Source organism: Pseudomonas kurunegalensis (assembly GCF_030291635.1).
GTDB classification, from domain to species: domain Bacteria; phylum Pseudomonadota; class Gammaproteobacteria; order Pseudomonadales; family Pseudomonadaceae; genus Aquipseudomonas; species Aquipseudomonas monteilii.
On record NZ_CP127871.1, the window covers coordinates 2,298,969 to 2,356,179 of the forward strand.

A 57,211-nucleotide genomic window follows, 5' to 3' on the forward strand; every position below is an offset into this window, starting at 1 on the left:
CCCTTGCAGGAGCAGCACAAGGCTGCCCCCGCAGGTGCCGGTTTACTGCCGGGTGCTGGCTGTTTCCTGTACCCGCTCAGGCTTGTTCTGCGGCAGGTGGTCGAATTCGCGCAAGCCATCCTTGCGGTAGGGGTCGCCGATCCAGCGCTGTGTCGCCACGAACTGCGGGCTTACCAGGCTCTTGGCCGGCTCGAAGCGGTCATAGCTCAGCCCGGCCAGGTCGGACAGGGTATGAATCAGGTGCGAGCTGCTGTAGGGGCGGTTGGCCATTGCCTGCAAGTCACGAGGGTGCTCGGCCTGCCAGCTGGGCGAGGTCCACAGCAGGAACGGAATGGTGTACATCGGCCGGGTCGGCGCGCCCTCGTTGCGCCCGAGGCGGTCGTGGTCGCCGGAGCTGTACACGTCTTCACCGTGGTCGGACAGGTACACCAGGAAGCCATTGGGGTTACCGGCCGAGTAGCGCTTGATCAGGCTCGAGACCACGTAGTCGTTGTAACGCACCGCATTGTCGTAGAAGTTGTAGGTTTTGACCTGGTCCGGCGTCAGTTTGCCCGGTACGCCCTGGTTGTCGGTGAAGTGCGTGTAGTCGTCCGGGTAGCGGTAGCGATAGTCCATGTGCGTGCCCAGCAGGTGCACGATGATGAACTTGTTCGGTGCAGGGTCCTGCAGGGCCTTCTCGAACGGCGCCAGCACCACGTCATCGTACTGGCTGGCATTCTGGTTGCGCTGGTTGTTCAGGTACACCGGCGCGTCCGTCTGCTGCGAGAAGGTGGTGAGCATGGTGTTGCGCTTGGTCATGGTCTGCTGGTTGGTGATCCAGAAGGTCTTGTAGCCTGCCTGTTTCATCAGGTTGATCAGCGACGGGTCGGTGAGGAAGCGGTCCGGGTTCTGCTCATCGCCGAAGGTGAGGATCTGCTGCATCACTTCGATGGTGTACGGGCGTGGCGATACCACATCGCGGAACACCGTCAGGCCTTTGTCGCTGGCGGCCAGCGCGTCGAGGTTGGGCGTGGTGTCGCGGTTATAGCCGTACAGGTGCATGTGTTCGCGGGTGGTGGACTCGCCCAGTACCAGCACCAGGGTGCGGGGCGCTGTTCCGCTGTTGTCACGCAGGTTTTGCAGCGGCGGCAATGCGGCGTTCTGGGCCAGCAGTTCCTGCATGTTGTCCAGTTGCTGGCGGTACTGCCGGTAGCCAACCAGCAACTGCCAGGGCACCGCGGGTTCCATGCGCTGTTGCACTTTCTCGGCGGCATCGGCGAAATTGCGCTCCTGGGTGACCATCTGCTTGTAGAACGGGTACACAAGGTTGGCCACCAGCAACAAGGCGACCACCGGCAGGCGACTGCGCAGCGGCAGGCTGACCGGGCGCACGCGCTTCCACAGCAGCACCGCCACCAGCGTGTACAGCAGCAACGCCAGGCCCAGCCATACACTGAAGTACTGGCTGAAGTATTCACCGGCTTCGGCGGTGTTGGACTCGAACATCACGAAGATGACGCTTTGCGAGAACTCCTGGCGATAGATGCCGAAGTAGCTCAAGCCCACCAGCGATGCTCCCCACAGCACCAGGCCGATGACCGCTGCAGTGGCGCGGGTGAAGCGCGGCACCAGCAGCACCGGGGCCAGCCACAGGCTACTGAGGAAGAACGCATCACGAAAACCGGCAAACCCGGTCGTTCCGCTAAACAGCAACAACGCCTGGGTTACGCCGGAAAAGTACCAGAAGAACAGCAAAAGCCAGCCCAGGCCGGCCCAGTCCACGCGCTTGTGCGCGGCGGGGGATGTAGTGTGTGACACGTATGCCTCGTCGTACCTTGGTAGCCAGCAGGTTTGCTGCGGCCAGAAAGGGTGTGACGCTAATCTGCGGGCTGTGAAAATAACGTCAACGTGGCGAAATGCGCAGGCCGCACGGGTATGATGGCGGCTGATAAAAGGTACTGACAGGCCCTGTGGATTATGAACCGTCGTAAGAAGATCAAGCAGCTATTGCAGGCGCATGCCAAAAAGGCCAGTGCCAAGCTGGCACCGCGCAAGCCCAAATACATTTGCAAGGCTGACCGTTTGAAGATGGAGGCAGAGGCGGTGGGGGATACCCCCACCTGACTCACTGAGCAGGCAGTGCAAGTGCTGCCGCAGTGCCCTCAACGGCGGTAGTAACGGTGGTCGTCATAGTGACGCTGGTGCATCGCCCGCTCATGGCGGCGCTCCCAGTCACGGCGGCGTTCCCAGTCTCGCCGGCGCTCCCAGTCCCGCCGGGCTTGCTCACGCCGCCATTGCTCACGGCGCCAGTCGCTTCTGTGGTCATGCCAGCGGTCGTCATCGTGCGCCAACAGCGTGGCCGGCTGTTCGACGGCCACGGAGGCCACTTTCGACCAGGGGTTGCCGGCAGGCTGCAACGGTGACTGAACGGCGGGGGCCTGGGCCACCGGTGCTTTCATTTGTGTTGCCGATGCCGAACCCATTGCCGCGAACGAGAACAGGCCGAGCAGCATCAACCTTGCGACATGTATTTTCATGAGCGAAGCCAACCTCTGATAACAATTGAGCCATCTGGCCAGCAGGTGGGGGCAAACCTTGTCTCGTGAGCCGCTACCTTTCTGTACCTGCGAAATAGACCCGCCATCGAGAAAAAGTTCGCTACGGCAACACCTTGTAGAACATTTGCTCACGCCTGATGCCGCTTGCGCGGCTTGCCCTCGTCACTTGGCGCGGGCTTTCTGCAGCATTTGCTCAAGCAGCAGGATCAGAGCGTCCGGATCCATCTCGGTAAAGGTGTCATGGGAGGTCTCAATGATCAGGCGTGCAAAGGCGGGGCTGTATTCGGGCACTTCCTGCTGATCGTCATCATCGGCTACGCGCTGTGCTTTGCCTGCCGGCTCCTTGTCGTCCATGTCACGCCCCTAGGTCATATCCGATCATGAAAAGGCCGGCTTCCAGTGCACGCAGAGGGGCGTGGTCACCCGTCTGGCCATTGAAAGGGCTGGCAGCGGCCTTGGGGTGAGCCAGTACTGCGCCAAGTAGCCAGCTGGCCTGGAGGTTCCATATCAGATGGTGGGTGCCCGTGCGCAGGCGCTTGAACGTGAGTGCACCCGTGGCTGGGTTGCGGCGCTTCGGTGCGCTGGCACCTTTGGCTTCCTTTGCTGCTGCCCAAGGGAAGCACAAGGCTTCAGGCACGCTGGCAATAGTGTGGGCCTCGCAATATTTGACCACCAGCCAGCCAAGTGCGGCAGCGACGCGCGAGTCGTAGATCAAAAAGTCATCGCAGAGCAGCGCGTAAACCTTGGTCATGCCCGAGTTGAAGCGAAAGTGCCGAGCGCGAAACACAGGTTGCCCATGATCGCCATTGTCGATCGCCTGCCGCACACGGTTGATCATGCTGCTCAATCCGGCACGATTGGTTTCAAGCCATTTGCCGTTGCCAGCCGTAACGCCACCCCACGCCATCACATCGCGCGTTGCTTGCAGCATCAGAGCATCATTGCGCGTTGCAGCGAGCAGGTCTTTGCGCAGCGCCGCAAGTGCGATGCCATTGCTGATGGGGCAGCCACCCGCTGCGAAGCCCAGGCGCTCATTGCCAGGGTGGTTCCACCGGTAGGCTTCAAAGGCGTTGTACAGCGACTGACACTGCCATTTCTTTCCCGAGCGGCGCTCGACGTATTGGTGGCGGAACAGTGTTTGCGAGTCGAGTTCGGTGGCTAGCCAGTTGATGAAGGAAGCAACGTGGGGAAGGTTAAGGTAGTCTTGGCGCTTCATGTAATGCTCCTGTGGTTCTGGCTTTTTGCAGTTTTACCCTGCCGACCAGGCGATCATTACAGCCGATAGGCCCACTTCCTGTCCTTATCTAAGCCATGACACAACTTTTTCATCGCCGCGACTACCTGCGTCAGATTCTCAGGCAGGCTGATACCAGCCTGTCCACAAAAAAGCTTCACCAGACATTGCTGCAATGGCTTGAAAAGAACAGTGATGATGTCGGGCATGAGCTAAAGGTTACCCGGCGCGATCTGGAGGCGCTGGAGCGTGTGGGATATGTGGTATCCAAGCCCGATCCCGACGACAAACGAGGGTTGGTATGGTGCCCCGTCGGGCGAAGCCATGAGGTGACAATGCCTCCGGCGGATGCAATGACCCTTACCGCGATTTTTCAGCATGCCGAGCGGTTCGGCCTGCATTCGCGTTCTGGCACCCTCGCGAAGCTGCGCGGTTATGCTGAGCAGGTCATGCAGGACCGTGCCAGGCGCCACATCGATTTCTCCAGGCGAATCACTACAGGTACGCGCTTCACCGCGCTACTGCCCGGCAAGGTCGACGAGGAGCATTTGAAGAGGCTCCAGCTTGCAATCCTCGATAACACGCCAATGGAAGTCGGTTACCGCCCGCGTGATGCTGGAGGCGTGGAGTGTACTTACCAGCTCAAACCCATGGCCCTTTCGCATCAGGATTCGAACATCTACCTCTCGGCGTATGTGCTGGAGGAAGCCTGGCCAAAGGGCGCAGAGCCTTTGCCGGGCAGCAAGCGTGGCAAATACAGCAGTAACGGGCCTGGCACGATGTGCGCGTTGATGCTTCATCGCGTCACCCGCGTCGAGCCGGGTAACCGGGTTATCGAGGGGCCGGAGGATTACGATGTTCATTCGTATGCCGCACAGAAGGACCTGATGACCATTCACACAGACCAGCCCGAGGCAATCTGCTTACGACTGAGCGCCAATCTGCACAACAGGCTCAGTGAAAACCCACTCGCGCACGATCAGCAAATAGTCGCCGATGGTGAGAAATGGCTGCTTACCTGCACGCTTCATGACACACAAGGGCTGAGGCTGTTCCTGATGGCCAATGCGGCCGACATCGAAGTGCTCGGGCCGCTGGAGTTAAGGGCGCATATTCGCGAGACGCTGAACGCGGCCATTGGTTTGTACGCTGATTGATGGGGGCAGTCCGCCCCCACAACCTCGCTTGACCAGCCGGATTATGCTGGGCGAGGCAGGGGTGATGGCGGCATTCTTCAAGGTGTACGCCATTTTGCTCAGTTCGCAGTACGTGTTCCGCGGCAAGGTGAAGGACGGCGAGGGGTATCACTGAGCCACAAGCTCATAAACCCGCAAATATCACACGCAAGTGCGCCCGGTAACTGTCGAACGCGGCAATCGCGCCAGCGACCACTGCGGCCTCGTCCTGGTTGTCCAGCACCAGGCCGTCGAGCCGGGCAACGAACTCGCGCCAATGCAGCGCACGGCCATCCGGGTGTGGCGCCAGGTGGCGGGCGCCTTGGTCGCCATCGAGCCCCAGGCGCTGGGTTTGCTTGAACAGAAACGCCGCACCCAGATTCGAACCTTCGCTGCAATAAAGCCAGCCCAGGGCCTCGGCCGGGCCGACGCAGACTTGTTGAGGGCGCGTTGGCAGTGGCAGGCCGAGATCACGCAGGTCGGTTTCGACCGCAGCGAAGCGCGACAGCCCAACCAGCCCCGGCAGGTGCCGGTTGAGCTGTGCATCGTTGTACAGCGTCAACAGGCTGCCGTGAAAGCGGTGTTGTACCTGCAGGAAGCGGCCATAGCGCTCGCGGTTTTCGAAAGGGCGTGCCGCCATCACCAGTTGATCGACGCTGTCATGGTCCCGGCTGCTGGCCGCCTTCAAGCGTTTGCAGCGGCCGGGCTCCACGAGGGGGGAGGGTGCAGCGGTCATAGGCGTATCCGTGGTGTGAGGGGTATACGCCCATCATGCTTGCCATCCTTGGCCAGCATCAAGCACCACGCGGCTGGCCTAGCCGAGGGCGGCGGCCTGTTGCAGGTTCAGTGTGCGGGTTTCCGGGGCCAGGGCCCAGGACAGCAACAGGCCGAAGAAGGTGATGGCCGCTGCCACGTACATGGTCTGCGCGATGCCCAGCACGTCGAGGGACATGGGCACCAGGTAGGTGCCCACCGCCGCGCCGATACGCGAAATGGAGGTGCCCATGCCAACGGCGAAGGCACGGATTTCGGTGGGGAAGATTTCGTTCGGGTACACCAGCGTAAGCACCTGCGCACCGCCAATGAACAAGGCATAGAGTGCGAAAAACACCAGGATCCAGATGCCCGCGCTGCTGTGGAACGTACCCAGGCATAGCAGGGCCAACCCCGACACCAGGAAGCTGTAGAGCAGCAGGTTGCGCCGGCCGACGACGTTGATCAGCCGAGTGGCGGCGATGCAACCGACCACGAAGAACAGCGTGATCAGTACCGAGCCGATCGAGGCGCTGTCGCCCTTTACGTCAAGCGCCGCCAGCACCTTGGGTGCAAACGCATACACCGAGAACAGCGGGATGATGCAGCAGGTCCAGAACACGATGACAAACAGCATGCGCTTGCCGTACCCGGCATACAGCAGGCTCCAGATGTTCACCTTGTAGCTGGCGTTTTCCTCGGGCAGGTTGCGCAGGGAAAAGTCATGGCCGTACACCGTTTTGATCACCTGATCCGCTTCTGCATTACGGCCTTTGCTGAGCAGCCAGCGGGGCGACTCGGGTGTGCCGATACGGACTACGAACAGGGCCAGGCCGATGCTGGCAGAGCTGGTCAGCACCAGCCGCCAGGCGTCCTCGGCCCCGCTGCGCAGCAGCAATTCGCCAACGATGTAGGCCGCTGCGGCACCGGCAAACCACAGAATGGTCAGCATGGCCAGGCGAGGGCCGCGGTACTTCCTGGGCATGAACTCGACCAGCAGCGAAGTCGCGACCGGGTACTCGATGCCCACCGCAATGCCGATGACCAGCCGCAGCAGGAAGATGGCCAACGCCGAATCGGCCCAGAACTGCCCGAGCGACGCGACGATGAACAGCGTGGGGCCAACGAAGAACAGGCGCTTGCGGCCGAGGCGGTCGGTCAGCCAGCCGCCAAGGAACCCACCGAAGAAAATGCCGATCAGGGCCGAGGCGGCGATCAGGCCCTCCCAGAAACTGTTCAATGACAACGCAGTGCTGATGTGCGCCAAGGCGACGCCGATGATGCTCAGCACATAGCCATCGACGAACGAGCCGCCACCGGAGCGCAATGTGAGCAGTTTGTGGAACCTGTTTAGCGGTACATCTTCGACTGAGATAGTAGGGCTTGTCATGCTTGTCTCCCGATATGGGTTTTCGAGTGAAGGGGCAGCGCGGCGACCAAAGCGGCGCCGTGAAGCCATCTCGAAAATTCAGTGATCGATGGCTATGCGATTATTTTTATTGTGTGTGCCGGTGACGGCGTGTTCAGAAACCTTCCGCTTGCGCTCCTTGTCTTTCAGATTTCATGACGCACTTCTTTGGAAGGTGGGTGGCCGAAGAACGCACTGTAGGACCTGCTGAAATGGGTGCATGACACAAAGCCGCAGGCAATGGACACATCGAAGATCGATGCACTGGAGTTCTGGATCAGGCGCCGCGCTTCGGTGATGCGCAGCTGGAAGTAGTATTTTTGCGGGGTGGTATCCAGCTGGTCCTTGAACAGCCGCTGCACCTGGCGTACGGACAAACCGACCGCCTGGCACAGTTGCCCGGGCGACAGCGGCTCTTCCAGGTTTGCCTCCATCAGCTTGATGATTTCGCGCAGGGGCCGGCTGACCTTGGGTTGCAGCGGCCTTTGAACGCTGCGGAACCTGCTTTGGTCATGGTCCAGCGTGTCGAGTACCGCATCGGCCAGCGATTGACCGCAGCCGATGTTCAGCCACTGCAGCATCATGTCGAAGGCGCCCGCTGGTGAGGCGGCAGTCAGCCGGTCCCGATCGAGCACCAGGGCATCGTGGGTGACCACGGCGTGCGGCACGCGTTCGGCCAGGGCAATGCGCTGCTCGGGGTGGATGGCACAGCGGTAGCCATCCAGCAGGCCGGCACTGCCCAGGTACCAGGCGCCGTTCCACAGGCCGCCGAGCACCACGGGGAACCTGGCAAGCCGTTTCAGCAGCGCGGTCAGCCAGCCGGGGACCGTGCGTGCGGCACGCAGCCCTCCGCAGACCACCATGATGTCGAGGTCGCACAGGCGTACATCGGTCAGCGGCGTGTCCGGCCGGATAGGGATGGCCAGGTCGCTCATCACTTCGTTGTGGTTGTGGCTGAAGGTGTGCACGCGTATCGAGCCGGGTGCGATCAGGTTGGCGGTAACCAGTACATCCAGGGCCTGGGTGAAACTGGGCAGGGAGAAGTTCTCCAGCAGCAGAAACCCGACCCGCGAGGGTGCCGACCGTGCAACCGCTTGTGCCATGAAGCCCAGGTTGCGCTCTTTGAATGTGTGGCTGAATGCTCTTGTCGTTATTGTCATGGGTCACCCAGGCGCTGGCAGACAGATCGGTAACGAATGTAAGTGTGTGGGCGTTATTGCGTCCAACGCTATTTATACGGTCTTTCCGATAACGTCGCGTTATTGGCGAAGGCGTGCGAAGTTACGCATAACTCAAAGTTATACGTAAAGTAATTTAAGTGCGGATGTGTTTTTTCGGCGCCTGTGTACGATTCAATTGTCTTGTACACGGAACGAGGAGAACACACCAGGATGTCGCAGCGGCACGTTGACCCCGATACCTTGTTACTTCGCATGCCCTCGTTGCGTGCCGTCAAAGCATTTGTTGCCGCTGCCAAGTACCAGAGTTTTACCCGCGCCGCAGAAGCCTTGTGCGTGTCGCAGGCAGCGATCAGCCGGCAGGTTCGCGAGCTGGAAACCTACCTGAGTGCGCGGTTGTTCGAGCGTGTGGGCCGCACGGTTGAGCTGACGCCCGCCGGTTCGGTGTTTTTCGAGGCGTCGCAGTTGTCGTTCGTGAACATTGCCCAGGCGGCGGAGCGCATTCGCCGTACCCCGCAGGAAAAACACGTACTGACCATTTGTTGCTCCCCGGCGTTTTCCGCATTCTGGTTGTCGCAGCACATCAATGCGTTTCGTGCCAACAACCCGGACATCGAACTCAACCTGATCACCACGCAGAATTTCCTGACGCGTGAGCCGGGTGTGGAGCCGGATGTGATCATCTCCAAGCTTGCCAACCCGGGGGAGGCCTACACGCTCTACCCACTGTGCCACGACGTGATTTACCCGGTGTGCTCCCCCGAATACCTGCGGCGGCACCCCGATATCGGCACGCTGGAGGGCCTGCGCGACAGCGCGCTGCTGGACTTGAGCCCCTACGGCCGGGCGGGTGTGGCCGAGCATGTGGACTGGAGTGTGTGGCTGGCGTACCACAACGTGGATATCGACGCGCGCGGCATCGATAGCCCGCCGCTGTTCCACGCCAATGACTACAACCTGATCATCAACATGGTGCTGGCCAACCAGGGTGTCGCACTGGGCTGGAACCAGCTGGTAGCCGGGCTGGTCGAGCAGGGCCGGCTGGCCAGGCCGGTGCGGGAACACGTGACGTTGCGTAACAGCCAGCACTACCTGGCGTGCCGGGAAAAAGCCGATGACGATGCCTGCGCGCGGGTACGGGACTGGATACTTTCAAAGTTTGCCCGGTGGGAAGTTTGAAGTTGCATCTTTAATGCATGACTTTACCGGGTGGGTTAAGGGTTGTAACGGTTGCTTGAAATAAGCGGAAGTGCGGGTTTGCTCTCCGGGAAGTTGCAGGGTGTTTATTAAAAACTACAAGGTTCGGTCATTGCCGGTCGTTGTCGTGCGCAGCGGTTGGCTGGAGGATAATAATGAATAGCAATGAAACCGTCATGGGTCTGATCAAACAGCGTAAGCCGCGACATGTGTTGCCTCGTGAGTTGTATCTGGACCCTGAAGTCTATCGTCAGGACCTGGAGCAGATCTGGCACAAGGACTGGGTGTTCGCCGGTCATACGTTCGAGATCCCCAAGACCGGCCAGTATTTCACCCTGCAGATTGGCGACTACCCGGTAGCGGTCGTACGCGGCAAGGACGGCGAGGTGCGCGCGTTCCACAATGCCTGCCGCCACCGGGGTGCCAAAGTGTGCGAGCACGCCAGCGGTAAAGTGGCCAAGCTGGTGTGCCCGTACCACAAGTGGACATTCGAGCTGGACGGCAACCTGATCTACGCCGGCAACATGGGCGCGGACTTCGACAAGACGCACTACAACCTCAAGCCCGTGCATGTCGAAGTCGTTCACACCTACATCTACGTGTGTGTGGCGCAACAGGCCCCGGACTTTGGCAGCTTCCGCGCGGCGGTCAGCCCGTTCATCGCCCCGCACGGCCTGGAAAACTGCAAGGTTGCCTTCGAGTCCAACCTGATCGAGAAGGGCAACTGGAAGCTGGTATTCGAAAACAACCGTGAGTGCTACCACTGCGACGGCACCCACCCGGAGCTGCTCAACTCGTTCGTCGAGAACCTGTCGGTGGCCGGTGTGGGCGGTGATGATGACCCTGAGCTGGTGGCCCACTGGACCCGCTGCGAGGCAGCCGGAATGCCTAGCCGTCTGGTCATGGACCCGCTGGGGCGCTTCCGCATGACCCGCATTCCGCTTTCGGCTGGCGCCGTCAGCTATACCATGGACGGCAAGCCTGCCGTGAACGGGCGCCTGGACACCAGTGGTGAGGCGGATATCGGTGCGCTGCTGTATTTCAACTACCCGTCTACCTGGAACCACTTCTTGGGCGACCATGCGTTGAGCTTCCGCGTGCTGCCGATTGGCCCCGGGGAGACGCTGGTAACCACCAAGTGGCTGGTGCCGGAGTCGGCAGTGGAAGGGGTGGACTACGACCTTGAGCGCTTGACCAAGGTGTGGCTGGCAACCAACGACCAGGACCGCCGTCTGGTGGAAGGCACGCATGCGGGGGTGTCGTCGCCGGCCTATGAGCCAGGGCCGTTCTCGGAGAATGCCGAGAACGGGGTGTGCCAGTTCGATGACTGGTACTGCGCGACCATGCTGGAGCGGATGAGTGGGCGTGTGCCGTTGAAATCGGTGGTTTGATCGCCAAACCGATGGGGCCGTAAAGCGGCCCCGTCAACCCATTCTGCCCCCCGGCCCGATATCGCCAGAACACACGCTTGATTTACCATGGCAGACGCTTTCACGTTTCCAAGGAATCAGCCATGAGTACTCCCCAGTTCCGCACCCCCACCGCCGCAGACGCCGAGCGCTGCTACGCCATTGAAATCGGCGCCTATGAAGGGGATGAGGCGGCCACCCTGGAGAAGATCCGCACGCGCATCGCACAGTATCCACAAGGTTTTCTCATTCTGGAAAACGCGGGTGAGATCGTCGGTTTCATCAACAGCGGCTGCGCCCACGAAGTTGTCATGTCTGATGAAGACTTCAAGGAACTGGTCGGCCACGACCCGGCAGCACCGAACGTGGTGATCATGTCGGTGGTGGTGGACCCGGCACACCAGGGCAAAGGCTACGCCAAACGGCTGATGGAAGAGTTCATCGCCCGCATGAAAGCGTCGGGCAAGCAGACCATTCACCTGATGTGCAAAGAGCAGCATGTGGCCCTGTACCAGAAGCTGGGTTATCAGTATGTACAGCCGTCACCGTCGGACCATGGCGGCATGGCCTGGCACGAGATGATCATGGGCCTCTGAGTGTGCGTTCTGCATGAGCCCCATCAACCCGTGAGAAGGACCTGAAACCTTGGCCAGTCCGGCACCTCCCTATACCTCCCGCCAAGCCACCTGCATCGCCTTGCTGGTCGCCATCACCTTCTTCATGGAAAACCTCGACGCCACCGTCATTGCCACGGCGCTGCCGCAGATGGCCAGTGATTTCGGCGAAAATGCTGTCAGCCTGAACATCGGCATCAGTGCCTACCTGCTGGCGGTGGCGGTGTTCATTCCGCTGAGTGGCTGGGTGGCCGACCGCTTTGGCCCGCGACAGGTGTTCGCCGGGGCCATCGGCCTGTTTACGGTGGCGTCGTTGCTGTGTGGCATGGCCCCCAACCTGGAAACCTTCATCGCCGCGCGGGTATTACAGGGTATTGGCGGTGCCTTGATGGTGCCGGTAGGGCGGTTGGTGGTGCTGCGTACCACCGAAAAGAAAGACCTGGTGAAAATGCTTGCGGTGATCACCTGGCCCGGGTTGGTGGCGCCAGTACTGGGGCCACCGCTCGGTGGCCTGATCGTCACCCATTGGTCGTGGCCCTGGATCTTCTACCTGAACATCCCCCTCGGGTTGCTGGCGATCGCGGCGGCGTGGTTAGTGGTTCCGAATGCCCGTTCAGATGAAACGCGCCGTTTCGACATGCTGGGCTTCGTGTTTCTGGCGTCGGCTTGTGCGGCGTGGCTGGTCGGCCTGGAAATGCTTGGTTCACTGGCTGGGGGCAGCCTGGGGGCCGGGCTGGCGCTGGTGTTGCTGGGTGGGGGGCTGACCGGGTTGGCGATCCGTCACTGCAAGCGCCATCCTGCACCGCTGTTGCCACTGGAAACCCTGGCTATCCCCACGTTCAGGGTCAGCATCGTGGGCGGTACCTTGTTCCGCCTGTCGATCAGCGCCTTGCCGTTTTTGATCCCTCTACTGTTGCAGATCGGTTTTGGCCTGTCGCCAGTGGATGCCGGGCTGCTGGTGCTGGCGATCTTCGCGGGCAACCTGGCGATGAAGCCGTTCACCACCCGCTTGCTGCGCCGTTATGGCTTTCGCCGGGTGTTGCTGGTCAATGGCGTGATTGGCGTTGGATGCATTCTGGCGTGCCTGGGCTTGCAGCCAGGCATGCCGTGGTACTGGATGGCGGTGGTGCTGTTCGTGGGCGGGCTTTCGCGGTCGATGCAATTCACCACCTACAACGCTGTCGGCTTTGCCGAAGTGCCCAAGCAGCAGATGGGCGAGGCTTCGACGTTGTTCAGCATGTGCTTCCAGCTGGCGATGGCCTTGGGTGTGGCGGTGGTGGCGCTGCTGCTACGCGTAGCGATGATGGTGCGAGGCGGCGAGAGCGAGATGTCAGTCAGTGACTTTCACTGGGCGTTGATCGGCGTTGCACTGATCGCCTGCGTCGCGTTGGTGGATGCCATCCGCTTGCCGAGCAACGCCGGGGAGCACGTGCTGCGCACCTGATCGTTGAAGGGTACGGCTACAAGGCATCACGCAGCTGGATGACACCCTCGAGCGCCAGCGCCTGGGCCGAGTAGCACAGGCCGATGCGTCGGCGCAGGTCCAGTTGTGGCATAGGCTCGCTGTGTACGCCACGGTGCTCGGCCGCCAGCGACTCCGGCACGATCGCGGTGCCCAGGCCTGCGGCGACCAGTTCCAGGGCCAGGGCAAAGCTATCGGCTTCTGCCACAGGCGTGCCGCTGTAAAACGGTTGCAGGCGCTGATGGCTGGGCTGTGCAGGGCAGGTGATCCACTGGGCCTTGGTGGGTGCCTGCGGTGCAGTCGCCAGGACGAACCGGTCGCTGTGCAGCGGCAGAAACAGTTCATCCTCACAACGCAGTTCTTCGCTGGCGAGCCGTACTGCGCCCATGCAGCCGGTCACCAGTTGCAGACGCACCGGAGGCTGGAGGGCTGCCGCTGCCAGCACCACCTTGCTCAGCACCGCCGCGCTCACATCCTGCTCGACACCAATCTGCAACGGCGCGCGTTCACGATCCCCTTTGAAGCGTCCAAGCAGGCGGTTGGCATCGGCGACCATGCGCTGCGCCTCGGGGTACAGCGCCCGGGCATCCTCGGTTACCTCAACGCCACGGGCCTGGCGAACGAACAGCGTGGTGCCCAGCGCTTCTTCCAGTGCCTTGATGCTGCCGGAAAGCGCCGGTTGGCTAAGGTGAATCGAGCGCGCGGCGGCGGTGATGTTGCGCTCTTCGAACACGGCGATGAAGGCACGAAGCTGGCGATAATCCATGGGGTACCCATAAGTGATGCCGATGGCTGCGAAAGGAATTTCCCATTTTTCGCAAGAAAAACTGGCTTCTATACTCGCTCTACTTCTTACCCATAGGCAAATCGGATAACAGGATGGTGACCATGACCAACACCCATAAACCCTTGGTAGTCATTACCGGCGCCAGCTCCGGCATCGGCCTGGCCACCGCCAAGCTACTGTCCAGCCGTGGCCACGCCTTGTTGCTGCTTTCGCGTCGTCTGGCGCCGATGCAGCAACTGCAGCTGCCAAACACGCTGGCACTGTCGGTTGATATCACCGACCGCACTGCGGTGCAGGCCGCCGTCGCCGAAGCCGAAACGCGCTTTGGGCCGGTTGACGCGATCATCAACAATGCGGGGGTGATGCTGTTGGGCAACATCACCACCCAGGACCCGGAGCAGTGGGACCGCATGCTCGACGTCAACGTGCGTGGGCTGCTCAACGGCATCCATGCCGTGGCCAGCGGTATGGTCGAGCGCAAGCACGGCACCATCATCAACGTCAGCTCCGTGGCCGGGCGCAAGGCATTCCCCAACCATGTCGCCTACGTCGGTACCAAGTTCGCCGTCACTGGCCTTTCGGAAAACCTGCGTGAAGAACTGGCGCCGAGCAACGTGCGGGTGATCACCATCGAGCCAGGCGCGGTCGATACCGAGCTGCTCAGCCACACGACCGATGACGCCATCAAGGCCGGCTACAACGACTGGAAGCAGGAAATGGGCGGGGTACTCACGGCCGAGACCATTGCCGAGACCATCGGCTTTGCCTACGGCCAGCCGCAATCGGTGTGCATTCGGGAAATCGTGGTGTGCGCTACCCGCCAGCAGGCGTGACGGGTAACGCGGGGTGCATCACGCACCGCTGACCAGTTGGTGCGCCAGCTGGTTGTGGCGCTCCAGCACGCGGGGCAGGTCGACGGTGGCCAACTGACCGTCCTTGACCACCACACGGCCATTGATCACGCTGGTGTGCACCTGGGTCGGGGTGCAGAACACCAGTGCCGCCAGCGGGTCGTGATGGCCGCCGGCATAGGCCACGTGGCCCAGGTCGAAGGCGACGAAGTCGGCGACCATGCCGGGCGCCAGGGCGCCGATGTCATTGCGGTTGAGCACCTTGGCACCGCCCAGGGTGGCGATCTCCAGGGCTTCGCGTGCGGTCATGGCGTCGGGGCCGAAGCCTACCCGTTGCAGCAACAAGGCCTGGCGCACTTCACCGATCATGCTGGCGCCATCGTTGGACGCCGAACCATCGACCCCCAGGCCCACCGGCACGCCGTGGTCGCGCATCTTGCGCACCGGGGCGATGCCCGAGGCCAGGCGCATGTTCGAGCAAGGGCAGTGGGCGACCCCGGTGCCGGTGCGGGCGAACAGCTCGATGCCGTGCTGGTCGAGCTGCACGCAGTGTGCGTGCCAGACATCGTGACCGACCCAGCCGAGGTCTTCGGCGTATTCGGCGGGGGTCATGCCGAATTTCTCGCGGCTGTAGGCGATATCGTTGACGTTTTCGGCCAGGTGGGTGTGTAGCGACACCCCGTATTGGCGCGCCAGCACGGCGGCTTCGCGCATCAGGTCGCGGCTGACCGAGAAGGGCGAGCAGGGCGCCACCACGATACGGCGCATCGCGCCATGGCTGGCATCGTGGTAGTCCTCGATCAGGCGCTGGGACTCCTTGAGGATGTCGGCCTCCTTTTCCACCACCGCGTCAGGCGGCAGGCCGCCCTGGCTCTGGCCCACGCTCATGCTGCCGCGCGCGGCGTGGAAGCGCATGCCGATCTCGGCGGCGGCATGGATGCTGTCGTCGAGCTTGCAGCCGTTGGGGTAGATGTACAGGTGGTCGCTGGAGGTGGTGCAGCCGGACAGGATCAGTTCGGCCATCGCGGTCTGGGTCGACACCGCGATCATTTCGGGGGTCAGGCGTGCCCAGATGGGGTACAGGTTGGTCAGCCAGTTGAACAGCTCACCGTCCTGGGCAGCAGGCACCACGCGGGTGAGGCTCTGGTACATGTGGTGGTGGGTGTTGACCAGGCCCGGGATCACCACTTTGCCGGCCATGTCCAGGATGACATCGGCCTGTTGTGGCAGGGTATCGCTGGGGCCGACCTGCTTGATCAGGTTGTCTTCGATGAACAGGCCGCCGTGTTTGATTTCGCGGCGTTCGCTGTCCATGGTGACCAGGAGTGCAGCGTTTTTGACGAGTAGCGTTTTTGCAGCATTGGTAGATGACATGGCTAAAGCCTGTCGCAATACGCATCGGCGATTGCCGATGTCATAGGCGCAGGGCATTGTAAGCAAGGTTTTTGTGGATTGTATACAGGGCTGGTAGTCCTGCACCGGCCTCTTCGCGGGCGAGCCCGCGAATAGGCCGGTGCAGGTTACCTCAACAGCAGATCACGCCGCGCCACGGCTGGCGACCCCATCCACCAACCGCGCAATCCCCAGCGGGTTGGCGCTTTTCAGCGCATCCGGCAGCAGTGCCTCCGGGTAGTTCTGGAAGCACACCGGGCGCAGGAAGCGGTCGATGGCCAGGGTGCCGACCGAGGTGCCACGGGCATCGGACGTGGCCGGGTAAGGCCCGCCATGCACCATCGCATCGCTCACTTCAACGCCAGTCGGGTAGCCGTTCAACAGCAGGCGCCCGGCCTTGCGTTCCAGCAGTGGTACCAGCCCGGCAAAGGCGTGCAGGTCGTCAGGCTCGGCGATCAGGGTGGCAGTCAGCTGGCCTTGCAGGTGGCGCAACGCCTCGGCCAGTTGCTGGGCATCGGCCACTTCCACTACGACGGTGGTCGGGCCGAATACTTCTTCCTGTAGCAGTGGGTCGCCGTTCAGCAGCAGGCTTACGTCGGCCTTGAACAGCTGTGGCCGGGCCTGGTTACCGGTTTGCGGCTGCCCGGCCAGATGCTGGATGCCTGGGTGTGCCAGCAGGTGCTGCACACCGTTCTGGTAGCTGCGCAGGGTTCCGGCATTGAGCATGGTCTGTGGACCCTGGTCGGCCATGCGCGCCACCAGCGTGTGCACGAAGTGCTCGAACTGCGGCGACCGAATACCGATGACCAGGCCCGGGTTGGTGCAGAACTGCCCGCAACCCAGCACCACCGAGGCGGCCAGCTCTGCAGCCACTTGCTCGCCACGGGCCAGCAGCGCCTGGGGCAGCACGATGACCGGGTTGATGCTGCTCATTTCGGCGAACACCGGGATTGGCTGCGGGCGCGCGGCAGCCATGTCGCACAGGGCGCGGCCACCCCGCAGCGAGCCGGTGAAACCCACTGCCTGAATGGCCGGGTGCTTGACCAGCGCTTCGCCCACGCCGGCACCGTAGATCATGTTGAACACCCCTGCCGGCATGCCGCTGCTGGCCACGGCGCGGTCGATGGCTGCGGCTACATGAGCGGCCGTGAGCATGTGCCCGCTGTGCGCCTTGAACACGACGGGGCAGCCCGCTGCCAGCGCCGAGGCGGTGTCACCACCTGCCGTGGAGAAGGCCAGTGGGAAGTTGCTGGCGCCGAACACGGCCACCGGGCCCACGCCGATGCGGTACTGGCGCAGGTCCGGGCGCGGCAGCGGGGTACGCTGGGGCAGGGCGCGGTCGATGCGGGCGGCGTAGAAGTCGCCACGGCGTACCACCTCGGCAAACAGGCGCAACTGGTTGCTGGTGCGGCTGCGTTCGCCACGGATGCGGGCTTCGGGCAGTGCGGTTTCGCGGGTGACATGCTGGATGAAGTCATCGCCCAGGGCGTCCAGTTCGTTGGCGATGGCGTCGAGGAAGGCGGCGCGCTGTGCCGGGCGGGTACTGCGGTAGGCCGGGTAGGCGACCTCGGCAGCCTGCACGGCAGCCTCGACTTCGTCGCCGGTCGCCTGGTGGAAGGCGTACGGCAGCGGCTCGCCGCTGTGGGCGTCGACGCTGTTCAGCAGCACGTCCCCGTTGCCGCTGAGTTGGCCGGCGATGTGGTTCAGGCGATGTTCGATGGACATTTCGGTTCCCGTTGGCAATGACAGTCGTTGCGCTGGGACTGTAGGCGGCGAACGGGAGGCTGAATAATGATTAATGCGGATCGGGTGATAACGAGCGGTTATCACCCGGTGCTCAGCGTCACTCGGCCATCTGCAACTCCGGCAGCTTCACCCGGAACGCCTTGGTCAGCCCCATCAGCACCACCAGCCCCATGCCCATCCAGCACAGGCCGATGGTGAACGACAGGCTGGTCAGGCTGCTCCACAGCCACAGGGTGCTAAGGAAGCCCAGGCCGGGAATGGCGCCATACAGCAGGTAGTTGCGGCCACCGCGTAGCTTCTGATCGACCAGGTAGTGTTTGACCACCGCCAGGTTTACCGCCGAAAAGGCGAACAGGGCGCCAAAGCTGATCATGTTGGCCACGGTGTCGAGGGTGATGACCAGGGCGATGAGGGACAGCAGGCTGACCACCAGGATGGCAGTAGCCGGTACGCGCTTTTTCGTCACCAGCTGGCCGAACGCGCGCGGCAATGCGCCGTCGCGGCCCATGGCGAACAGCACGCGTGACACGCTGGCCTGGGACACCATGGCCGAGGCGAAGCAGCCGGCCACGTAGGTGGCGGTAAACGCGGTAACCAGCAATTCGCCGCCCACCCGGCGCATTACATCCACCGAGGCCGAGTCCGGGTCGGCAAAGCTACCCCAGTCGGGGAACACCATCTGTGCGCAGTACGACACCACCAGGAACAGCAAGCCGCCGATCAGCGACACGGCCAGGATCGCCACGGGAATGCGGTAGGTCGGGTTGCTGGTTTCCTCAGCCATGGTCGACACCGCGTCAAAGCCGAGAAACGACAGGCACAGCACGGCGGCGCCCGTCATGATCAACGGCACGTTGAAGCCTTCGTGATGGAAGGGGGCCAGCAGCGACACCGGCTCCGCCTGCCCGTTGAGCTTGAGCACGGACAGGGCGACGAAGACGATGATGAACACCAGCTGCGCCACCACCAGGATCCAGTTGACACGGGTGATCGACTCGATGCCGATCAGGTTGAGGAAGGTGACCAGGGCAATGGAGCCCGCCACCCACACCCAGGCGTGGACCGCCGGAAAGTATTCCGACATGTAGATGCCGATCAGCAGGTAACTGAGCAGCGGCAGGAAGATGTAGTCGAGCAGCAGCGTCCAGCCGGTAATGAAGCCGATGTGGCTGCCGAAGGCTTTGCGCGTGTAGGTGTAGACCGAGCCGGAGTAGGGGTGGGCCTGGACCATGCGGCCGTAGCTGTAGGCGGTGAGCAGCATGGCGGCGAGGGTGAGCAGGTAGGCGGTGGGCAGGTGCCCTTTGGTCATCTGGGTGACCAGCCCGTAGGTGGTGAAGACGGCCAGGGGCACCATGTAGGCCAGGCCGAACAGCACCAGGGCGGTCATGCCCATGGATTTGCGGAAGCGGCCGGTGCTGGCGCCGGGGTGTGACGGTGCATGCGAAGCAGGCGAATGGGCTGTACTTGTTGTTGTATGCATTGCTAACTCCTGGAAAGGGATGCAGGGCACCGCAGTACGCGAGCAGGCTCGCTACCGGTGGGTGGTGTGCAAGGAGGTCGAGCGCAAGGCTCGCAGCGCTGGGGCGGTTTGATGCTCCCACACCCTGTGGGTGCCCGGAATCACCCTTTGGGGTGAGGGGTGCGACCCTTGGCCGACTCACCCCAACGGGTGATTTCGGTACCTGCAGCGGCGTGGGAGTATCTGGTCAACAACGCACCGCACTGGCGGCGGTGCCACTGAATAGAAACGGCAGGCCCACAGTGACTAATCAATTGCTTTCAGAACAGTGGTTCGAGCACCTGGCCAAGGTCACCGAGGCCATCGGCCGCCCGGGTTTCGCCGCCAACCTGTTTGCCGCACTTGGCGTGATCCGGCCGATCCAGGCGACCACGGTGTACCTCTACCCGCACGACGGCATGCCTTGCGCGCTGTTCGAGCAGGACGACAAGGCGCCTTGGCAGCCCGAGGGCAATGTCAGCCGCTACCTGTCGGGCTTCTACCTGCTCGACCCGTTTTACGGTGCTTGCGTGGAGCAGGTCGCGTCCGGTTGCTATGGCCTGTTCGAAGTGGCCCCCGACCACTTCGAGGTCAGTGAGTACTACCAGTCGTTCTACCGGCACTCGCACCTGGAAGATGAGCTCAACTACATCCTGCAGGTGGCGCCCGGGCAAAGCCTGGCGGTGTCGCTGGCGTTTACCGACAAGCTCGATACACAGACCCGCGAGCTGTTCGGGCGCGTCACGCCCTGGGTGCTGGCGGTACTCGGCAAGCACTTCGCCGGGCTGGACAGCCGCGCCGGGCGTTTCGAGAACATCCTCGAACAACGCATCCACGCTGCGCTGAACAACTTCGGCAGCTCGTTGCTGACCGAGCGTGAATGTCGCATCGCCCAGCTGATCCTGCGTGGCCACTCGACCAAGTCGCTGGCCGAGCGCCTGGGTGTTTCGGAAGACACCATCAAGTCGCACCGCAAGAACGTCTACGCCAAGCTCGACATCGGCACCCAGTCCGAACTGTTTTCCCTGTTCATCGACGCGCTGGCCAATGCCCAGGGCGTGCTGGGCAAGGACCCGCTTGAAAGCTACATGGGCAAGCTGCGCTGAGCGACGGCTGCCCTGCAACCCCACCGCAAAGGAAAACCAACAATGAACGCGCCTTTCGCCCCGCAACGCCAGACCCGTGACTACCAGGCAGCCGACGCCGCACACCACATCCATGCCTTCCTCGACCAGAAGGCGCTGAACGCCGAAGGGCCGCGGGTGATCGTGGGTGGCGAACGCCTGCATCTGTGGGACAGCGAGGGCAAGCGCTACCTGGATGGCATGTCTGGCCTGTGGTGCACACAGCTCGGTTATGGCCGGCGCGACCTGACGGCCGCCGCCGCCACGCAGATGGACCAGCTGGCCTACTACAACATGTTTTTCCACACCACCCACCCGGCGGTGATCGAGCTGTCCGAGTTGCTGTTCAGCCTGCTGCCCGGGCACTACAGCCACGCGATCTACACCAACTCGGGCTCCGAAGCCAACGAGGTGCTGATCCGCACCGTGCGCCGCTACTGGCAGGTGGTGGGTCAGCCAGGCAAGAAAATCATGATCGGCCGCTGGAACGGCTACCACGGTTCGACCCTGGCGGCCACGGCGCTGGGCGGCATGAAGTTCATGCACGAAATGGGCGGGTTGATTCCGGACGTTGCGCACATCGATGAGCCGTACTGGTACGCAGAGGGTGGCGAGCTGACCCCGGCCGAGTTTGGCCGCCGCTGTGCCTTGCAACTGGAGGAAAAAATCCTCGAGCTTGGCGCCGAGAACGTTGCCGGCTTTATTGCGGAGCCGTTCCAGGGCGCGGGCGGCATGATCTTCCCGCCGGAAAGCTACTGGCCGGAAATTCAGCGCATTTGCCGCCAGTACGACGTGCTGCTGTGCGCCGATGAGGTGATTGGCGGCTTTGGCCGCACCGGCGAGTGGTTTGCCCATGAGTACTTCGGCTTCGAGCCCGACACCCTGTCGATCGCCAAGGGCCTGACCAGTGGCTACGTGCCCATGGGCGGCCTGGTGCTGAGCAAGCGCATTGCCGAGGCGTTGGTAGAGCGCGGTGGGGTGTTTGCCCATGGCCTGACCTATTCCGGCCACCCGGTGGCGGCGGCGGTGGCCATTGCCAACCTGAAGGCGCTGCGCGACGAAGGCATCGTGCGCCAGGTGAAGGACGACACCGGGCCCTACCTGCAACGCATCCTGCGCGAGGTGTTCGCTGACCACCCGTTGATCGGCCAGGTGCAGGGTGCCGGACTGGTGGCGGCGTTGCAGTTTGCCGAGCACAAGCCAACGCGCAAGCGTTTTGCCAACGAGAACGACCTGGCCTGGCAGTGCCGTACGTTCGGTTTCGAGGAAGGGGTGATCATTCGCTCGACCCTGGGCCGGATGATCATGGCGCCGGCCTTGATCGCCAACCACAGCGAGCTGGATGAGCTGGTGGAGAAGACGCGGATTGCCGTGGACCGCACAGCCCGGTTGGTCGGCAAACTCTAAAAATCTGCTGGCTCATCGCAACCCCTGTAGGAGCGGGCTTGCCCGCGAACACCGGCGAAGCCGGTGCCATCCACCGAGTCGCCTGCTTCGCGAGCAAGCTCGCTCCTACAAGCAACAGCGACCGCCACGACGGTCGCCTGGAGTACAAATGTACACCCTCGAATTCTGGCAACAACGCGCCTCGGACCTGTACCTCCCGTCCCAGGCACTTATCAGCGGCAAAGCCGTCAACGCACAGGATGGCGCCACATTCGCCGCCATCAACCCCGCCACCAACGCCGTACTGGCCCAGGTCAATGCCTGCGGCCAGGCCGAAGTCGACCTTGCAGTGGCCAGCGCCCGCCGGGCCTTCGAGCAAGGCCCGTGGCCACGCATGGCCCCCGGCGAGCGCAAGAAGGTGCTGCTGCGCCTGGCCGAGCTGATCATGGCCCATCGCGAAGAACTGGCCTTGCTGGACTCGCTGAACATGGGCAAGCCCGTCATGGATGCCTACAACATCGATGTGCCCGGCTCGGCCCATGTGTTCGCCTGGTACGGCGAGGCGCTGGACAAACTCTACGACCAGGTGGCACCCACTGCGCCCAGCGCGCTTGCCACCATCACCCGGGAGGCGCTCGGTGTGGTCGCCGCCGTGGTGCCCTGGAACTTCCCGCTCGACATGGCCGCCTGGAAGCTGGCCCCGGCGCTGGCGGCCGGCAACAGCGTGGTACTCAAGCCCGCCGAGCAATCCCCGTTCTCGGCCCTGCGTCTGGCCCAACTGGCCCTGGAAGCGGGTTTGCCGGAAGGTGTGTTGAACGTGGTGCCGGGCCTGGGTGAGCAGGCCGGGCAGGCGCTGGGCCTGCACCCGGACGTGGACTGCCTGGTGTTCACCGGCTCTACCCAGGTGGGCAAGTACTTCATGCAGTACTCGGCGCAGTCCAACCTCAAGCAAGTGTGGCTGGAATGCGGTGGCAAGAGCCCCAACCTGGTGTTCGATAACTGCCAGGACCTGGACCTGGCGGCGGAAAAGGCCGCCTTCGGCATTTTCTTCAACCAGGGCGAGGTATGCTCGGCCAACTCGCGGCTGTATGTGCAGCGCTCGATTCATGACGAATTCGTCGAGCGCCTGCAGGCCAAGGCACGCCAGTGGATGCCGGGTAACCCGCTGGACCCGGCAAGCCGCGCCGGTGCCATTGTCGATGCCGAGCAGACCGGCCGCATCGAGGCCGCCATTACCCGCGCCGGGCAAGAGGGCGCCAGGTTGGTGTGTGGTGGTCGACGCTTGACTGTCGAAGGCTCGGACAACTACATCGAGCCGACCATTTTTGCCGGTGTCGAGGGGCGCATGCGCCTGGCGCAGGAGGAAGTGTTCGGGCCGGTGCTGGCGGTCAGCGCCTTCGACACGGAAGAAGAGGCGGTGCGCCTGGCCAACGACAGCATGTATGGCCTGGCTGCCTCGGTGTGGAGCGATGACTTCAATCAGGTGCACCGGGTGGCGCGGGCGTTGAAGGCCGGTACGGTGTCGGTGAACACGGTAGATGCGCTGGATGTGACGGTGCCGTTCGGCGGGGGCAAGCAGTCGGGGTTTGGCCGCGACTTGTCGCTGCATTCGTTCGACAAATATTCGCAGCTCAAGACCACCTGGTACCAGCTGCGCGCCTGATGCGTTGTTCATGAACTGCGTCGCCTGCTTCGCGGGTTCAACCGCGAAGAGGCCAGCGCAGGGCAGCGATCAGGCCTTGCTGTCGAGCAAGCGCTGATACCGCGACAGGCTCTCTTCCAGGTGTTTGCGCAGCGCCGTGCGCGCACTGGCCACGTCGCCCATGCTGATTGCCGACAGGATTGCCCCGTGTTCACGGGCGATTTTCTTGATATGCGCCTGGCGGTTCTTGCCGGTGACCTGCCCATGCTTGAGGTTCAGGTCGAGGATGATGTCCGGCCCCAGCGCCTCCAGCAGTTGGGTGAAGTGCGGGTTGCTGGTGGCGCGGGCAATCGCCAGGTGGAACTCGAAGTCGGCCTTGGCTTCTTCCTCTTGCGTAGCGCCGTCCAGCGAGTTGAAGCGGTCGAACGCCTCGGTGATCGCCGCCATGCTCGCTGGGCTGCGGCGCTCGGCGGCGCGGGCGACCGATTCGGTCTCGATGCCCAGGCGCAGTTCAAGGATCTGCGCTGCAGCGCGTACATCATCGACAACGCTGTCGATGGCGAAGCCGATGCGCTTTACATCCTGCTCGACCACGAATACGCCCACACCCTGACGAGCGATCAGGCGCCCGCCAAGGCGCAGCGAGGCCACCGCCTCGCGGATGACCGGGCGGCTGACGTTGAATTCTTTGCACAGCTCCTGTTCGGACGGCAGTTTGTCGCCCGGGCCGTAGGTGCCGTTGTCGATCCGGCTGGAAAGCTCCTGGATCACGGTTTCCGCCAGGTTGGCGCGGCGCGTGCCTAACGACGCATTCATAGAAGGGTTGCTCCTGAAACTGATTGGCTCATCACGGTTGATTCTCCGGCAGGTTGCGCGCAGCCCTGATGCCCCTTGCGGCGGGATCCGTAGCCAACCAGCGGTGATGTTGTCGGTATATGTTATCAAACATCTTACTAGTCAGGCTCATGCCCTGCTTTTTGATTGCGTGCATCGCTTGTCGCCGGAAAGATTATTTTACCTTCTCCCGTAGCATACACCCATTGACAGTTGCCTGCTGACTGTTATCTTACAAGTGCGATGGCGTTCCGGCCAATTCGTATGCGGTAAGCGATGTCGAGGTTCGTCCAATCACTACTGGGAGCTGAGCATGAATAACAACAAGGGAGGGCGTACAGCCCTCGCGACCGCGGTAACATTGCTGATGGCCATGGGGACGGCACACGCAGCAGACAGTGAAATCGTCAGGATCGGCTTCGCCGGCCCCCTGACCGGGCCTTCGGCGCACCAGGGACAGGACGTCGAGCATGGCATCCAGATTGCGGTAGAAGAGGCCAACCAGCAGCAACTGAAAATCGGTGACAAGGTGGCCCAGTTCAAGCTGGTTTCCGAAGACGATGTCGCCGACCCGCGCACAGGCACTGCGGTGGCGCAGCGGCTGGTGGACTCGAAAGTGGCGGTGGTGATCGGTCACTACAACTCTGGCACCAGTATTCCCGCTTCGAAAATCTACGCCGCCGCCGGCATTCCGCAAATCTCGCCTTCGGCCACCAACCCCACCTTGACGCGCCAGGGTATCCCCTCGGTATTTCGTACCGTCAACGACGACGCCACCCTCGGCCGTTATGCCGGCAACTACCTGGTCAGCCAGCTCAAGGCTCAGCGCATTGCCATCTTCGATGACCGCACCGCGTATGGCCAAGGCCTGGCCGATGAGGTGACCAAGGCGGTCAAGGCGGCGGGTGGCAACGTGGTGGTGCGCGAGTACACCAATGACAAGTCGACCGACTTCAATGCCATCCTCACCACGGCCAAGGCGCAAAAGGCCGATGCAGTGTTCTTTGCCGCCCTCGACTACCAGGCCGCCCCGATGGCCAAGCAGATGAAGAACCTGGGCCTGAAGGCGCGCTTCATGAACATCGGCAACCTGCCCAACGATTCGTTCAGGCAGATGGCCGGCAGCGCCGCCGAAGGCACCTACGCCTGGAACTACGGTACGCCGTTGCAGGACATGCCCAAGGGCGCGGCTTTCGAGCAGAAGCTCAAGGACAAGTTCGGCGTGGGCGTGGTGCAGTCGTCGCCCGCCGCCTATGACGCCACCTGGGCGGCAATCAACGCCATGGTCAAGGCCGGTTCCGACGACCCCAAAGTGTACCTGCCTGTACTCAAGAGCCAGAGCTACGAAGGCGTCACCGGCACCATCGCCTTCGACGACCAGGGCAACCTGAAGAACCCGGCGGCCACCGTGTTCCAGTTCGCCGACGGCGGCTGGAAAACCCTGTCGGTCGAGCGCGACTAAGCAGCACCTCATAACAAGCAGGCGCCGGCCTGCCACATAACAAGAAGACTTTTCCCACCTGCCAGGCCTGTCGGCGTGTGGCGCTGAGCCGCCGCGCGCCGACGACAACGCAGTTTCGAGGATTCAGCGCGTGGACGGTAATTTCGATATCTTGTTGCAACAGGTCCTCAACGGCCTGGTGCTGGGCAGCATCTATGCCCTGGTAGCCCTGGGCTACACCATGGTCTACGGCATCATCGGCCTGATCAACTTCGCCCACGGCGAGGTGGTGATGGTTGGCGCCATGGTGACCATTTCGGTACTGACGATGCTCGCTGGCGCAGGCTTTGCACCCGGGCTCATTACCTTGCTCCTGGCGATCATGGCCGCCGCGGTGGTGTGCATGCTGCTGGCCCAGGGCATGGAAAAGTACGCTTATCGGCCCTTGCGCAAAGCCCCGCGGTTAACCCCGCTGATTCTCGCCATTGGCATCTCCATCGCCCTGCAGAACCTGGCGATGATGATCTGGGGGCGCGGCTACAAGACCTTCCCTGAAGTGGTCGAGACGCAGCCGGTCGACGTGTTTGGCGCCACCATCACCAACGTGCAGCTGTCGATCATGCTGATAGCCGTGGTGATCATGCTTGGCCTGTGGCTGCTGGTGGACAAGACCCGCCTGGGCAAGGCCATGCGCGCCACCGCGCAAAACCAGGAAGTGGCCGGGTTGATGGGCATCAACATCAACCACGTGATCAGCGCCACCTTCCTGATCGGCGCCAGCCTGGGTGCCATCGCCGGGGTAATGCGTGCGATCAACTACGGCCAGGCCGATGCCTACATGGGCTTGCTGTTGGGCCTGAAGGCGTTCTCGGCGGCGGTGCTGGGCGGTATCGGCAACCTGTTCGGCGCCATGGCCGGCGGCCTGTTGCTGGGGCTGATCGAGTCGCTGGCAGCGGGCTACACCGGCCAGATCACCGGCGGTTTCCTGGGCGCCAACTACCAGGACATCTTCGCCTTCGCGGTGCTGATCCTGGTGTTGCTGTTCCGGCCAAACGGCCTGCTTGGCGAACGCCAGGCCGACCGGGCGTAAGGAGGCGGTCATGAAAAACCTCAAGACCCAGTACCTGCTGTTGATCCTTGGCTTCATCGCCTTGCCGTTCCTGATCGAGGCCATCCCCATGCTCGGCCCCACCTGGGTGCGCATCCTTGGCTTTGCCATGCTCTACGTGCTGCTGGCGTTGGGCCTGAACATCGTCATCGGTTACGCCGGGCTGCTCGACATGGGCTACATCGGCTTCTACGCCATTGGTGCCTACCTGTACGCACTGCTGGCCTCGCCGCACTTGCAAATGGCCGGCCTGATCGAGGTTGTGCTGGACTGGCCGGTGTGGGTGATCATCCCGCTGGCAGCCGTGGCCGCAGCCATTTGCGGTGTGCTGATCGGGGCGCCGGTGCTCAAGTTGCGCGGCGATTACCTGGCCATCGTCACCCTGGGTTTCGGCGAGATCATCCGCATTTTCATGAACAACCTGGACCAGCCGGTGAACCTCACCAACGGCCCCCAGGGCATCAGCAACATTGCCCCGCTGCACGTCGATTTCGGGCCATGGGCGCATGCGCCGGATGCAGGTGCGGCACCCGTGCTGTCGTTGCAGCAAAGCTGGAGCTTGTTCGGCCTGCAGGTTTCGCCGGTGATCAGCTACTACCTGTTCTTCCTGTTCATCGTCATCCTCTGCATCGTGCTGTCCAAGCGCCTGGAAGTGTCGCGCATCGGCCGTGCCTGGATGGCCCTGCGTGAAGACGAAGTGGCCGCCGAGGCCATGGGCCTGAACAAGCGCAACCTCAAGTTGCTGGCGTTCGCCATGGGCGCGACCTTTGGCGGGGTGTCTGGCGTGCTGTTCTCCAGCTACCAGGGCTTTGTCAGCCCCGAATCGTTCACCCTGATGGAGTCGATCATGGTACTGGCCATGGTAGTGCTCGGCGGCATGGGCTCGATCCGTGGCGTGGTGCTGGGGGCGCTGATCCTGTCGGTGATGCCCGAGCTGTTCCGCGACCTGGTCAACTGGATCCAGCCCTGGGTGATGGACAACGTTACCTTCATCAGCCGCGACATCCTGCGCAACGTGCTGGATGCCTCGACCCTGCGCATGCTGGTGTTCGGCCTGGCGCTGATCCTGGTCATGCGTTTCCGGCCCGAAGGGCTGTGGCCGTCCGACCGCCGCCGTGCCGAGCTGCACGAGGGTGAAGCTGAAGCAGAGCCCGCGCCGGTCGTTGCAGTGCCTCAACAGGCATCCTTCGAACTCCCGATCAAAGAGGCGGACAAGGCATGAGCGATATCCTTCTCGAACTGCATCAGGTCAGTAAATTCTTCGGTGGCCTGCAGGCCCTGCACGGCATCGACCTGAGTATTCGCCGTGGCGAGATTCGGGGGCTGTTGGGCCCTAACGGTGCTGGCAAGACCACCCTGTTCAACGTGCTTACCGGCCTGTACCGGGCCGAGCAGGGCCGTGTGATGTTCGACGGCAAGCCGCTGCGCATCAGCAAGCCGCACAAGGTGGTGGAGGCGGGTATTTCCCGCACCTTCCAGAACATCCGCCTGTTCCACAACATGACCGCTCTGGAAAACGTGATGATTGGCCGCCATGTGCGCACCCGCAGCGGTGTGTTCGGCGCCATCCTGCGTACCCCGGCCTGTGTGCGTGAAGAGCGTGAAATCCGCCAGGCCGCCCGTTACTGGCTGAATTACGTGGGCATCGGCCACCTGGCCGGCGAGTTGGCCAAGAGCCTGTCCTACGGCGACCAGCGTCGCCTGGAAATTGCCCGGGCACTGGCCACCGAGCCCAAGCTGATTGCACTCGACGAACCGGCGGCAGGCATGAACGCCTCGGAAACCGAGGGCCTGCGCCAACTGATGTGCAAGATGCAGGCGGATGGCAAAACCGTGTTGTTGATCGAGCACGACGTGAAACTGGTGATGGGCCTGTGCGACCACATCACCGTACTTGAATTCGGCCGCAAGATCGCCGACGGCTTGCCGGCCGACGTGCGCAAGGATCCACGCGTGATCGAGGCTTATCTGGGTGCAGAGGCAGTGGCATGAAGAACATTCTGCAAGTGAGCGACCTGAAGGTCAGCTATGGCGCCATCCAGGCCATCAAGGGCATCGACCTGAGGGTGGGCGAGGGTGAGATGGTGGCGCTGATCGGCGCCAACGGCGCGGGCAAGACCACCACCTTGAAAACCCTGGCCGGGCTACTGAAGCCGAGTGCCGGCAGCATCACCTTCGATGGCAAGGCGCATGCGGCGATCAAGGGCCACGACCTGATCCGCGAAGGGCTGGCGCTGGTGCCGGAGGGGCGGGGGATCTTTCCCAAGCTGACGGTGCACGAAAACCTCGAAATGGGCGCCTTCAGCCGGCGCGACGGCAAGGACGCCATCGCTGCCGACATCGAGCGCATGTACGGCATCTTCCCGCGCCTGAAGGAGCGCGCCTTCCAGCTGGCCGGCACCATGTCGGGTGGCGAGCAGCAGATGTTGGCGATTTCCCGGGCATTGATGGGGCGGCCCAAGCTGCTGTTGCTGGACGAGCCGTCCATGGGGTTGGCGCCGATCATCGTGCAGAAGATTTTCGAAACCATCGTCGAGGTGGTCAAGGGTGGGGTGACGTTGCTGCTGGTGGAGCAGAACGCCCGGCTGGCGCTGCAAACCTGCCAGCGCGCCTACGTGATTGATGGTGGGCGCATCAGCCTGGAAGGCTGCGCCAAGACCTTGCTGCATGACGACCAGGTGAAGAAGGCCTACCTGGGCGAATGATTCACTCACAATGACAAGAGCGTCTGTCCTGGGGTTGAACGTTTGTATCGCCGGCCTCTTCGCGGGCACGCCCGCGAAGAGGCCGGTAAGCCCTTGCCTGATTTTCGCCCTGGCGAGGCACCCGAAAATGCTTAAATGTGTGGCGCGCTGTGAGCCGTCACTCCTCCCGCATACTCAGGCTTCAGATGCCCCTGCTCATCCAGCAGATAAGCATCCATCACCTCCCGCACCACCGGCCCTGCCACCCGGCCCCCAGCCTCACCGTTCTCGATCATCACCGCCACCACCACACTCGGGTGGTCGGCCGGTGCAAAGCCGACGAACAGGGCGTTGTCACGGTGCCGTTCCAGGGTCTTGTTGCGGTTGTAGCGCTCACCTTGCTTGATCGCCACCACCTGCGCGGTACCACTCTTGCCGGCAATCCGGTACTGCGCCCCCGCTGCCGCCGCACGGGCGATGCCGCGCGGGTCGTGCATGACCATCTGCATGCCCTGGCTGACCTGGTCCCAGGCATGTTTGTCGTGCAGCACGATGTTGGGCATCGGGTTAGGGTCGACTGGCGCATCGCCGCCTACGGTCATCGCCAGGTGCGGGCGGTGCCACACCCCTTTGCTCGCCAGCAGGCTGGTGGCCTGGGCCAGTTGCAGCGGGGTGACCTGCATGTAGCCCTGGCCAATGCCCAGGATCAGCGTTTCGCCCGGGAACCATGCCTGGCGGCGCGTGGCGCGCTTCCACTCGGCCGACGGCATCAGCCCGGAGGCTTCCTCGAACATGTCCAGTGACACCTTCTGGCCCAGCCCGAATTCGGCCATGTAGTCGTGCAGGCGGTCGATGCCCAGCTTGTGCGCCAGGTCGTAGAAGTAGGTGTCGTTGGAGCGCATGATGGCGGTGTACATGTCCACCCAGCCGTCGCCGCTGCGGTTCCAGTTGCGGTACTTGTGGTCGTAGTTGGGCAGCTCGTAGTAGCCCGGGTCGAACACCCGGCTGCCCGGGGTGATCACGCCGCTGTCGAGGCCTGCGATGGCTACCTCCGGCTTCACCGTCGAGCCTGGGGCATACAGGCCGCGCAGCACGCGGTTGAACAGCGGGCGGTCGATGGAATCGCGCAGTTCGGCGTACTGCTTGAAGCTGATGCCTTTGACGAACAGGTTGGGGTCGAAGCTGGGGTTGCTGACCATCGCCAGTACATCGCCATTGGCCGGGTCCAGCACCACCACCGAGCCGCGGCGGTCGCCCAGCGCTTTTTCTGCGGCTATCTGCAGGTGGGCGTCCAGGGTCAGGACGATGTCCTGGCCCGGGGTCGGGTCCTTGTGGTTGAGCACGCGCATCACCCGGCCCTGGGCGTTGGTCTCGACCTCTTCGTAGCCCACGTGGCCGTGCAACTGGCTTTCGTAGAAGTGCTCGATGCCGGTCTTGCCGATCGATTGGGTGCCTCGGTACTCGGTACTGTCGAGGACCTTGGCCTCTTTCTCGTTGATACGCCCCACATAGCCTACCGAATGGGCGAAATGTTCGGCCAGCGGGTACTCGCGGATGAACTGCGGCTCAACCTCCAGGCCTGGCAGGCGGAACTGGTTCACGGCCACCAGGGCGATCTGCTCTTCGCTCAGGCCCACCATCAAGGTTACGGGCTCGAACGGTTTGCGGCCCCGGCGCAGGTCCTTGTCGAACTGCTTGCGGTCGTCGTCGGTCAGGCCCAGTACCTGGGTCAGGGCATCGAGCACCTTGGCCGAATCGCCACCGGCCCGCTCGCGGGTCATGGTCAGGTCGAAGCTGGGTTTGTTGTCAGCCAGTACCACGCCGTTGCGGTCGTAGATCAGCCCGCGTTCGGGGGCGATGGGCAGTACGTGCACGCGGTTGTTTTCCGACACGGCGGTCTGCTGGTCGTGCTGCAGCACCTGCAATACGTACAGCCGTCCCACCAGAACGGCACACAGGCTGAACACCAGGGCGGCGCAGGCCAGAAGCCGGCGGTTGACCAGGTGCTTTTCCTTTTCGTGGTCCTTGAGGGGGATGGGCTGTGGCATCGGGGCTCTTCTTTTTACGGGTATCGCGTTGGCCGTGCGGGCGCGCGAACGGGCGGGGGATGCTACGCAACACGCCCCGCAGCCTCAAGGTGAGTGGCGCCCATCAGAAAGCGGGTATGCGCTGTGTGCCCCGTGATCAGGGCGCTGGCGCACATCATGAAGATTTGTTCATGGCTAACCCTTGGTGAAGGGGAATGAAGGCGATTTTGGCGTATTTATGGATCCATAAATAAAATTTGTGCGATAAACGAACAAGAAATCCTTTTTAGGATAAATATCTAAGCTGTTGAAAATATGTAATAAAAATTGATTTTCAGTCGTTTTGTTTCTTTGTTCACCGCGTTTCGCCCCGAGCCTCCACCTTTGAAGTGATTGTTTGTGGATCCACTATCTGGTTGATTAGCGCCTGACAACGGCCGGAGCCCTCCAGCCGTATGCGACAACAATTACAAAAAGGGTCCAGTCATGAGTGGTTTTCCAGGGCTACGGAACCGTCAGGGTTCCTTGCGCTTTGCCTGCGTGTGCGTATCTGTTCTCCCACCTGTGAACCGGCAGGTGACCTTATGAATGCCGATCTCAAGCAACGCCTGGACAACGACCCGATGGGCCGCTTCCAGTGCCTGGCCATTGGTATTTGCATCATCCTCAACATGATCGATGGCTTCGACGTACTGGTGATGGCCTTCACGGCTGCCTCTGTGTCTGCCGAGTGGGGCCTGAACGGGGCACAGGTAGGGCTGCTGCTCAGCGCCGGCCTGTTCGGCATGGCGGCCGGGTCGTTGTTCATTGCGCCGTGGGCCGACCGGTTTGGCCGCCGCCCGCTGATCCTGCTGTGCCTGGCGCTGTCCGGTGTCGGCATGCTGCTTTCGGCGATGAGCCAAAGCCCGCTACAGCTGGCGTTGCTGCGTGGCCTGACCGGGCTGGGCATCGGCGGCATCCTGGCCAGCAGCAACGTGATTGCCAGCGAGTACGCCAGCAAACGCTGGCGCGGGCTGGCGGTGAGCCTGCAGTCCACCGGCTACGCCCTGGGTGCGACGTTGGGCGGCTTGCTGGCGGTGTGGCTGCTGGGGCAGTGGGGCTGGCGCTCGGTGTTCCTGTTTGGCGGCATTGTCACCGTGCTGGTGATCCCGCTGGTGCTGCTGTGGTTGCCGGAGTCGCTGGACTTTCTGCTGGCGCGTCGCCCGGCCAATGCGCTGGCACGGGTCAATCGCCTGGCCGTTCGCCTCGGCCAGCCGGCGCTGGCGCAACTGCCAACACCCACTGAAAGCAAGCAGGGCGCCGCCAGCGGCTTCCGGCAACTGCTGGCGCCTGCCATGCGCCGCACCACGCTGGTGATCTGGCTGCTGTTTTTCCTGGTCATGTTCGGCTTCTACTTCGTCATGAGCTGGACGCCGAAACTGCTGGTCGCCGCTGGCCTGTCGGCACAGCAGGGCATTACCGGTGGGGTGCTGCTGAGCGTCGGCGGCATCATCGGGGCGGCGCTGATCGGCGGGCTGGCTTCGCGTTGGCCACTCACGCGGGTGCTGGCGTTGTTCATGCTCATCACCGCAGCGCTGCTGGTGTTGTTCGTGGCCAATGGCGCATCGGTCAGTGCGGCGCTGGCGCTGGGGCTGCTGATCGGGCTGTTTTCCAATGGCTGCGTGGCCGGGCTGTATGCGTTGTCGCCGGTGGTCTATGACGCATCGGTACGTGCGACAGGCGTGGGCTGGGGCATCGGCATCGGGCGCATGGGGGCGATCCTGTCGCCCACCGTGGCCGGTGTGTTGCTCGATGGCGGCTGGCAACCGCTGCACCTGTACGGGGTGTTCGCCAGCGTGTTCGTGCTGGCGGCAGGGTGCCTGTTGTTGCTTCGACCAGTGGCCAAGCCGGCACCTGCTCTACCTACCGATGCATTGAGCCACTAAGTGCCGCCCGGCTTGGCCGGGCACCTGAATGCAGCTTATTGCCCCAGGCGTCTGTTGGTCTGGGGCTGGCGGCTGCGCCCAAGTAAAGCGGAGAACAATAATAATGATGCACACAACTTGCACACTGGCCCGTTCGGTCCTGGCGGTATCGCTGGCGCTTGGCCTGGGTTTGCCGGCCTGGGCCGAGGAGGGGGGCTTCCTTGAAGATGCCAAGGCCGGGCTGACCCTGCGCAACTACTACTTCAACCGCGATTTCCGCGACCCGGGGGCGGCCAAGGGCAAGGTCGAAGAATGGGCTCAGGGCTTCATTTTCAAGTTCAGCTCTGGCTACACCCCGGGGTTGATCGGTGTTGGCCTGGACGGTATCGCCATGTTCGGTGTGAAGCTGGACAGCGGCGGTGGCACCAGCGGCTCCGAACTGCTGCCGGTGCACGATGACGGGCGTGCAGCCGACGACTATGGCCGGGCAGGGTTGGCGGCGAAGCTGCGTATTTCTGTGACCGAACTGAAGGTTGGTGAGCTGCTGCCCGACATTCCCCTGCTGCGCTACGACGATGGCCGCCTGCTGCCGCAGACATTCCGTGGGGCGATGCTTGATTCGCGAGAGATCGAAGGCTTGAGTCTGCAGGCCGGCCAGTACCGTGAAGTAAGCCTGCGCAACTCGTCCGACATGCAAGACCTTTCTGCCTGGGCCGCGCCCGGGGTCACCTCGGACGGCTTCAACTACGCCGGTGCCGAGTACCGCTTCAACCAGCAGCGCACACTGATCGGTGCCTGGCATTCGCAGCTGGAGGACATCTACCAGCAAAGCTACTTCAACCTGCTGCACAACCAACGGGTGGGGGAGTGGACGTTGGGGGCCAACCTGGGTTACTTCATCGACCGGGATGATGGCCAGGCGCGCATCGGCGATATTCAGAGCCGCACGGGTTACGCCTTGCTGTCGGCCTCGCACAGTGGTCATACACTGTACCTTGGGTTACAGAAGGTCAGTGGCGACAGCCAGTGGATGTCGGTGTATGGCAGCAGTGGCCGTACCTTGGGCAACGACATGTTCAACGGCAACTTCAGCAACGCCGACGAGCGCTCGTGGCAAGTGCGTTACGACTACAACTTTGCCGCATTGGGGGTGCCAGGGCTGCTGGCCATGGTGCGTTACGGGCATGGCGAGAACGCGACCACGGCGGCCGGCAGCAATGGCAAGGAGTGGGAGCGCGATACCGAAGTGAACTACACCTTCCAGAGCGGGGCGCTGAAAAACCTCAACATCCGGCTGAACAACGCGACCAACCGGCGTAGCTTCAACAGTGATTTTGACCAGACCCGCCTGATTGTCAGCTATCCGCTGTCTCTATAAAAAGCTTGCACTGCGTCGCCTTCTTCGCGGGTGAACCCGCTCCCACAGCCACGGTGCATGCCTTTCAGAAATCACAAAGGCTTGCACGGTACCTGGACTGCCCCCGAAAAGTTGGACAGTTTCAGCTAGCAGCCGCAGCATGGGTCCTGTATTTCACAGGGCTCATGCCATTGAGCTTTAGCTTGATGCGGTCATGGTTGTAGTAGTGGATGTACTCATCCAGACCAGCTTTCAGTTCTTCAACGCTCTCGAAGCGCTTCGGGTAGAAAAACTCGGACTTAAGCGTACCAAAAAAGCTCTCCATAGCCGCATTATCCAGGCAGTTTCCTTTGCGTGACATGCTCTGCTTCAGCCCTTGCTCTGCCAGCTTGTGGCGGTACTGCGAGTGTTGGTAGTGCCAGCCTTGATCTGAGTGAAGCACCAGTTTCGGCTTGTTTCCCAGGCGCTCGAAGGCCTTGTCCAGCATGTTGGTAACCAGCCCAAGGCACGGCCTGCTGGCCACTTCGTAGGCCACGATTTCGGCGTTGTACAAGTCCATCACAGGGGAGAGATAGATCTTTTCCTGAGCCACTTTGAACTCGGTAACATCGGTCACCCACTTCTGATTCGGGCGCTGCGCGAGGAAGTTTCGCTCCAGCAGGTTGGGCGCGATGGTGCCGACAACCCCCTTGTACGACCGGTACTTTTTTGGCCGTACTAGTGAGCGAAGATCAAGCTCGACCATCAAACGCTCCACCACCTTCTTGTTAACCAAGGTGCCGCCATTGCGGATCACGATTGCAACGCGCCGGTAACCGTATAGCCCTTTTTCCTCGTGATAGACACGCTGAATCATCTGCTTCAGAGCAGCATGCTTGTCAGGTTTGGCCTGCGCTTGAAGCTGGTAATAAAACGTACTGCGTGGCAGATCCGCCAACTGTAGAACGGCGGCCAAGGGAAACCGGTCCTTGAGCGCCGAGACGATCAGGGCTTTTTGGGCTGCCTTCGTTCCTGCTTCTTCAGTTCTTCCAGCTTTTTTAGGTAGGCGTTCTCCATGCGCAGCCACTCAAGCTCGGCCAGCAACTGGTCGCGGCTTTTCTCTGTGTCATCGGAAGTCGTAGGTTTGATGGGATAAGGCTTTTTCGGCATGGCAGCAGGTTTTCTTTTCTTGGGAGCAGGCAGTGCAGGGTCACCACTGTAGTGTTGCCGCGCCCAAATGCCTACCTGCGAGGACTGGCCGAGACCGAAATGGGCGGCGGTCTGACGCAAGGAAAGCTGATGCTTGTGCATGTACTCAAGGACTGAGCACTTGTAGGTCGCACTGTACCGCTGGCCTATTTTGCGCAGACTGAACTGTCCATGTTTCTGGAAGCTTGAGACCCAGCGCCGCAGCAGGCTGAAATCCACGGAAAATCGGCGGGCTACTGTTCGGAAGCCTTCACCACTCTCCAAGTAAGCCTGAACGGCAGTAAGCTTGAATTGGTCTGAATACTTGCTCATGTGGACACCCCAAGAAATTGGATTGGTGTCCAACTTCTTGGGGGCAGTCCAACCTGTGGGAGCGGGTTCACCCGCGAACACCGGCGCAGCCGGTGCCATACCCCCCGCCTTACGCTAAGATGCCCGCTCATGTCTCTGGAAGTCGCCCGGATGAGCAAGCCTGGTCAAATGGTGCTGGTCGCGTTGCGCAAGATGATCGCCTCGGGCGAACTTGCAGCTGGCGAGCGCTTGATGGAAGTCCCCACCGCCGAACTGTTCGGCGTGTCACGCATGCCGGTGCGCATGGCGTTTCGCACCCTTGAGCAGGAAGGCCTGCTGGTGCGTTTTGGCGGTCGGGGTTTTCAGGTGCGCTCGGTCAGTGCCGATGACATCGCCGGCGCAGTCGAGGTGCGCGGCGTACTGGAAGGGCTGGCTGCCCGCCAGGCTGCGGAACGTGGCCTGTCAGCCCAGGCCCGCGAAGCGTTGCAACGCTGCCTGGTCGAAGGCGACCAGTTGTTCGACAAGGGCTTCGTCACCGAAGAAGACCTGCAGGCCTACCACGACCTCAACATGCGCTTTCACCAGGTCATCATCGAGGCCAGCCACAACCCGGCCATCGCCGATGCCCTGGCGCGCAACGATCACCTGCCGTTTGCCTCCGTCACAGCGCTTGCCGTGGACCGCCACGACCTGGCCCGTGAATACCGGCGCTTCAACTTCGCGCACATGCAACACCATGCGGCGTTCGATGCCTTGGTCAATCGCCAGGGTGCCCGCGCCGAAGCCATCATGCGCGAGCACGCCAACGCCACCTTGCGCTACGCCGAAACCTTCGGCGGGGCAACGGTGGAAGAGGGCATGAAGGTGATTCTGCCCTCGTCGTAGGCCGGTTCAGATATCCAGCACCAGCAGGGGTGTTTTCGAGCGCGAGCAGCAGGGCGTGAACTGATCGTTCAGCGCCTGCTCTTCTTCAGTGAGGAACATGTCGCGATGGTCTGGCGTGCCTTGCAGCACGCGCGTCAGGCAAGTGCCGCAAATGCCCTGTTCGCACGACATCGCAATCTCGATGCCGTGCTGCTCCAGCACCTGCACCACTGTCTGGTCGGCGGGCACCTCGAACACCTGGCCGGTGCTGCCGACCTGTACCGAGAAACTGCCGTCGTTGCTGGCATCCACCGGCGCTGCGGCAAAATATTCCCGATGCAGGCAAGCCTCCTGCCAGCCCAGGCCCCTGGCGCTGTCCAGCACATGCTGCATGAAACCACCCGGCCCACACACGTACAGGTGTACATCCGGCTGTGGGTTGTCCAGCACCCGGGCGATGTCCAGTGCCGTTTCCGGCTGCTCGTCAAAATGCACGAACAGGCGGTCGGCGAAAGGCGCTTTACGAATGCGTTCAACAAAGGCGGCCCGCTCACTCGAGCGGGCGCAGTAGTGCAGTTCGAAATCCCCACCGCTTTGCGCCAGCTGCTCGGCCATGCACAGGATCGGGGTAATCCCGATGCCTCCGGCAAACAGCACACTGCGCCGCGCCCCTTCCGCCAGCGGGAACAGGTTGCGGGGTTCGCTGATGCGCAGGCGTGCGCCGGCCTGTACCTGCTCGTGCAGGCGGCGTGAACCACCCCGCGAGGCCGGGTCGTTGAGCACACCGATCAGGTAGCGGTGGCGCTCTTCGGGGTGGTTGCACAAGGAATACTGGCGCACCAGCCCATCGGGCAAGTGCACATCTATGTGCGCGCCAGCGCTGAACGCGGGCAGCAGGCTGCCATCCGCCGCTGCCAGCTCGAAGCTGCAAATGCCCTGCGCTTCATCGTTGCGGGAAACCACTACGGCATCGATCATCTTGGCTTCTCCTCAGGCAGGGGTAGCGCTGGTGGCAATCAGTTGTGGTTGCGGCACGCGCTCTTTGGCAATCAGCCGCTCCAGGATCTTGCGCGACTGCACGCCACCGGCATCGATGTTCAGCTTCAGCAGGTTGCGTTCCGGGTAGGCCAACAGGTTCTGTTGCTGACGCTCCAGCATCTCCAGGTCTTCGCTGAAGATCTTGCCCTGGCCTTCCCGGATGTTGTCGGTCAGCGCCTGGTCCTGCGCCGCAAAATTGCGCGCCATGCCCCAGAAGTACCAGATCGAGGTGTCGCTCTCTGGCGTGATGAAGTCCACCACGATGCTCGACGCCTTGTGCTGCGCATCCGCGTGGTAGCCCCCTTTGCCGGCATGCGCCACGCCCACTTCGATCAGCACATGGCTGGGCGGGGTGAAGCGGCAGATCTGCCAGCGGTCCACCGGCACATCGTCTGCCAGCCCATTGCCACGCAGGGCCATGCGCCAGAAGGGCGGGGCCATGATGTTTTCCATGTGCCGGGCGGTGACCACTTCGTCGCCGGTGACGGTGGTGACGGGCGGCGCCTCGTCGATTTCCTTCTGGCCGATGCTGGAGGCATGCACGTAGGTTTCGTGGGTGAGGTCCATCAGGTTGTCGATCATCAGGCGGTAGTCGCAACCGATATGGAACAGCCCACCGCCATAGGCCCACTCTTCATTGACGGCCCATTCCAGGTGCGGGATCAGCGCCGGGTCGGCCAGCGCCTGGTCGCCGGGCCAGACCCAGATGAAGCCGTAGCGCTCGACGGCGGCGAAGGTTTTGTTGCAGGGAAAGCCCCGTACCCGCTGGCCCGGCATCGACACGGTCTTGCCATCGCAACCCATCACCAGGCCGTGGTAACCACACACCAGGTTGCCGTCTTCAACGTAACCCAGCGACAACGGCGCACCACGGTGCGGGCAGAAGTCCTCCACGGCGGCCACGCGGTTTTCCTGGGCGCGGTAGAACACGATCTTCTCGCCGCAGATCTGCCGGCCCAAGGGTTTGGTGGCGATTTCGTCGGGGGTGCAGGCTACGTACCAGGTGTTTTTGGGGTACATGGGGGAGGCTCTCCGGGTTTTGTTTTTATTTAATGGATCCATTAGAGCCATTCGCTTCATGCGCGGTCAATGACTTGCGCTGATATTTGGAATGTTTTGGGCGATTATCGGATTTCTGTGGATCCACTAATAAGGATTTTGATCATGGCTGGGGATTGGGTAGGGTGTTTTAAAGGCTGGGAAACGGCCTGAACCTGCTATTCCTAAACAAACCCCACAACCCACCAAGGCCCCTCGATGCTTGCCATCGAACAGCTCCACAAATCGTTCCCCACCCCCCAAGGCCCGCTGCCTGTGCTGCAGGGCGTCAACCTGAGCCTGGCACGCGGCAGCACCCTGGCATTGATGGGCGAATCGGGCAGCGGCAAGAGCACCTTGCTGCACCTGGTTGCCGGCCTGGACCGTGCCGACAGTGGCCGGATCCTGATTGACGGCACGCCGCTCGACAGCCGTTCAGAGGCATCGTTGGCGCAGTGGCGGCGCCAGGGCATTGGCCTGGTGTTCCAGCAATACAATTTGATCAGCAGCCTGGACGTGGCGACGAACCTTGCATTCCAGGCAAGGCTCGCCGGCCGGCATGACCCGCAATGGGTGGCCTACCTGGCAGAACACCTGGGCCTGGCAGGTTTGCTGGCGCGCTACCCGGAACAGTTGTCTGGCGGCCAGCAACAGCGGGTTGCCATTGGCCGTGCGCTGGCCGGGCGCCCGGCGTGGCTGCTGGCCGACGAGCCTACCGGCAGCCTTGACGAAGCCAGCAGCGACGAGGTGCTGAACCTGCTGCTGCAACTGGTTGCCGAGGCCGGCAGTGGTGTACTGATGGTGACCCATAGCCCACGGCTGGCGGCACGCTTGCAGCAGCGTTGCTACCTGCAGGCTGGCCGCGCTCAGCCAGAGCACAGGTGATGAGGCTCTTGTCGCTGGCCCTGTTGGCCTTGCTCAGCCATTGGCGGCGCCATCGGGTGCAGTTTGTCAGCATCTTCACCGGGCTGTGGCTGGCCACGGCCTTGTGGACGGGCGTACAGGCACTGAACAGCCAGGCCCGCAGCGACTATGCCCGGGCCAGTGCCTTGCTGGCCGGGCCGATGCAGGCGCAGTTTGTACCGCGCAAGGGTGAGCATTTCGATCAGGAGCTGTACGTGCAGTTGCGCAAGCAGGGGTGGCAGGTGACGCCCGTGCTGGAAGGGCGCTTGCGCTTGTCTGGTGAGCCTGTGCGCAGTGTGCGGCTGATTGGCATCGATCCATTGAGCCTGCCGCCGACCAGCAGCATTGCCGGCGTGCAGCCCCAGGCATTCGACCTGCAGGCATTCATCGGCACACCCGGGCAAGCCTGGGTAGGACCAGATACGTTGCGCCAACTGGGCGCAGGTCCAATGCGCGACAGCGAAGGGCAACCGCTTCCCCCCGTGGTCCTGCAACCTGCGCTGGCGCCCGGCATAATGGTCGTCGACATCGGCCATGCCCAACGCCTGCTGCACGCACCCGGGCAGTTGTCGCGGTTGCTGGTGGACGGCAAGCCAGGGCCGTTGCCTGCTGATATCGCGGCCCTGCTCGAACTGCAACCTCAGCAGGACGACGGCGGATTGCAGCGGCTGACCGACAGTTTTCACCTTAACCTGACCGCCCTTGGCCTGCTGGCGTTCGTTGTTGGCCTGTTCATCGCCCACGCCGCCATCGGGCTGGCGCTGGAGCAGCGGCGAGGCCTGATACGTAACCTGCGCGCCTGTGGGGTCAGCTTGAACACGCTGCTGTGTGCATTGGTATTGGAGCTGGGCCTGTTTGCACTGCTGGGCGGGCTGGCGGGTGTGGCCAGTGGGTATGCACTGGCCGCGTGGTTGTTGCCTGATGTGGCTGCCAGCTTGCGCGGCCTCTACGGCGCCCAGGTGGCCGGCACGCTGAGCCTGCCCGCAGGGTGGTGGCTGGCGGGTGTACTGGTGAGTGTGCCGGGGGCATTGCTGGCAGGGGTGAGCAGCGTGTTGCGTGCAGCCCGGCTGCCATTGCTGGCGCTGGCGCAGCCTCAGGCCTGGCGGCTGGCACAGGGGCTGTGGTCAAGGCGCCAGGCGTGCGCAGCAGGCTTGCTGTTGTTGCTGGCCTTGGGGTTTGGCGTGCTGGGTAACAGCCTGGCTTGCGCGTTTGCCATGCTGGCCGGGTTGCTGCTGGCATCGGCACTCCTGTTGCCCGCCTTGCTCGACCACGGGCTTGGCGGGTTGACGCGGTTTTGTCGGCGGCCCTTGGCGCAATGGTTCGTGGCCGACAGCCGCCAGCAACTGCCGGCCCTGAGCCTGGCGCTTATGGCGTTGTTGCTGGCGCTGGCGGCCAGTGTCGGCGTGGGTAGCATGACCGAAGGCTTTCGCAAGACGTTCGTTGGCTGGCTGGACATGCGTCTGTCTGCCGACCTGTATGTCACCCCCCGGGATACCGAACAAGGGTTGCAAATGGCCGAATGGCTCGGCCAGCAATCTGCCGTCATCGCGGTGCTGCCTGGCTGGCGTGTTGAAACCCGGTTGCAGGGGTGGCCAGTGCAGGTCCAGGGTATCGTCGATCACCCCCTCTACCTCAAACGTTGGCCGTTGCTTGAACAGCAGCCGCGCGCCTGGGAGCAACTGTCCAGCGGGCAGGCCGTGATGCTCAGTGAGCAATTGGCCAGGCGCTTGAAGCTGCACGTGGGCGACCGCCTTGCGCTGTCTTCGCAGGCCATGGTGGTGGTCGGGGTCTATGCCGACTACGGCAACCCCAAGGGCCATGTGCTGGTGAATGCCGGCTGGTTGCGTTCGCATTGGCCACAGGCGACGCTGACGGGGTTGAGTGTTGACCTGCACGCCGACCAAGTGCCCGTCACCAAGGCGGCGTTGCAACAGCACTTCGCCCTGGACGACAGCCGCGTGGTGGAGCAGGCACGCCTGAAAAGCTGGTCTACCGAGGTGTTCAACCGCACCTTCGCCGCCACCGCCGCACTCAACAGCCTCACCCTTGGTGTGGCCGGGGTGGCGTTGTTCATCAACCTGCTGACGTTGGGCCATACCCGGCTTGGCCAGCTGGCACCGCTGTGGGCGCTGGGCGTGCAACGCAGGCAACTGGTGTGGCTGAGCCTGGGGCAAACGCTGATGCTAAGCAGTTTCACGGTACAGCTGGCCATTCCGCTGGGGGTGTTGCTGGCATGGTGCCTGGTGGCGGTCGTCAATGTGCAGGCGTTCGGCTGGCGTTTGCCGCTCTACGTGTTCCCTGCGCAACTGCTGCAACTGGCTGTGCTGTGCCTGTTGACCAGCCTGCTGGCCAGCGCCTGGCCGCTGTGGCAACTGGCGCGCCGCCAGCCCCGCGAACTGTTGAGGCCGTTTGCCGATGAAGCGTAGTGCGTGGTTGTTGCTGTGCGGCCTGCTGTGCGCTTGTGATCAACCGGCGCCACAAGGCTATGCCGGGCTTGGGCAGCAGGCTGTCGGGTTCAGCCAGGTAACCCGCGGGCATCACTTGGCGTTCCCTCGTGACCACGGCCCTCATGAGGGATTTCGCATCGAGTGGTGGTATGTCACCGCCAACCTCAAGGACGCCCAGGGGCGCGACTGGGGCGCGCAGTGGACGCTGTTCCGCTCGGCACTGCGCCCCGGCCCGGAAACTGCTGACTGGAACAGCCCGAACCTGTGGATGGGGCACGCGGCTTTGACCGGCCCGGGTGGGCATCAGTCTGGCGAAACCCTGGCGCGCGGCGGTATCGGCCAGGCCGGCGTGCAGGCCCAGCCGTTTCGGGCGTGGATTAATGATTGGGTATTGCAGGGCAACGGTGGCATCGAAAGCCTGCGGATGAGCGCCAGTGGCGAAGCGTTCCGTTACGACTTGCGCTTACGCAGTGACCGGCCCTTGGTGCTGCACGGCGATCAGGGTTACAGCGAAAAATCCGGCAAGGGGCAGGCTTCGTATTATTACAGCCAGCCTTTTTACCGCGTGCACGGGGAGGTGGAGCGTGATGGCCTGTGCATTGCGGTGAATGGCCAGGCCTGGCTGGACCGGGAATGGAGCAGTCAGCCGCTGGCGGCCGGGCAGACGGGGTGGGACTGGTTTTCCCTGCATCTGGACAGTGGTGCCAAGCTGATGCTGTTCCAGGTGCGCGAGGCGCGGGGTGAGGTGTATCGCGCCGGCACTTGGGTAGGCCCGCAGGGTGAGGTGGAGGCGTTACAGGGCGCACAGGTGCAACTGCAGGCGCAGGCATGGACCGAGCAAGAAAATGGCAAGCAGGTGCCGACGCGCTGGCGAGTGCAGGTACCGGATCATGGGGTTGATGTGCAGGTCGAAGCGGTGGAGCCGTGGGCCTGGATGGGTACGCGGTTCCCGTATTGGGAGGGGCCGGTGCGGTTGACCGGAAGTGCAAGTGGGCGCGGCTACCTGGAGATGACGGGGTACCCCTAGGGAGGGGGTGACCGATGAAGAGCGAGCTCTCCAAAGGGGCTAGGCCGGATAGGCGTCATCTCAACAATCCTCACCCTACGGTGGAGGCTGCTGGCGGCCAAACTGCCGAAAGGGGCTGCCTGTGCATGCCTGCCCCTACAAGCCCCCGTCATGCTGGCCACCTAGCTGAAAGGCTACAAGCGAGCCCAGTAGCTTAATCTCAACTTCTAGTACACTGCCCTACAAGCTGATCTGCCCCCTCCGGCCAGCATCAGGCGGCAACCAATGCTGCCTCCCTGATGGTTTTCAGGTTGACTGCCACGTCTCGCATCTCTACAATCATGCCCCAATCGCGCCCGATCCTCTGGTGCTGGCTTGTCCGGCATTATGTTTGGGCCTTCTTTTTTCTGGAACATGGACGTTGCAGCAGCTAGCCCCTCCTAAGCCATTTCGAAACTATGCCGAGCTGGTTGCACTACTAGTTGACAGAGGCATGACCGTACCCGATACCACGCGGGCAGAACGGAAGATCTCTCAAATTGGCTATTATCGGCTCAGTGGCTATTGGCAACCCGCACGTGACTTTGTTCGAGACGAAGCCAAAAATGTTCTTCTTTGCCAAGTAACACGCAAACCGCTCAGGCAAAGCAATTTTTTACCTGGCACATCATTCAATGATGCTGTCGAGCTTTATCTTTTTGATAAAAAGCTTAGGCAGTTGATGCTCGACGCGATTGAGCGGATTGAGATCCAAGTCAGGACGGTGGTTGCGCATGAAGTGGGTTATCATTGCCCAATGGCATACACCGACCCGCAGTTCATACAGCCAAAACAGACCAAAGACTGGACTGACCGCTCCAATAAAAAACGAAACACTTGGTCAGAATGGCAGCAACGTCAGAAAAGTCTTCTGGATCGCAGTCAGGAAGACTCAATTGAATGGCACAGACGGGCGCGCAAAGCTATTCCGTTTTGGGTGGCAGTGGAAGCATGGGATTTTGGCACACTGTCGAAATACTTTGAAATCCTCAAAGGCAGCCATCAAAATCGGATTGCGGCTCGATTAGGTATTAGAGATACCCGTGTTCTAACTCAGTGGTTAAGGGAGATAAATACCTTGCGCAATAGGTGCGCACACCATACTCGCATTTGGAACCAAGTGGCAGCTAACCCACTGTCCGTTTTAGATGACACACCCTATTTTCAAAATCTCTCACTAGACCAGAATGCGCGCTCACGCATATTTGGTTTGATCTGCATTATCTGGCTTCTTGTCCAACGCTTGGGGCCAAGCTCCAGCTGGATACAACAGATAGCAGATCTAATCGACGCGAAGCCTCTCTTGCCTGGATGCCCATTTTCCTCACTTGGGGTTCCGGAAGAAGGATTTCCACGGAAGCTGTTTGAGATTTCATGAATAGTTAAAACCTTTCAACGAAATCACCCAGACCCGCGTCCGCGAGAGGCTCGCAAACGCACGAGTGATCGACGTCCAACTCATTGCCTCTCAGGAGTGCTGTCGGGTAAGCCGTCATTTGCCGGAAACGACGGCCATGCCTGTGGTAAGTGCGGCATGCCACTCGCACGCCGACTGAGGAGCAGAGAAGGGTGATACGACTCCATTGGGGGGCACTGGCTACAGGATGAACGGCTGCAAAATCACCTATCCTACAGTTAAGGAAAGACCTGACCTTGGCAGGCCCAAGAGAAGTCAATCAGTCAAAATACAGTCTTGATGACTTTGTCGACGCCGTTAATTAAGTCATTCACTTCATCCGTAGTGGGATCGGCGGCGTTTTTGTGGCTACACTTATTACGGATGTCACCCAGAAACTGAATGTGTCGATGCTGGGGTAGCTCAATAACCTCTGCAGCTTTAAGGGTGTCATTCAGTGCTGATATGGTTCCTGATTTTTTCGGAAGCCCATGCTTATCGCAGACTTCTTTAAGGTGCCCTTCAAGTACCACCCCAGCTATCGCTCCGGCTGCACGGGAAAACTTGTTTTTCAATAATTCCCTTGCACTACCTAGCTCACTATCAAGTAGGTCTGCCTGCACCATTTGGCGAATATCAAATAATGAAGAATAGAATCGACGCTCAATCGACTCGACGATAGCTAACTGCTGGTCAAAAAGGTTTACCGCAGTTTTCGAATTTACAATGACACTTCCTCCACGTGATGCTTGGATTCCCTGGCAAGCATCCTCGATACGGTATGTGGCAGGTGTTAGCTCTTTGCTGGACTTCGGGCGTTCATACAGCCTAACGAAGTCTAAATGACGATCTGGAAGCAGCAGTTTTACCAGCGGAAGCGCTTCTGAGTACCAATGATGGTAGACCCTTTCAAAAGCAGGGATTGCTGCGAACTCTGCTTTGGCCTTTGCCTCATCTCCTTGATGTTGACGAACGAGAGCGTCTAGATACTCTTGGTCGTAAGCGCTCTTCAGGAGCGCAAGGCTGACTTTATGACCTTCATCAAGCAGTCGCTTAAGATCCTTCTGGTATTTTTCGATGCTCGGAACATCCATCTCTAAGCCTTACCTCTGTTGTGCATGGGTGAGATACGAGAGTAATGTCAAATAGCCTTCTGTGCTACATCCGGTGTTGCAAGACATTCCCCCGCTATCGAGACTCAACGCCAATCGACTATTCGTTTTCCCTATCGGCAGACAATCATTTTTGACAACCCTCACCGACTCAACTAGAGCACAAACATGTCAAGATTCACTCCCCTTGTGTCCTCCCTTCCTGGCTTGAGTGCATCAACTCCTCTAGGTGTTCATTCCAGCCATGACGCGCTCCTGCAATGACTGCGTCATTTCAATCCCTGATCAACCCTCGCAACACCACCCGCGCTTCTTCAGTACGCAAACAGTCGATAAACAACCGGCTCTCCCGCGCCACCGTCGCCTCCAGTTCGGCCCGCTGGCTGTCCTTGAGCAGCCGCTTGCTGATGCGCAGCGCCGCCTGCGGGTAACCTTGCAGCTGCCGCGCCAGCCGCCGTGCGGCGGCCAGGCATTGTTCGCCATCCTCATGCAGCTCGTTGGCCAACCCCCAGGCCACCAACTGTTCGCCATTCAGCAACTCGTTGCCCAGCAGCAAGCGGGCTGCACGGGCCTGGCCAAGCAAGCGAGGCAGCAGCAGGCTGGAGCCAAACTCCGGGCACACACCCAGTGGCGCGAACGGCATGCGCAGCTTGGTCGAACGGCTGACATGCACCTGGTCGCAATGCAACAGCAAGGTGGCACCAATGCCGATGGCCGCGCCACTGACTGCCGCGATCAGCGGCTTGTCCAGGCCCATCACCACCCGCATCAGGCGAAATACCGGGCTGTCCAGATCACCGGGCGGGTTGTCGAGAAAATCGCGCAGGTCGTTGCCCGCGGTGAAGCACTGCGGCCCACCGGTGATGATGATTGCCTCCACACCTGGGTCTTCACTGGCCGCCAACAGCAGGTCGCCCAGCCGCTGGTACATGGCCGTGTTCAGTGCGTTGAGCTTGTCGGGGCGGTTGAAGGCCAGGGTCAGCAGGCCCTGGTCCAGGTCGCGTGTGATCAGGTCGTTCATGGCAGCCGCTTTTGTTGTTGTGGGCAGGAGAGCCAAGGGTTTATCACGCACGCCGGCTTGTTGTACAGTCGTTCAGTCCAGCCCCTGAACCGAGAGCCGCCCATGAACCAGGAAGCCCGCTACCACCGCATGCTGCCGGAGTTGCGCAAAGCCAACCTGGTCGAAGCGACCCTGGTGTGCCTCAAGCGCCATGGCTTCCAGGGAGCTTCGATCCGCAAGATCTCGGCCGAGGCCGGGGTTTCGGTAGGGCTGATCAGCCACCACTACGCCGGCAAGGACGAACTGGTGGCCGAGGCCTACCTGGCGGTTACCGGGCGGGTGATGGGCCTGTTGCGTGAAGCCATGGCCCAGGCCGCGCCCAATGCCCGCGAGCGGTTGTCGGCGTTTTTCCGCGCTTCGTTCTGCGCAGAGTTGCTCGACCCGCAACTGCTTGACGCCTGGCTGGCGTTCTGGGGCGCGGTCAAGACAGCTGATGCAATCAACCAGGTGCACGACCATTCCTATGGCGAGTACCGCAAGGAGCTGAGCCAGCTGCTGGCCTCGCTCGCCGGGGACGAGGGCTGGCAGGGCTTCGATGCCGACCTCGCCGCCATCAGCCTCAGCGCCCTGCTGGACGGCCTGTGGCTGGAGTCGGGGCTCAACCCCGGCACCTTCACGCCCGAGCAGGGCGTGATTATCTGTGAAGCCTGGGTCGATGGCCTGCAAGCCGGTGGTCGGCGCCGTTTCAGCCTGCCCGAGGGCTGTTGATCGCCTGTTCAGTAACGAGTACGCTGCTGGCGCGAGTGTGTAGAACAACACCAATAAAAAGAGACGACACGCAATGACGCCTCGGGTATTGATCGTCGATGACGATCCGCTTATTCGTGACTTGCTGCAGGCCTATCTTTCCCAGGAAGGCTACGACGTACACTGCGCTGATACGGCAGAAAAAGCCGAAGCCCTGCTCGGTAGCCAGGATGTCGACCTGGTGCTGCTGGATATCCGCCTGCCCGGCAAGGACGGCCTCACCCTGACCCGCGAACTGCGGGTGCGCTCGGAGGTGGGCATCATCCTCATCACAGGGCGCAACGACGACATCGACCGCATCGTCGGCCTGGAATGCGGTGCCGATGACTACGTCATCAAACCGCTCAACCCCCGTGAGCTGGTGTCGCGCGCCAAAAACCTGATCCGCCGCGTGCGCCATGCTCGCGAAGTGCACCCCGTGCCGGCCTGTGCGCAGTCGCTGAAGCAGTTTGCCGACTGGGCGCTGGACACCGATCGGCGCCGCCTGATCGACGCCCGTGGCGGGCAAACCTTGCTGACTCATGGCGAGTTCCAACTGCTCAGTGTATTCCTGCGCAACAGCGGCCATACCCTGAGCCGCGACCAGCTGATGGACCAGATTCGCAACCGTGAGTGGGTGCCCAACGACCGCTCCATCGACGTGCTGGTCGGCCGCTTGCGGCGCAAGCTGCACGACGACCCGGCCGAGCCGCAACTGATCATCACCATCCACGGTACTGGCTACCTGTTCACTGCCAGCGTGGCAGCATGACCCCCTGCGCCCTGGGGGTGGCGCTGGTGCTGCTCGCCGTGCAGGCCGGTGCGGCCGAGACGGTGCGCTATTGTGACTACCCGGTGTACCCGCCGATCTCCTGGAGCGATGGCCACCAGGTGCGCGGCCTGGCGCCGACCGTGGTGCGCGAGCTGTTCACCCGCATGGGCTACGACGTGCAGACGGTGGTGCTGGGCAACTGGAAGCGCTGCCTGATGGACGCCGCCGCCGGGCGGGTGGACGTGGTGCTGGCCTACAACAGCGACCAGCGTGACCAGCGCATGCGTTTTTCCACCGAGCCGGTGGTACGCGAAGAAGTGGCGGTGTTCTACAACCGCCTTCGGCCGGTTCGGTTCCAGCGCGTGGAGGACCTTGCGGGCTACCGTGGCGGCCTGCTGTACGGTGAAAGCTACGGCGCCGAATTCGACCGCTTCGTGGCCCGCCACCAGAACATCGAGCGGGTGTCTTCCAGCCAGCAGAACTTCGGCAAGCTGATCCGTGGGCGCATCGATTATGTGATCCAGGAGCGGCGCACCGGCCAACTGTTCATCGAGCACCTGGCCGGGGCGCAGGATATCCGCGTATTGCCCAGCGCCCTGAGCGTGGACTACCTGCGCGTTGCGGTATCGCGGCGATCGCCCCTGAGCCGGCACATGGACGAAATCGACACGCAGTTGCAGCGTATGAACCAGGCCGGAGAGATCGCGCGCTGGCTGGAGCAGAGCGAAGTCACCTACAGGGACATGATCAACCTGCCGGCGGATGCCCGATGATCCCGCTGCGCGCTGACGGCCTGCTGCGCCGCCTGCTGCTGTTCATCCTGTTGTTCAGCCTGTGCTTCACCGTGCTGGCCAGCGGGGTGCAGCTGTACTTCGAGTACCGTCGCGAGATGCGCGACATTGACGCGCGCATGGCACTGATCCGTGCCGGCTACCTGGCCAGCCTGGAGCGCAGCTTGTGGGACCTGGACGAAGCGCAACTGGACACCCAGCTGCGCGGCCTGGTGGACTTTTCCGATGTGGCCCGGGTGCGCCTGGTCAGCGACGACTTCCAACTGCAGCGAGGGGCGGCCGAGCCCAAAGGGCCGCTGCGCGTCGAACGCTTCCCGCTCGACTTTCAGCCCCCTTCGGGGCCTGCCAGGCACCTGGGTGAGCTGGAAGTGACCATTGACCTGGGGGCCGTGCATCAGCGGCTGTATGCCACCGGCTTGACCAGCCTGCTGTGGATGGGTGTGTTTTTGTGCGGGTTGGCGGTGGCGCTGTCGGGGCTTTTCTACCGACTGGTCACCCGCCACCTGCAAGTGATGGCCGAGTTCGCTCGCCGTATTGGCGCCGGCCAGTGGCAGGAGCCGTTGCGCCTGGGCCGCCGCCCTTCATCGCGCCCGGATGAAATCGACACGGTGGCCAATGCCTTGGACGATATGCGCCGCGCCATCCTCAGCGACATCGAGCGCCGCGAGCGTGATCGGCTTGAACTGCAGGACAAGCGCGACGAATTGCAGGCCATGGTCGAGCGGCGTACGGCCAGCCTGGCTCGGGCCAAGGACGAGGCCGAGGCTGCCAACCTGGCCAAGTCGCGCTTTCTGGCGACCATGAGCCATGAGCTGCGTACGCCGCTTAACGGCATTCTGGGCATGGCCGAATTGTTGCGCGGCGGGCGGCTGGAGTTGCCTGACCGTCAGCGTGTCGAGGCCCTGTACAAGGCCGGCGAGGGGCTGCTGGCGATTCTCAACGAAGTGCTGTATTTCGCCCGGCTAGAAGAAGGCGAGAGCCGGGCCGAGCTGGTGGGTTTTTCCTTGCGCCAACTGTGCCAGGAAGTGTTGACGCTGCTTGAGCCCATGGCCAAGGACAACGGCGACACCTTGCACCTGCATATCGATGAGCCGTTGGCCGGGTACCAGCACGGTGCCGAGCAGTACCTGCGCCAGGTGCTCAGCAACCTGCTGGCCAATGCCATCAAGTTCACCGAGCACGGCCAGGTGCAGCTTGGGGTGCGGGTGCTTGCCGGTAGCGAGCACGCGCAGCGCTTGCGGCTGTCGGTCAGTGACAATGGCATCGGCATCGAGCCCGCCGTGCAGGCGAAAATCTTCGACCGCTTCGTCCAGGCCAGCGAGGCGGTGGCCCGTCGCTATGGTGGCACCGGCCTGGGCCTGGCGATCTGCAAGCACCTGGTAGAAAAACTGGGCGGCAGCATCGGCCTGGACAGCGTGCCGGGGCAGGGCAGTTGCTTCTGGTTCGAGCTCGAAATGGCCCATGGGCAACCCGTGCCGGCTCGGTCACCCGCCATGCCGCCCATGCCCAGCCTGGATATCCTGGTGGTCGAAGACGTGGCACTGAACCGCGAGGTGGCGAGTGGGTTGCTACTGCGCGATGGCCATCGGGTGAGCTTTGCCGAAGACGCCGGGCAGGCCCTGCAGGTTTGCGCGCAACGGCGCTTCGACCTGATCCTGCTCGACGTACACTTGCCGGGCATGAGTGGAGTGGAACTGTGCCAGAGGCTGCGTGCCTCGCCCGGACCGAACCGCGCCAGCCGGATTCTGGCGCTGACGGCCGGTGTGCAACCGGGGCAGGTATCGGGTTATCTGGCGGCCGGCATGCAGGGGGTACTGGCCAAGCCGTTGCGGTTGGAGACCCTGCGCAAGGCGTTGGCCGAAGTGGCGCCCAGCGAAGGGGTTGGCACTGACGCAGACATGGACTGGTCGCTGCTGGACACCCACCGTTCGCTGCTGGGTGAGCAGAAGCTGCAGGGCTTGCTGAAGGTGCTGCGCCAGTCACTGGAGCAGCACGCCACGGCACTGGCCGAGGCGCTGCTGGCCCAGGACGTTACCGAAGTGCTGCACCTGGCCCATCGTTTGGCCGGCAGTTGCGACTCCCTGGGCTTTTCTGGCCTGGCTGCGCTATTGCGCTGCCTTGAAGAGGCGGCCCGGCAGCACGACGAACAGGCGTTGAAGGCGCTTGGTGAGCCATTGGCCAGACAGCTCGGCCAGGCCCGCGCCACCCTGGAACAGCTGATCCAGGGCTGACGTACAAAAAACTTACGACTTTTTACATCTTCGATCCGTTCGTACAACGGCGCCTTACATCTGTTTCCAATAATCCATGGCAACCGTGCTGTACGCGGTCCATGAGGCTTACTGGAGACAAGAACAATGACATGCCCTAGTGCTCAGCCCTTCCTTCGCACCACCCCGCGCACCGGCCGCAATGGCGAGGTGCACCATGACTGACACCCACGAGAAGATCCAGCTCACCCGCGCACTGAAAAGCCGCCACATCTTCATGTTGTCGCTGGGCGGGGTGATCGGTACCGGCCTGTTCATGGGCTCGGGCGTGACCATCAACCAGGGCGGCCCGGTGGGCGCGATCCTGGCCTACCTGGTGGCAGGCTTGCTGATGTATCTGGTGATGGTCTGCCTGGGCGAGCTGTCGGTGCAGATGCCGGTGTCCGGCTCGTTCCAGGCCCACGCCACCAAGTTCATCGGCCCCGCCACTGGCTTCATGATCGGCTGGGTGTACTGGATGAGCTGGGCCACTACGGTGGGCCTGGAGTTCACCGCCGCCGGCATGCTGATGACCCGCTGGTTTCCCGAGGTGCCGATCTGGTACTGGTCGGCGCTGTTCGTGGTCGTGCTGTTCGGCCTCAACGCCCTGGCCACCCGCGCTTTTGGCGAGGCGGAGTACTGGTTCTCGGGCATCAAGGTGGCGACCATCCTCGGTTTCATTGTCATTGGCCTGTTGGTGATTTTTGGCGCCATCCCGCTGAGCAGCGGGGCACCGGCACCGATGCTGGACAACCTGGTGGGCGAGTCGCTGTTCCCACACGGCCTGTCGGCGGTCTTCGCCGTGATGATGACCGTGGTCTATGCCTTCCAGGGGTGTGAAATCATGGGGGTGGCCGCCGGTGAGACCGAGCACCCGGAAAAGAGCATCCCACGGGCGGTGCGCAACGTGGTGTTCCGTGTGCTGATCTTCTATGTACTGGCGATTGCCGTGCTGTCGGCCATCGTGCCGTACGAGCAGGCCGGCTTGATGGAAAGCCCGTTCGTGCAGGTGTTCGACATGGTTGGCATCCCTTACGCCGCCGACCTGATGAACTTCGTCATCCTTACCGCCATCCTGTCGGTGGGCAACTCCGGGCTGTATGCGTCCACACGCATTCTGTGGGCCATGTCCAAGAGCGGCATGGCGCCGAAAAGCCTGTCGCCGCTAAGCAAGCGTGGCGTACCGCTGCGGGCGCTGAGCATCACCCTGTGCTTTGCGTTGATCTCGTTGATGACCAGCTTCATTGCCGCCGACACCCTGTTCATGGTGCTGATGGCGGTGAGCGGCATGTCCGGCACCGTGACCTGGATCGTCATTGCCCTGGCGCAATACCGCTTCCGCAAGGCCTACCTGCGTGAGGGGGGGCAATTGCAGGACCTGAAGTACAAGGCCCCGCTTTACCCGTTGGTGCCGCTGCTGTGCATCACCCTGTGCAGTTCGCTGTTCGTGTTCCTGGCGCTGGATGAAACCCAGCGGCCGTCGCTGTACTGGGGCTTTGGCTTCATTGCCCTGTGCTACGCGGCGTATTTCTTCGTCAATCGCCGTCGGCAGGGTGCCTTCGAGCCAAGCGCGCCGGGGGTTTGATGCCGTAGTCCGTTGGTTGCAGGTGTTCGTCGCAGCATTTTTGTTGCCCGTGAGATCGAGCGCCGCCCGCGCGGCGCATCGCGAGCAAGCTCGCTCCTACATTTATTTCGGGCCAGTGTCGCCTGTGCCAACGTACGCGACCGCCTTGTTTGTTCGACGCGATATCGAGCCATGAGCTAAAGCGTACGCGCGCAAATCCCACAGGAATAATTGGCCCGAAACAAATGTAGGAGCGAGCTTGCTCGCGATGCGCCGCGCGGGCGGCGCTCGATCTCACAGGCGGTAAACATGTTGTGACATGCACAACAAAAACCAAGTTGTGCGAAGTTGTAACAGCCCATCCCGCCTTGTTGAACACTCGTTTAGTATCTCCCTCGTCAGCCCCTCAAATAGACACAACAATACCGAGGCCCATATGACCACCCCGTCGTCGTCTCTGTTGAGCAAGGTCGAAGCCGGCGTTGCCTGGATCACCCTCAACCGCCCCGAGCAGCGCAACGCGCTGGATATCCCCACCCTCAAGCAGCTGCACGCCTTGCTCGACAGCTACAACGGCGACCCGGCCGTACGCGTGGTGGTATTGACCGGCAGCGGCCGCAGCTTCTGCGCCGGTGCCGACCTGGCCGAGTGGGCCGCCGCCGAGGCAGCGGGCACCCTGGAAACCTATGGCTGGACCGAAACCGCCCACGCCCTGATGTTGCGCTTGCACAGCCTCGACAAACCCACCCTCGCTGCCATCAACGGCACCGCCGTGGGTGGGGGCATGGACCTCAGCCTGTGCTGCGACCTGCGCATCGCCGCCGCCTCGGCGCGCTTCAAGGCCGGTTACACCAGCATGGGCTACAGCCCCGATGCCGGCGCCAGCTGGCACCTGCCTCGGCTGATCGGCAGTGAACAGGCCAAGCGCCTGTTGTTCCTCGATGAACTGTGGGGCGCCGAACGCGCCCTGGCAGCCGGGCTGGTCAGCGAAGTGTGCCCTGACGAACAACTGCCCGCCGTAGCCGCCGAACTGGCCGGGCGCCTGGCCAACGGCCCGACCTTCGCCTACGCGCAAACCAAGCGGCTGATCCGCGACGGCGCCCGGCGCACCCTGGCCGAACAGCTGGAAGCCGAGCGCCACGCCGGCCTGCTGTGTGGCCGTAGCCAGGACGGCGCCGAGGCGCTGCAAGCCTCGGTTGAACGTCGCGCCCCCCGTTTCACCGGCCAGTAACCCGATACCGACCCTGACCAGGACCTTCGCAGATGAATTTCCAACTGACCCAAGAACAAGAAATGTTGGTGGAAGCGGTACGCAGCTTTGTTGCCAAAGAGCTGCTGCCCCATGAGGAAGCGGTGGACCGTGCCGATGCCGTGTCCCCGGAACTGGCCGCGCAGATCCGTGGCAAAGCCCTCGCTGCCGGGTTCTACGCGTTCAACATGCCCGAGGAAGTCGGCGGCGGTGGCCTGGACTACCTGTCCCAGGCGCTGATCGAACGCGAGCTGTCCAAGGTGTCCTGGGCGCTGCATGTGTTCGTTGCCCGGCCTTCGAAAATCCTCATGGCCTGTAAAGATGAGCAGATCAACGACTACCTGCTGCCCTGCGTACAGGGCGAGAAAACCGATTGCTTCGCCCTCACCGAGCCGGGGGCCGGCTCTGATGCCAACGCCATCAAGACCCGCGCCGTGCGCCAGGGCGATGACTTTGTCATCAATGGCAGCAAGCACTTCATCAGCCACGCGGGCCATGCCGATTTCGCCATTGTCTTTGCCGTCACCGACACCTACGAGCACAACGGCCGCAAGCGCAACGCGGTCACGGCCTTCCTGGTGGACCGTGGTACGCCGGGCATGACCATCCGCCGTGGCCCCAAGTGCGTGAGCAACCGCGGCTATCACACGTATGAGCTGTTCTTCGACGATTGCCGGGTGCCGGCCAGCAAGGTGCTGGGTGAAGTCGACAAAGGCTGGGAAGTGGCCAACGCCTGGCTTACCGCCGGCCGGGTGATGGTTGCCGCCAACTGCGTAGGCCAGGCCCAGCGCGCCCTCGACCTGTCGCTGCAATGGGCCGCCGACCGCAAGCAGTTCGGCCAGGCCATTGGCAGCTATCAAGGTGTGTCGTTCAAGCTGGCCGACATGGCCACGCAGATCCGCGCTGCGGAAATGCTCACCCTGCACACTGCCTGGAAGATGGACCAGGGCAGCATGACCGATGGCGAGGCCGGCATGGCCAAATTGTTCGCCAGTGAAGTGCTGGGCAAGGTGGCCGACGAAGCCGTGCAGATCTTCGGTGGCATGGGCCTGATGGATGAAGGGCCGGTCGAGCGCATCTGGCGCAATGCGCGCATCGAGCGCATCTGGGAGGGCACCTCGGAAATCCAGCGGCACATCATCGCCCGTGAACTGCTGCGCCCGCTGCTGCGCTGACCGGCCTGGAGAACGCACATGTCGCAATCGATTCGTGACAACCTCAAGCGCCTGCTGGCGCCCCGGCACTTGGCCTTCGTTGGCGGGCGCAGCATGGCGCGGGCGCTCAAGCGCTGCGCGGAAGGGGGCTTTGGTGGCGAGCTGTGGCTGGTCAACCCGCAGCACGAAAGCCTGGAGGGCATCCCTTGTGTAGCGCGGGTGGCCGACTTGCCCTATGCCCCGGACGCGGTGTTCATCGCCACCAACCGCGAGCTGACCTTGCAGTGTGTGGCCGAGTTGGCTGCACGCGGGGCCGGTGGCGCCATCTGCTATGCCTCGGGCTTTGCCGAGTGTGGTGAGGAGGGCCGCCAGTTGCAGCAGTGCCTGCTTGACGCTGCTGGCGACATGGCCTTGCTCGGCCCCAACTGCTACGGCCTGCTCGACTACCTGCACGGCGCCGCCCTGTGGCCGGTGGCCCATGGCGGTAAACAGGTGGAGAAGGGCGTGGCGATTCTCACCCAGAGCGGCAACTTTGCCTACAACCTGTCCATGAGCGACCGCTCGCTGCCGGTGGCCTACATGGCCTCGGTCGGTAACCAGGCGCAACTGGGTGTGGCCGAGTTGATGGACGTGTTGCTTGACGACCCACGGGTAACGGCGATCGGCCTGCATCTGGAAGGCCTGAAAAACGTGCCGGGCTTCGCGCGTGCCGCTCACAAAGCGCTGCAACAGGGCACGCCGATCATTGCCCTGAAAACGGGCGTGTCGCAGATCGGTGCTGAACTGGCGCTCAGCCACACCAGCTCGTTGTCCGGCTCCGATGCCTTGTACGACAGCCTGTTCCAGCGCTTGGGCGTGATCCGTGTCAGTGGCCCGGTCAGCTTTGTCGAAACCCTCAAGGCCGCCGCTTGCGGGCACTTGCCGGCAGATGGCGAGCTGATCGCACTGGCTTGCTCAGGCGGTGATGCCGGGCTGATTGCCGACTATGCCGAGCGAAACCGGTTGAACCTTCCACCGCTTGAACCAGAGCAGGTGACGGCACTGACCCGCGTGCTGCCGGCCTATGCCAACCTGGTCAACCCGCTGGATTTCACCACGGCCATCTGGGGCGATGAAGCGGCCCTGCAGCGCATGCTCGACAGCACCCTGAGCGGGCCAGCCGGTGCTGCCATGCTGGTGCTGGATTACCCGGCGGCCTTTACCGGCGAGCGCAAGGAGTGCGACCTGCTGCTAGGGCTTTACTGCGATGCGCTGGCGCGCCACGGCAAGATCGGTTTCGTCACCTCGGCCTTCCCGGAGCTGCTGCCCGCCAGCGCGCGCGAGCGCCTGCATGCGCGGGGCATCGCCGCCCTGCAAGGCGTCGAGGACGGCTTGGCGGCCTGGGGCCGCATCGTCGGCTACCAACGCAACCGCCAGCGGCTGCTGGAGCAGGGCGAGGCAGCACACGTCCCGTTATGCCCGCAGGCCCTCACAGGCGAAAGCCGGTTGCTGGATGAATGGCAATCCAAGCAAGCACTGCGCGCCTTTGGCTTGCCGGTGCCAGCGGGCGTACTGAGCACGCCCGAGCGTGCCGTGG

General features: G+C 62.4%; 49 protein-coding genes (1 of these 49 running past the window's edge). 31 read left to right on the plus strand and 18 right to left on the minus strand.

The genetic code is table 11. The annotated features are described in order from the left end of the window. Positions 1–42: 42 nt before the first annotated feature. Complete coding sequence (locus tag QQ992_RS10330) at positions 43–1,797, minus strand: phosphoethanolamine transferase CptA (RefSeq protein ID WP_286113279.1); 1,755 nt, start codon at positions 1,795–1,797, stop codon at positions 43–45. Between the two features lie 159 nt (positions 1,798–1,956). Here QQ992_RS10330 and QQ992_RS10335 point away from each other — a divergent pair, with 159 nt between their 5' ends. Continuing rightward, positions 1,957–2,103 (plus strand): DUF2986 domain-containing protein, encoded by a 147-nt coding sequence (locus tag QQ992_RS10335; protein ID WP_016714615.1) that lies wholly within the window; start codon positions 1,957–1,959, stop codon positions 2,101–2,103. Between the two features lie 38 nt (positions 2,104–2,141). Here QQ992_RS10335 and QQ992_RS10340 read toward each other — a convergent pair whose 3' ends face one another. The 3 genes from QQ992_RS10340 to QQ992_RS10350 form a co-directional block, all read right to left on the minus strand. After that, entirely contained in the window at positions 2,142–2,492 is a 351-nt protein-coding gene (locus QQ992_RS10340; protein WP_119369556.1) for a hypothetical protein, read from the minus strand. A 207-nt stretch (positions 2,493–2,699) separates the two neighbouring features. Further along, complete coding sequence (locus QQ992_RS10345) at positions 2,700–2,891, minus strand: hypothetical protein (protein WP_286113280.1); 192 nt, start codon at positions 2,889–2,891, stop codon at positions 2,700–2,702. 1 nt (position 2,892) lies between these two features. Further along, positions 2,893–3,753, minus strand: a complete 861-nt coding sequence (locus QQ992_RS10350) for a hypothetical protein (RefSeq protein ID WP_286113281.1) — start codon at positions 3,751–3,753, stop codon at positions 2,893–2,895. 95 nt (positions 3,754–3,848) lie between these two features. On the opposite strand from QQ992_RS10350, the gene QQ992_RS10355 reads away from it, so the two are divergent. Further along, a complete protein-coding gene (locus QQ992_RS10355) occupies positions 3,849–4,928 on the plus strand; it encodes a helix-turn-helix transcriptional regulator (RefSeq protein WP_286113282.1) in 1,080 nt (359 codons plus the stop codon). 28 nt (positions 4,929–4,956) lie between these two features. Further along, positions 4,957–5,082, plus strand: a complete 126-nt coding sequence (locus QQ992_RS10360) for a hypothetical protein (RefSeq protein WP_286113283.1) — start codon at positions 4,957–4,959, stop codon at positions 5,080–5,082. 9 nt (positions 5,083–5,091) lie between these two features. On the opposite strand, the gene QQ992_RS10365 is transcribed toward QQ992_RS10360, so the two are convergent. From QQ992_RS10365 to QQ992_RS10375, 3 genes are all read right to left on the minus strand, one after another. Continuing rightward, positions 5,092–5,682: a biliverdin-producing heme oxygenase gene (locus QQ992_RS10365; protein WP_286113284.1), complete on the minus strand. Its 591-nt coding sequence runs from the start codon at positions 5,680–5,682 to the stop codon at positions 5,092–5,094. Between the two features lie 78 nt (positions 5,683–5,760). Continuing rightward, complete coding sequence (locus QQ992_RS10370; protein WP_286113285.1) at positions 5,761–7,089, minus strand: MFS transporter; 1,329 nt, start codon at positions 7,087–7,089, stop codon at positions 5,761–5,763. Between the two features lie 164 nt (positions 7,090–7,253). After that, positions 7,254–8,267: a GlxA family transcriptional regulator gene (locus tag QQ992_RS10375; protein WP_433963108.1), complete on the minus strand. Its 1,014-nt coding sequence runs from the start codon at positions 8,265–8,267 to the stop codon at positions 7,254–7,256. 231 nt (positions 8,268–8,498) lie between these two features. Here QQ992_RS10375 and QQ992_RS10380 point away from each other — a divergent pair, with 231 nt between their 5' ends. The 4 genes from QQ992_RS10380 (at position 8,499) to QQ992_RS10395 (ending at position 12,949) form a co-directional block, all read left to right on the plus strand. After that, complete coding sequence (locus QQ992_RS10380) at positions 8,499–9,464, plus strand: LysR substrate-binding domain-containing protein (RefSeq protein ID WP_286113287.1); 966 nt, start codon at positions 8,499–8,501, stop codon at positions 9,462–9,464. 173 nt (positions 9,465–9,637) lie between these two features. After that, complete coding sequence (locus QQ992_RS10385; protein ID WP_286113288.1) at positions 9,638–10,873, plus strand: aromatic ring-hydroxylating oxygenase subunit alpha; 1,236 nt, start codon at positions 9,638–9,640, stop codon at positions 10,871–10,873. A gap of 122 nt (positions 10,874–10,995) precedes the next feature. Beyond that, a complete protein-coding gene (locus QQ992_RS10390; protein ID WP_286113289.1) occupies positions 10,996–11,487 on the plus strand; it encodes a GNAT family N-acetyltransferase in 492 nt (163 codons plus the stop codon). 49 nt (positions 11,488–11,536) lie between these two features. After that, a complete protein-coding gene (locus tag QQ992_RS10395) occupies positions 11,537–12,949 on the plus strand; it encodes a DHA2 family efflux MFS transporter permease subunit (protein ID WP_286113290.1) in 1,413 nt (470 codons plus the stop codon). Between the two features lie 16 nt (positions 12,950–12,965). Here QQ992_RS10395 and QQ992_RS10400 read toward each other — a convergent pair whose 3' ends face one another. After that, the gene (locus QQ992_RS10400; RefSeq protein WP_286113291.1) at positions 12,966–13,733 is read right to left on the minus strand and encodes a LysR family transcriptional regulator; all 768 of its coding nucleotides are present in this window, start codon (positions 13,731–13,733) and stop codon (positions 12,966–12,968) included. A gap of 122 nt (positions 13,734–13,855) precedes the next feature. On the opposite strand from QQ992_RS10400, the gene QQ992_RS10405 reads away from it, so the two are divergent. After that, complete coding sequence (locus QQ992_RS10405; RefSeq protein WP_286113292.1) at positions 13,856–14,587, plus strand: SDR family oxidoreductase; 732 nt, start codon at positions 13,856–13,858, stop codon at positions 14,585–14,587. Between the two features lie 18 nt (positions 14,588–14,605). Here the strand turns inward: QQ992_RS10405 and QQ992_RS10410 are convergent, their stop codons facing one another. From QQ992_RS10410 to QQ992_RS10420, 3 genes are all read right to left on the minus strand, one after another. Then, entirely contained in the window at positions 14,606–15,979 is a 1,374-nt protein-coding gene (locus QQ992_RS10410) for an 8-oxoguanine deaminase (RefSeq protein WP_286113293.1), read from the minus strand. A gap of 162 nt (positions 15,980–16,141) precedes the next feature. Further along, the gene (locus QQ992_RS10415) at positions 16,142–17,722 is read right to left on the minus strand and encodes an aldehyde dehydrogenase (NADP(+)) (protein WP_286113294.1); all 1,581 of its coding nucleotides are present in this window, start codon (positions 17,720–17,722) and stop codon (positions 16,142–16,144) included. 118 nt (positions 17,723–17,840) lie between these two features. After that, the gene (locus QQ992_RS10420; RefSeq protein WP_286113295.1) at positions 17,841–19,223 is read right to left on the minus strand and encodes an APC family permease; all 1,383 of its coding nucleotides are present in this window, start codon (positions 19,221–19,223) and stop codon (positions 17,841–17,843) included. 281 nt (positions 19,224–19,504) lie between these two features. On the opposite strand from QQ992_RS10420, the gene QQ992_RS10425 reads away from it, so the two are divergent. The 3 genes from QQ992_RS10425 (at position 19,505) to QQ992_RS10435 (ending at position 23,414) form a co-directional block, all read left to right on the plus strand. Then, positions 19,505–20,347, plus strand: a complete 843-nt coding sequence (locus QQ992_RS10425; RefSeq protein ID WP_105948500.1) for a helix-turn-helix domain-containing protein — start codon at positions 19,505–19,507, stop codon at positions 20,345–20,347. A gap of 42 nt (positions 20,348–20,389) precedes the next feature. After that, the gene (locus QQ992_RS10430) at positions 20,390–21,772 is read left to right on the plus strand and encodes an aspartate aminotransferase family protein (protein WP_060709896.1); all 1,383 of its coding nucleotides are present in this window, start codon (positions 20,390–20,392) and stop codon (positions 21,770–21,772) included. 148 nt (positions 21,773–21,920) lie between these two features. Then, positions 21,921–23,414: an aldehyde dehydrogenase gene (locus QQ992_RS10435; RefSeq protein WP_286113296.1), complete on the plus strand. Its 1,494-nt coding sequence runs from the start codon at positions 21,921–21,923 to the stop codon at positions 23,412–23,414. A 69-nt stretch (positions 23,415–23,483) separates the two neighbouring features. Here the strand turns inward: QQ992_RS10435 and QQ992_RS10440 are convergent, their stop codons facing one another. After that, on the minus strand, positions 23,484–24,209 hold the full coding sequence (locus QQ992_RS10440) for a FadR/GntR family transcriptional regulator (protein WP_016714594.1): 726 nt from the start codon (positions 24,207–24,209) through the stop codon (positions 23,484–23,486). 331 nt (positions 24,210–24,540) lie between these two features. On the opposite strand from QQ992_RS10440, the gene QQ992_RS10445 reads away from it, so the two are divergent. The 5 genes from QQ992_RS10445 to QQ992_RS10465 all read left to right on the plus strand — a co-directional run bounded on the left by QQ992_RS10445 (position 24,541) and on the right by QQ992_RS10465 (position 29,481). Beyond that, on the plus strand, positions 24,541–25,689 hold the full coding sequence (locus tag QQ992_RS10445) for a branched-chain amino acid ABC transporter substrate-binding protein (RefSeq protein ID WP_286113297.1): 1,149 nt from the start codon (positions 24,541–24,543) through the stop codon (positions 25,687–25,689). Positions 25,690–25,819: 130 nt separating this feature from the next. After that, on the plus strand, positions 25,820–26,758 hold the full coding sequence (locus QQ992_RS10450) for a branched-chain amino acid ABC transporter permease (RefSeq protein ID WP_286113298.1): 939 nt from the start codon (positions 25,820–25,822) through the stop codon (positions 26,756–26,758). A 10-nt stretch (positions 26,759–26,768) separates the two neighbouring features. Next, positions 26,769–27,998, plus strand: a complete 1,230-nt coding sequence (locus QQ992_RS10455; RefSeq protein ID WP_286113299.1) for an ABC transporter permease subunit — start codon at positions 26,769–26,771, stop codon at positions 27,996–27,998. Beyond that, a complete protein-coding gene (locus QQ992_RS10460) occupies positions 27,995–28,768 on the plus strand; it encodes an ABC transporter ATP-binding protein (RefSeq protein ID WP_105948506.1) in 774 nt (257 codons plus the stop codon). The genes QQ992_RS10455 and QQ992_RS10460 overlap by 4 nt, the downstream gene beginning before the upstream one ends. Beyond that, on the plus strand, positions 28,765–29,481 hold the full coding sequence (locus QQ992_RS10465) for an ABC transporter ATP-binding protein (RefSeq protein WP_060497150.1): 717 nt from the start codon (positions 28,765–28,767) through the stop codon (positions 29,479–29,481). The genes QQ992_RS10460 and QQ992_RS10465 overlap by 4 nt, the downstream gene beginning before the upstream one ends. A 131-nt stretch (positions 29,482–29,612) precedes the next feature. On the opposite strand, the gene mrdA is transcribed toward QQ992_RS10465, so the two are convergent. Continuing rightward, positions 29,613–31,508, minus strand: coding sequence for a penicillin-binding protein 2 (gene mrdA / locus QQ992_RS10470; protein WP_286113300.1), 1,896 nt, complete (start codon positions 31,506–31,508; stop codon positions 29,613–29,615). A 563-nt stretch (positions 31,509–32,071) separates the two neighbouring features. On the opposite strand from mrdA, the gene QQ992_RS10475 reads away from it, so the two are divergent. Next, positions 32,072–33,412 (plus strand): MFS transporter, encoded by a 1,341-nt coding sequence (locus QQ992_RS10475; RefSeq protein WP_286113301.1) that lies wholly within the window; start codon positions 32,072–32,074, stop codon positions 33,410–33,412. Positions 33,413–33,515: 103 nt separating this feature from the next. Then, entirely contained in the window at positions 33,516–34,769 is a 1,254-nt protein-coding gene (locus QQ992_RS10480; RefSeq protein ID WP_286113302.1) for an OprD family porin, read from the plus strand. A 121-nt stretch (positions 34,770–34,890) separates the two neighbouring features. Here QQ992_RS10480 and QQ992_RS10485 read toward each other — a convergent pair. Further along, positions 34,891–36,248, minus strand: a protein-coding gene (locus tag QQ992_RS10485; protein WP_286110417.1) for an IS3 family transposase whose coding sequence is annotated in 2 segments (ribosomal slippage) — positions 34,891–35,780 and positions 35,780–36,248 — 1,359 coding nt in all. Because the reading frame shifts where the segments join, the coding sequence is not laid out codon by codon here. 150 nt (positions 36,249–36,398) lie between these two features. Between QQ992_RS10485 and QQ992_RS10490 the strand changes: the two genes are divergently transcribed. Continuing rightward, a complete protein-coding gene (locus QQ992_RS10490; RefSeq protein ID WP_016714586.1) occupies positions 36,399–37,112 on the plus strand; it encodes a GntR family transcriptional regulator in 714 nt (237 codons plus the stop codon). 6 nt (positions 37,113–37,118) lie between these two features. On the opposite strand, the gene QQ992_RS10495 is transcribed toward QQ992_RS10490, so the two are convergent. Further along, positions 37,119–38,069: a PDR/VanB family oxidoreductase gene (locus QQ992_RS10495; RefSeq protein ID WP_286113303.1), complete on the minus strand. Its 951-nt coding sequence runs from the start codon at positions 38,067–38,069 to the stop codon at positions 37,119–37,121. A gap of 12 nt (positions 38,070–38,081) precedes the next feature. After that, positions 38,082–39,149, minus strand: a complete 1,068-nt coding sequence (locus QQ992_RS10500) for an aromatic ring-hydroxylating dioxygenase subunit alpha (RefSeq protein ID WP_286113304.1) — start codon at positions 39,147–39,149, stop codon at positions 38,082–38,084. 237 nt (positions 39,150–39,386) lie between these two features. Here QQ992_RS10500 and QQ992_RS10505 point away from each other — a divergent pair, with 237 nt between their 5' ends. The 4 genes from QQ992_RS10505 to QQ992_RS10520 all read left to right on the plus strand — a co-directional run bounded on the left by QQ992_RS10505 (position 39,387) and on the right by QQ992_RS10520 (position 44,940). Then, on the plus strand, positions 39,387–40,052 hold the full coding sequence (locus QQ992_RS10505; RefSeq protein WP_286113305.1) for an ABC transporter ATP-binding protein: 666 nt from the start codon (positions 39,387–39,389) through the stop codon (positions 40,050–40,052). Then, positions 40,052–42,496, plus strand: coding sequence for an FtsX-like permease family protein (locus QQ992_RS10510; RefSeq protein ID WP_286113306.1), 2,445 nt, complete (start codon positions 40,052–40,054; stop codon positions 42,494–42,496). The genes QQ992_RS10505 and QQ992_RS10510 overlap by 1 nt, the downstream gene beginning before the upstream one ends. Continuing rightward, entirely contained in the window at positions 42,486–43,544 is a 1,059-nt protein-coding gene (locus tag QQ992_RS10515; protein ID WP_286113307.1) for a lipocalin-like domain-containing protein, read from the plus strand. Before QQ992_RS10510 ends, QQ992_RS10515 begins: the two co-directional genes overlap by 11 nt. Before the next feature lie 472 nt (positions 43,545–44,016). After that, positions 44,017–44,940 carry an Abi family protein gene (locus tag QQ992_RS10520; protein WP_286113308.1) on the plus strand — a complete coding sequence of 308 codons (924 nt, stop codon included), beginning with the start codon at positions 44,017–44,019 and terminating at the stop codon, positions 44,938–44,940. A gap of 302 nt (positions 44,941–45,242) precedes the next feature. Here QQ992_RS10520 and QQ992_RS10525 read toward each other — a convergent pair whose 3' ends face one another. Both QQ992_RS10525 and QQ992_RS10530 read right to left on the minus strand, forming a co-directional pair. Then, positions 45,243–46,052, minus strand: coding sequence for a hypothetical protein (locus QQ992_RS10525; RefSeq protein ID WP_286113309.1), 810 nt, complete (start codon positions 46,050–46,052; stop codon positions 45,243–45,245). A gap of 292 nt (positions 46,053–46,344) precedes the next feature. Beyond that, the gene (locus QQ992_RS10530) at positions 46,345–47,091 is read right to left on the minus strand and encodes an enoyl-CoA hydratase-related protein (RefSeq protein WP_286113310.1); all 747 of its coding nucleotides are present in this window, start codon (positions 47,089–47,091) and stop codon (positions 46,345–46,347) included. 102 nt (positions 47,092–47,193) lie between these two features. On the opposite strand from QQ992_RS10530, the gene QQ992_RS10535 reads away from it, so the two are divergent. From QQ992_RS10535 to QQ992_RS10570, 8 genes are all read left to right on the plus strand, one after another. Next, complete coding sequence (locus QQ992_RS10535; protein WP_105948519.1) at positions 47,194–47,838, plus strand: TetR family transcriptional regulator C-terminal domain-containing protein; 645 nt, start codon at positions 47,194–47,196, stop codon at positions 47,836–47,838. A 73-nt stretch (positions 47,839–47,911) separates the two neighbouring features. Continuing rightward, entirely contained in the window at positions 47,912–48,628 is a 717-nt protein-coding gene (locus QQ992_RS10540; RefSeq protein ID WP_016715658.1) for a response regulator, read from the plus strand. Further along, positions 48,625–49,401: a substrate-binding periplasmic protein gene (locus QQ992_RS10545; RefSeq protein WP_286113311.1), complete on the plus strand. Its 777-nt coding sequence runs from the start codon at positions 48,625–48,627 to the stop codon at positions 49,399–49,401. Before QQ992_RS10540 ends, QQ992_RS10545 begins: the two co-directional genes overlap by 4 nt. Continuing rightward, positions 49,398–51,650 carry an ATP-binding protein gene (locus QQ992_RS10550; RefSeq protein ID WP_286113312.1) on the plus strand — a complete coding sequence of 751 codons (2,253 nt, stop codon included), beginning with the start codon at positions 49,398–49,400 and terminating at the stop codon, positions 51,648–51,650. The genes QQ992_RS10545 and QQ992_RS10550 overlap by 4 nt, the downstream gene beginning before the upstream one ends. Positions 51,651–51,846: 196 nt before the next feature. Next, the gene (locus tag QQ992_RS10555) at positions 51,847–53,253 is read left to right on the plus strand and encodes an amino acid permease (protein WP_119369579.1); all 1,407 of its coding nucleotides are present in this window, start codon (positions 51,847–51,849) and stop codon (positions 53,251–53,253) included. A gap of 415 nt (positions 53,254–53,668) precedes the next feature. Continuing rightward, entirely contained in the window at positions 53,669–54,463 is a 795-nt protein-coding gene (locus QQ992_RS10560) for an enoyl-CoA hydratase/isomerase family protein (protein ID WP_286113313.1), read from the plus strand. Positions 54,464–54,495: 32 nt separating this feature from the next. Beyond that, the gene (locus QQ992_RS10565) at positions 54,496–55,656 is read left to right on the plus strand and encodes an acyl-CoA dehydrogenase family protein (protein ID WP_105948524.1); all 1,161 of its coding nucleotides are present in this window, start codon (positions 54,496–54,498) and stop codon (positions 55,654–55,656) included. Between the two features lie 18 nt (positions 55,657–55,674). After that, positions 55,675–57,211 carry the 5' portion of an acetate--CoA ligase family protein gene (locus QQ992_RS10570; RefSeq protein WP_286113314.1) on the plus strand. It continues 581 nt past the right edge of the window, so 1,537 of the gene's 2,118 nt are visible here — the first part of the coding sequence; it begins with the start codon at positions 55,675–55,677; the stop codon falls past the right edge of the window.

Bases quoted from the DNA above. Each gene is read 5' to 3' on its own strand.
- QQ992_RS10335 (WP_016714615.1), top strand. From the start codon at position 1,957: ATGAACCGTCGTAAGAAGATCAAGCAGCTATTGCAGGCGCATGCCAAA.
- QQ992_RS10340 (WP_119369556.1), bottom strand. From the start codon at position 2,492: ATGCTGCTCGGCCTGTTCTCGTTCGCGGCAATGGGTTCGGCATCGGCA.
- QQ992_RS10345 (WP_286113280.1), bottom strand. From the start codon at position 2,891: ATGGACGACAAGGAGCCGGCAGGCAAAGCACAGCGCGTAGCCGATGAT.
- QQ992_RS10350 (WP_286113281.1), bottom strand. From the start codon at position 3,753: ATGAAGCGCCAAGACTACCTTAACCTTCCCCACGTTGCTTCCTTCATC.
- QQ992_RS10355 (WP_286113282.1), top strand. From the start codon at position 3,849: ATGACACAACTTTTTCATCGCCGCGACTACCTGCGTCAGATTCTCAGG.
- QQ992_RS10365 (WP_286113284.1), bottom strand. From the start codon at position 5,682: ATGACCGCTGCACCCTCCCCCCTCGTGGAGCCCGGCCGCTGCAAACGC.
- QQ992_RS10370 (WP_286113285.1), bottom strand. From the start codon at position 7,089: ATGACAAGCCCTACTATCTCAGTCGAAGATGTACCGCTAAACAGGTTC.
- QQ992_RS10375 (WP_433963108.1), bottom strand. From the start codon at position 8,267: ATGACAATAACGACAAGAGCATTCAGCCACACATTCAAAGAGCGCAAC.
- QQ992_RS10380 (WP_286113287.1), top strand. From the start codon at position 8,499: ATGTCGCAGCGGCACGTTGACCCCGATACCTTGTTACTTCGCATGCCC.
- QQ992_RS10385 (WP_286113288.1), top strand. From the start codon at position 9,638: ATGAATAGCAATGAAACCGTCATGGGTCTGATCAAACAGCGTAAGCCG.
- QQ992_RS10390 (WP_286113289.1), top strand. From the start codon at position 10,996: ATGAGTACTCCCCAGTTCCGCACCCCCACCGCCGCAGACGCCGAGCGC.
- QQ992_RS10400 (WP_286113291.1), bottom strand. From the start codon at position 13,733: ATGGATTATCGCCAGCTTCGTGCCTTCATCGCCGTGTTCGAAGAGCGC.
- QQ992_RS10405 (WP_286113292.1), top strand. From the start codon at position 13,856: ATGACCAACACCCATAAACCCTTGGTAGTCATTACCGGCGCCAGCTCC.
- QQ992_RS10410 (WP_286113293.1), bottom strand. From the start codon at position 15,979: ATGTCATCTACCAATGCTGCAAAAACGCTACTCGTCAAAAACGCTGCA.
- QQ992_RS10415 (WP_286113294.1), bottom strand. From the start codon at position 17,722: ATGTCCATCGAACATCGCCTGAACCACATCGCCGGCCAACTCAGCGGC.
- QQ992_RS10420 (WP_286113295.1), bottom strand. From the start codon at position 19,223: ATGCATACAACAACAAGTACAGCCCATTCGCCTGCTTCGCATGCACCG.
- QQ992_RS10430 (WP_060709896.1), top strand. From the start codon at position 20,390: ATGAACGCGCCTTTCGCCCCGCAACGCCAGACCCGTGACTACCAGGCA.
- QQ992_RS10435 (WP_286113296.1), top strand. From the start codon at position 21,921: ATGTACACCCTCGAATTCTGGCAACAACGCGCCTCGGACCTGTACCTC.
- QQ992_RS10440 (WP_016714594.1), bottom strand. From the start codon at position 24,209: ATGAATGCGTCGTTAGGCACGCGCCGCGCCAACCTGGCGGAAACCGTG.
- QQ992_RS10445 (WP_286113297.1), top strand. From the start codon at position 24,541: ATGAATAACAACAAGGGAGGGCGTACAGCCCTCGCGACCGCGGTAACA.
- QQ992_RS10455 (WP_286113299.1), top strand. From the start codon at position 26,769: ATGAAAAACCTCAAGACCCAGTACCTGCTGTTGATCCTTGGCTTCATC.
- QQ992_RS10460 (WP_105948506.1), top strand. From the start codon at position 27,995: ATGAGCGATATCCTTCTCGAACTGCATCAGGTCAGTAAATTCTTCGGT.
- QQ992_RS10465 (WP_060497150.1), top strand. From the start codon at position 28,765: ATGAAGAACATTCTGCAAGTGAGCGACCTGAAGGTCAGCTATGGCGCC.
- mrdA (WP_286113300.1), bottom strand. From the start codon at position 31,508: ATGCCACAGCCCATCCCCCTCAAGGACCACGAAAAGGAAAAGCACCTG.
- QQ992_RS10475 (WP_286113301.1), top strand. From the start codon at position 32,072: ATGAATGCCGATCTCAAGCAACGCCTGGACAACGACCCGATGGGCCGC.
- QQ992_RS10480 (WP_286113302.1), top strand. From the start codon at position 33,516: ATGATGCACACAACTTGCACACTGGCCCGTTCGGTCCTGGCGGTATCG.
- QQ992_RS10490 (WP_016714586.1), top strand. From the start codon at position 36,399: ATGAGCAAGCCTGGTCAAATGGTGCTGGTCGCGTTGCGCAAGATGATC.
- QQ992_RS10495 (WP_286113303.1), bottom strand. From the start codon at position 38,069: ATGATCGATGCCGTAGTGGTTTCCCGCAACGATGAAGCGCAGGGCATT.
- QQ992_RS10500 (WP_286113304.1), bottom strand. From the start codon at position 39,149: ATGTACCCCAAAAACACCTGGTACGTAGCCTGCACCCCCGACGAAATC.
- QQ992_RS10505 (WP_286113305.1), top strand. From the start codon at position 39,387: ATGCTTGCCATCGAACAGCTCCACAAATCGTTCCCCACCCCCCAAGGC.
- QQ992_RS10510 (WP_286113306.1), top strand. From the start codon at position 40,052: ATGAGGCTCTTGTCGCTGGCCCTGTTGGCCTTGCTCAGCCATTGGCGG.
- QQ992_RS10515 (WP_286113307.1), top strand. From the start codon at position 42,486: ATGAAGCGTAGTGCGTGGTTGTTGCTGTGCGGCCTGCTGTGCGCTTGT.
- QQ992_RS10520 (WP_286113308.1), top strand. From the start codon at position 44,017: ATGACCGTACCCGATACCACGCGGGCAGAACGGAAGATCTCTCAAATT.
- QQ992_RS10525 (WP_286113309.1), bottom strand. From the start codon at position 46,052: ATGGATGTTCCGAGCATCGAAAAATACCAGAAGGATCTTAAGCGACTG.
- QQ992_RS10530 (WP_286113310.1), bottom strand. From the start codon at position 47,091: ATGAACGACCTGATCACACGCGACCTGGACCAGGGCCTGCTGACCCTG.
- QQ992_RS10535 (WP_105948519.1), top strand. From the start codon at position 47,194: ATGAACCAGGAAGCCCGCTACCACCGCATGCTGCCGGAGTTGCGCAAA.
- QQ992_RS10540 (WP_016715658.1), top strand. From the start codon at position 47,912: ATGACGCCTCGGGTATTGATCGTCGATGACGATCCGCTTATTCGTGAC.
- QQ992_RS10545 (WP_286113311.1), top strand. From the start codon at position 48,625: ATGACCCCCTGCGCCCTGGGGGTGGCGCTGGTGCTGCTCGCCGTGCAG.
- QQ992_RS10550 (WP_286113312.1), top strand. From the start codon at position 49,398: ATGATCCCGCTGCGCGCTGACGGCCTGCTGCGCCGCCTGCTGCTGTTC.
- QQ992_RS10555 (WP_119369579.1), top strand. From the start codon at position 51,847: ATGACTGACACCCACGAGAAGATCCAGCTCACCCGCGCACTGAAAAGC.
- QQ992_RS10560 (WP_286113313.1), top strand. From the start codon at position 53,669: ATGACCACCCCGTCGTCGTCTCTGTTGAGCAAGGTCGAAGCCGGCGTT.
- QQ992_RS10565 (WP_105948524.1), top strand. From the start codon at position 54,496: ATGAATTTCCAACTGACCCAAGAACAAGAAATGTTGGTGGAAGCGGTA.